Source organism: Pseudoalteromonas sp. SWXJ133 (assembly GCF_015864365.1).
GTDB classification, from domain to species: Bacteria; Pseudomonadota; Gammaproteobacteria; order Enterobacterales; family Alteromonadaceae; genus Pseudoalteromonas; species Pseudoalteromonas arctica.
Genome location: NZ_JADYXJ010000012.1, coordinates 57,672 through 115,342 on the forward strand (window position 1 = coordinate 57,672; position 57,671 = coordinate 115,342).

Annotated in this window: 48 protein-coding genes (2 of these 48 cut by a window edge); 19 read left to right on the forward strand and 29 right to left on the reverse strand. The window is 38.9% G+C overall.

Going from position 1 to position 57,671, the window contains the following annotated elements:
* On the forward strand, positions 1–518 hold the 3' portion of the coding sequence (locus tag I6F40_RS10915) for a LysR family transcriptional regulator (protein ID WP_166377601.1). The gene continues 391 nt to the left of window position 1, outside the view; the window shows 518 of its 909 coding nt (coding positions 392–909); its start codon lies beyond the left edge, outside the window; its stop codon occupies positions 516–518.
* Positions 519–524: 6 nt separating this feature from the next.
* On the opposite strand, the gene I6F40_RS10920 is transcribed toward I6F40_RS10915, so the two are convergent.
* From I6F40_RS10920 to I6F40_RS10945, 6 genes are all read right to left on the reverse strand, one after another.
* Entirely contained in the window at positions 525–1,178 is a 654-nt protein-coding gene (locus I6F40_RS10920) for an MOSC domain-containing protein (protein WP_197192924.1), read from the reverse strand.
* A 122-nt stretch (positions 1,179–1,300) separates the two neighbouring features.
* Positions 1,301–2,233, reverse strand: coding sequence for an alpha-E domain-containing protein (locus I6F40_RS10925; protein WP_007585221.1), 933 nt, complete (start codon positions 2,231–2,233; stop codon positions 1,301–1,303).
* A gap of 1 nt (position 2,234) precedes the next feature.
* Complete coding sequence (locus I6F40_RS10930; RefSeq protein ID WP_166377603.1) at positions 2,235–3,689, reverse strand: circularly permuted type 2 ATP-grasp protein; 1,455 nt, start codon at positions 3,687–3,689, stop codon at positions 2,235–2,237.
* 46 nt (positions 3,690–3,735) lie between these two features.
* Positions 3,736–4,614, reverse strand: coding sequence for a transglutaminase family protein (locus tag I6F40_RS10935; RefSeq protein WP_166377604.1), 879 nt, complete (start codon positions 4,612–4,614; stop codon positions 3,736–3,738).
* Complete coding sequence (locus I6F40_RS10940) at positions 4,611–7,130, reverse strand: circularly permuted type 2 ATP-grasp protein (protein WP_024593781.1); 2,520 nt, start codon at positions 7,128–7,130, stop codon at positions 4,611–4,613. The genes I6F40_RS10935 and I6F40_RS10940 overlap by 4 nt, the downstream gene beginning before the upstream one ends.
* 112 nt (positions 7,131–7,242) lie before the next feature.
* Positions 7,243–10,554 (reverse strand): transglutaminase family protein, encoded by a 3,312-nt coding sequence (locus I6F40_RS10945; protein ID WP_166377606.1) that lies wholly within the window; start codon positions 10,552–10,554, stop codon positions 7,243–7,245.
* A gap of 757 nt (positions 10,555–11,311) precedes the next feature.
* Between I6F40_RS10945 and I6F40_RS10950 the strand changes: the two genes are divergently transcribed.
* Both I6F40_RS10950 and I6F40_RS10955 read left to right on the forward strand, forming a co-directional pair.
* Positions 11,312–12,085, forward strand: a complete 774-nt coding sequence (locus tag I6F40_RS10950) for an SHOCT domain-containing protein (protein ID WP_007585227.1) — start codon at positions 11,312–11,314, stop codon at positions 12,083–12,085.
* 69 nt (positions 12,086–12,154) lie between these two features.
* Positions 12,155–13,324, forward strand: a complete 1,170-nt coding sequence (locus I6F40_RS10955) for a zinc-binding metallopeptidase family protein (RefSeq protein ID WP_197192925.1) — start codon at positions 12,155–12,157, stop codon at positions 13,322–13,324.
* A 143-nt stretch (positions 13,325–13,467) separates the two neighbouring features.
* Here I6F40_RS10955 and I6F40_RS10960 read toward each other — a convergent pair whose 3' ends face one another.
* The 12 genes from I6F40_RS10960 to I6F40_RS11015 all read right to left on the reverse strand — a co-directional run bounded on the left by I6F40_RS10960 (position 13,468) and on the right by I6F40_RS11015 (position 27,311).
* Entirely contained in the window at positions 13,468–14,787 is a 1,320-nt protein-coding gene (locus tag I6F40_RS10960; RefSeq protein ID WP_166377608.1) for a hypothetical protein, read from the reverse strand.
* 151 nt (positions 14,788–14,938) lie between these two features.
* Positions 14,939–15,397: a molybdopterin synthase catalytic subunit MoaE gene (gene moaE, locus I6F40_RS10965; protein ID WP_166377609.1), complete on the reverse strand. Its 459-nt coding sequence runs from the start codon at positions 15,395–15,397 to the stop codon at positions 14,939–14,941.
* Positions 15,397–15,696: a MoaD/ThiS family protein gene (locus tag I6F40_RS10970; protein WP_166377610.1), complete on the reverse strand. Its 300-nt coding sequence runs from the start codon at positions 15,694–15,696 to the stop codon at positions 15,397–15,399. The genes moaE and I6F40_RS10970 overlap by 1 nt, the downstream gene beginning before the upstream one ends.
* Positions 15,674–16,144, reverse strand: a complete 471-nt coding sequence (gene moaC / locus I6F40_RS10975) for a cyclic pyranopterin monophosphate synthase MoaC (protein WP_166377637.1) — start codon at positions 16,142–16,144, stop codon at positions 15,674–15,676. Before moaC ends, I6F40_RS10970 begins: the two co-directional genes overlap by 23 nt.
* Before the next feature lies 1 nt (position 16,145).
* A complete protein-coding gene (gene moaB / locus I6F40_RS10980; protein ID WP_007585240.1) occupies positions 16,146–16,685 on the reverse strand; it encodes a molybdenum cofactor biosynthesis protein B in 540 nt (179 codons plus the stop codon).
* On the reverse strand, positions 16,682–17,404 hold the full coding sequence (locus tag I6F40_RS10985; RefSeq protein WP_166377611.1) for a molybdenum cofactor guanylyltransferase: 723 nt from the start codon (positions 17,402–17,404) through the stop codon (positions 16,682–16,684). The genes moaB and I6F40_RS10985 overlap by 4 nt, the downstream gene beginning before the upstream one ends.
* A 1-nt stretch (position 17,405) precedes the next feature.
* Entirely contained in the window at positions 17,406–18,377 is a 972-nt protein-coding gene (gene moaA, locus I6F40_RS10990; RefSeq protein WP_166377612.1) for a GTP 3',8-cyclase MoaA, read from the reverse strand.
* 16 nt (positions 18,378–18,393) lie between these two features.
* Positions 18,394–21,090: a nitrate reductase gene (locus tag I6F40_RS10995; RefSeq protein ID WP_166377613.1), complete on the reverse strand. Its 2,697-nt coding sequence runs from the start codon at positions 21,088–21,090 to the stop codon at positions 18,394–18,396.
* Between the two features lie 26 nt (positions 21,091–21,116).
* On the reverse strand, positions 21,117–22,640 hold the full coding sequence (locus tag I6F40_RS11000; RefSeq protein WP_166377614.1) for an FAD-dependent oxidoreductase: 1,524 nt from the start codon (positions 22,638–22,640) through the stop codon (positions 21,117–21,119).
* A 227-nt stretch (positions 22,641–22,867) separates the two neighbouring features.
* Entirely contained in the window at positions 22,868–24,061 is a 1,194-nt protein-coding gene (locus tag I6F40_RS11005; protein WP_166377615.1) for an alginate export family protein, read from the reverse strand.
* A 9-nt stretch (positions 24,062–24,070) separates the two neighbouring features.
* Positions 24,071–25,828, reverse strand: a complete 1,758-nt coding sequence (locus tag I6F40_RS11010; RefSeq protein ID WP_166377616.1) for a bifunctional protein-serine/threonine kinase/phosphatase — start codon at positions 25,826–25,828, stop codon at positions 24,071–24,073.
* A 13-nt stretch (positions 25,829–25,841) separates the two neighbouring features.
* Complete coding sequence (locus I6F40_RS11015; protein WP_166377617.1) at positions 25,842–27,311, reverse strand: NarK family nitrate/nitrite MFS transporter; 1,470 nt, start codon at positions 27,309–27,311, stop codon at positions 25,842–25,844.
* 288 nt (positions 27,312–27,599) lie between these two features.
* Between I6F40_RS11015 and moeB the strand changes: the two genes are divergently transcribed.
* Positions 27,600–28,358: a molybdopterin-synthase adenylyltransferase MoeB gene (gene moeB / locus I6F40_RS11020; RefSeq protein ID WP_166377618.1), complete on the forward strand. Its 759-nt coding sequence runs from the start codon at positions 27,600–27,602 to the stop codon at positions 28,356–28,358.
* Here the strand turns inward: moeB and I6F40_RS11025 are convergent, their stop codons facing one another.
* The 3 genes from I6F40_RS11025 to modA are packed head-to-tail and all read right to left on the reverse strand — an operon-like array spanning position 28,359 to position 30,805.
* Positions 28,359–29,387 carry an ATP-binding cassette domain-containing protein gene (locus tag I6F40_RS11025; RefSeq protein ID WP_166377619.1) on the reverse strand — a complete coding sequence of 343 codons (1,029 nt, stop codon included), beginning with the start codon at positions 29,385–29,387 and terminating at the stop codon, positions 28,359–28,361.
* Position 29,388: 1 nt separating this feature from the next.
* Positions 29,389–30,066 carry a molybdate ABC transporter permease subunit gene (gene modB / locus I6F40_RS11030; RefSeq protein WP_002959821.1) on the reverse strand — a complete coding sequence of 226 codons (678 nt, stop codon included), beginning with the start codon at positions 30,064–30,066 and terminating at the stop codon, positions 29,389–29,391.
* Positions 30,053–30,805: a molybdate ABC transporter substrate-binding protein gene (gene modA, locus I6F40_RS11035; protein ID WP_197192926.1), complete on the reverse strand. Its 753-nt coding sequence runs from the start codon at positions 30,803–30,805 to the stop codon at positions 30,053–30,055. Before modA ends, modB begins: the two co-directional genes overlap by 14 nt.
* Before the next feature lie 45 nt (positions 30,806–30,850).
* Between modA and moeA the strand changes: the two genes are divergently transcribed.
* A complete protein-coding gene (gene moeA / locus I6F40_RS11040; protein ID WP_166377620.1) occupies positions 30,851–32,068 on the forward strand; it encodes a molybdopterin molybdotransferase MoeA in 1,218 nt (405 codons plus the stop codon).
* A 54-nt stretch (positions 32,069–32,122) separates the two neighbouring features.
* Here the strand turns inward: moeA and I6F40_RS11045 are convergent, their stop codons facing one another.
* Positions 32,123–32,575: a DUF1311 domain-containing protein gene (locus I6F40_RS11045; protein ID WP_166377621.1), complete on the reverse strand. Its 453-nt coding sequence runs from the start codon at positions 32,573–32,575 to the stop codon at positions 32,123–32,125.
* A gap of 111 nt (positions 32,576–32,686) precedes the next feature.
* On the reverse strand, positions 32,687–34,111 hold the full coding sequence (locus I6F40_RS11050) for a sodium-dependent transporter (protein ID WP_166377622.1): 1,425 nt from the start codon (positions 34,109–34,111) through the stop codon (positions 32,687–32,689).
* A 189-nt stretch (positions 34,112–34,300) separates the two neighbouring features.
* Here I6F40_RS11050 and I6F40_RS11055 point away from each other — a divergent pair, with 189 nt between their 5' ends.
* From I6F40_RS11055 to I6F40_RS11080, 6 genes are all read left to right on the forward strand, one after another.
* Positions 34,301–34,603, forward strand: a complete 303-nt coding sequence (locus tag I6F40_RS11055; protein ID WP_197192927.1) for a YciI family protein — start codon at positions 34,301–34,303, stop codon at positions 34,601–34,603.
* A gap of 162 nt (positions 34,604–34,765) precedes the next feature.
* Complete coding sequence (locus I6F40_RS11060) at positions 34,766–35,023, forward strand: PepSY domain-containing protein (protein WP_002959808.1); 258 nt, start codon at positions 34,766–34,768, stop codon at positions 35,021–35,023.
* Between the two features lie 3 nt (positions 35,024–35,026).
* Positions 35,027–35,701 carry a response regulator transcription factor gene (locus I6F40_RS11065; RefSeq protein WP_007375447.1) on the forward strand — a complete coding sequence of 225 codons (675 nt, stop codon included), beginning with the start codon at positions 35,027–35,029 and terminating at the stop codon, positions 35,699–35,701.
* A complete protein-coding gene (locus I6F40_RS11070; RefSeq protein ID WP_010552535.1) occupies positions 35,695–37,032 on the forward strand; it encodes an ATP-binding protein in 1,338 nt (445 codons plus the stop codon). Before I6F40_RS11065 ends, I6F40_RS11070 begins: the two co-directional genes overlap by 7 nt.
* Complete coding sequence (locus tag I6F40_RS11075; RefSeq protein ID WP_166377624.1) at positions 37,019–37,429, forward strand: hypothetical protein; 411 nt, start codon at positions 37,019–37,021, stop codon at positions 37,427–37,429. Before I6F40_RS11070 ends, I6F40_RS11075 begins: the two co-directional genes overlap by 14 nt.
* Before the next feature lie 286 nt (positions 37,430–37,715).
* On the forward strand, positions 37,716–38,795 hold the full coding sequence (locus I6F40_RS11080; RefSeq protein WP_166377625.1) for a flavin monoamine oxidase family protein: 1,080 nt from the start codon (positions 37,716–37,718) through the stop codon (positions 38,793–38,795).
* Between the two features lie 69 nt (positions 38,796–38,864).
* Here I6F40_RS11080 and I6F40_RS11085 read toward each other — a convergent pair whose 3' ends face one another.
* A complete protein-coding gene (locus I6F40_RS11085; RefSeq protein WP_166377626.1) occupies positions 38,865–39,902 on the reverse strand; it encodes an AI-2E family transporter in 1,038 nt (345 codons plus the stop codon).
* A gap of 170 nt (positions 39,903–40,072) precedes the next feature.
* Between I6F40_RS11085 and I6F40_RS11090 the strand changes: the two genes are divergently transcribed.
* Entirely contained in the window at positions 40,073–40,963 is an 891-nt protein-coding gene (locus I6F40_RS11090) for a TIGR01777 family oxidoreductase (RefSeq protein WP_166377627.1), read from the forward strand.
* A 354-nt stretch (positions 40,964–41,317) separates the two neighbouring features.
* Positions 41,318–42,271: a GGDEF domain-containing protein gene (locus I6F40_RS11095; protein ID WP_197192928.1), complete on the forward strand. Its 954-nt coding sequence runs from the start codon at positions 41,318–41,320 to the stop codon at positions 42,269–42,271.
* Positions 42,272–42,458: 187 nt separating this feature from the next.
* Here I6F40_RS11095 and I6F40_RS11100 read toward each other — a convergent pair whose 3' ends face one another.
* Both I6F40_RS11100 and I6F40_RS11105 read right to left on the reverse strand, forming a co-directional pair.
* On the reverse strand, positions 42,459–45,011 hold the full coding sequence (locus I6F40_RS11100; protein ID WP_166377629.1) for a glycoside hydrolase family 3 protein: 2,553 nt from the start codon (positions 45,009–45,011) through the stop codon (positions 42,459–42,461).
* A complete protein-coding gene (locus I6F40_RS11105) occupies positions 45,011–46,285 on the reverse strand; it encodes a sugar MFS transporter (protein WP_166377630.1) in 1,275 nt (424 codons plus the stop codon). The genes I6F40_RS11100 and I6F40_RS11105 overlap by 1 nt, the downstream gene beginning before the upstream one ends.
* A gap of 258 nt (positions 46,286–46,543) precedes the next feature.
* Between I6F40_RS11105 and I6F40_RS11110 the strand changes: the two genes are divergently transcribed.
* The 3 genes from I6F40_RS11110 to I6F40_RS11120 all read left to right on the forward strand — a co-directional run bounded on the left by I6F40_RS11110 (position 46,544) and on the right by I6F40_RS11120 (position 50,308).
* Positions 46,544–47,872 carry a GH1 family beta-glucosidase gene (locus I6F40_RS11110; protein WP_166377631.1) on the forward strand — a complete coding sequence of 443 codons (1,329 nt, stop codon included), beginning with the start codon at positions 46,544–46,546 and terminating at the stop codon, positions 47,870–47,872.
* 46 nt (positions 47,873–47,918) lie between these two features.
* A complete protein-coding gene (locus I6F40_RS11115) occupies positions 47,919–49,241 on the forward strand; it encodes a glycoside-pentoside-hexuronide (GPH):cation symporter (RefSeq protein ID WP_165727734.1) in 1,323 nt (440 codons plus the stop codon).
* A gap of 62 nt (positions 49,242–49,303) precedes the next feature.
* Complete coding sequence (locus I6F40_RS11120) at positions 49,304–50,308, forward strand: LacI family DNA-binding transcriptional regulator (protein ID WP_165726368.1); 1,005 nt, start codon at positions 49,304–49,306, stop codon at positions 50,306–50,308.
* A 72-nt stretch (positions 50,309–50,380) separates the two neighbouring features.
* Here the strand turns inward: I6F40_RS11120 and I6F40_RS11125 are convergent, their stop codons facing one another.
* Positions 50,381–51,049 carry a DUF2987 domain-containing protein gene (locus tag I6F40_RS11125; RefSeq protein WP_101162854.1) on the reverse strand — a complete coding sequence of 223 codons (669 nt, stop codon included), beginning with the start codon at positions 51,047–51,049 and terminating at the stop codon, positions 50,381–50,383.
* Positions 51,042–51,848: a glucosaminidase domain-containing protein gene (locus tag I6F40_RS11130; RefSeq protein WP_166377632.1), complete on the reverse strand. Its 807-nt coding sequence runs from the start codon at positions 51,846–51,848 to the stop codon at positions 51,042–51,044. Before I6F40_RS11130 ends, I6F40_RS11125 begins: the two co-directional genes overlap by 8 nt.
* A 247-nt stretch (positions 51,849–52,095) precedes the next feature.
* On the opposite strand from I6F40_RS11130, the gene I6F40_RS11135 reads away from it, so the two are divergent.
* The gene (locus tag I6F40_RS11135) at positions 52,096–53,388 is read left to right on the forward strand and encodes an anti-phage deoxyguanosine triphosphatase (protein ID WP_166377633.1); all 1,293 of its coding nucleotides are present in this window, start codon (positions 52,096–52,098) and stop codon (positions 53,386–53,388) included.
* Between the two features lie 103 nt (positions 53,389–53,491).
* On the opposite strand, the gene I6F40_RS11140 is transcribed toward I6F40_RS11135, so the two are convergent.
* Positions 53,492–55,648, reverse strand: coding sequence for a prolyl oligopeptidase family serine peptidase (locus I6F40_RS11140; RefSeq protein ID WP_166377634.1), 2,157 nt, complete (start codon positions 55,646–55,648; stop codon positions 53,492–53,494).
* Between the two features lie 164 nt (positions 55,649–55,812).
* Between I6F40_RS11140 and I6F40_RS11145 the strand changes: the two genes are divergently transcribed.
* Both I6F40_RS11145 and I6F40_RS11150 read left to right on the forward strand, forming a co-directional pair.
* Positions 55,813–56,127: a DUF962 domain-containing protein gene (locus I6F40_RS11145; protein WP_002959779.1), complete on the forward strand. Its 315-nt coding sequence runs from the start codon at positions 55,813–55,815 to the stop codon at positions 56,125–56,127.
* A 506-nt stretch (positions 56,128–56,633) separates the two neighbouring features.
* On the forward strand, positions 56,634–57,671 hold the beginning of the coding sequence (locus I6F40_RS11150; RefSeq protein ID WP_197192929.1) for a TonB-dependent receptor plug domain-containing protein. Its footprint extends 1,545 nt past the window's final position; only the first 1,038 of its 2,583 coding nucleotides appear in the window; it begins with the start codon at positions 56,634–56,636; its stop codon lies off the right edge, out of view.

Genomic DNA, 57,671 nt, shown 5'->3' on the forward strand with positions numbered 1-57,671 from the left:
ACGATGTAGAAAACTTAGTAAAAATAGGAAAAGCACAAGTAGGTATCATTTATAGTGATGGTGAGCTTAAAGTTGATATGGATTTTTTTCTATTAGGTCAAGCTCGATTTTTAACGATTTCATCACCAGAACACCCGCTTGCAAAGCTAAAGGCTGTAACAAGCAATGATTTAAAAGCCCATAGGCAATGTGTTCATCGCAGCCTTAGCCAAAAAGAGTTATGGTTTAGCTACGCAATTAGCTCTAGAATTTGGTACGCAAATACACATCAAACTCTTATCGACTTAGTAGTTCAGGGTATTGGTTGGGCGCTTGTACCCGAGCTTGCTATTAAGAGGTATATAAACCAAGCTGAAGTGGTAACGCTACCCGTTACTCATGAACAAGGCGGTTGGCTTACTCCTGTAGGATGCGTTGTTTCAAGAAGCCAATCAACAGGACCTGTTCTTCAAAGTTTAATAAATAGGTTGCAGCAACACTTTTTAAAGAGTGATAGCGCGGGAATAAAACAGTTTTAAACTGCTTTATTCACTTTTAATAGCAAGCTTCTTCTCTAGCTTTTCTTGCCACTCTACAGCAAGCTCTGGCAAAGTTAATGCTTCTAAAAGTATGTCTTCATAACCTACGTATTTTTTATCAAAAAATGCCTGGAACAGTTTTTTAACTGATATGTCGTGCGAGGCTTTCTTCTCGATAACAACACTATCACCCGTTTTTGCAACGCCTTGCTCTAGTACCCTAAAATAAACGCCAGTGCAGTAATGCTGCGTAAATAGTTTAAGACTGTTTTTATTATTAAGGGCGATAGCTAATTTAAAACAAGGTACACGAGGCTGGCTTACTTCAAGTAATGCAGTACCAATTCGAATATGGTCACCTATGTGTATATTCGCTTCATCAAGGTCAGAAATCGTGAAGTTTTCACCAAATATGCCGCTACTTAAGTTTTCGTTTTCAAGAGTCTTCTGCCAGTACTCATAATGATTGTGCGAAAAAGCATATACTGCTTTATCTACCCCGCCGTGGTTAATTAAATCAGCTTGCTCGTCACCTATTATATTTAGCTTTTCAATCGCTACAGGTTCGTTAGTTGGGGTTTTGAATATTCCTGTTCTCACCTCTTTATCATTATGAATAAGAGTTTTAATTTTAGAGATATTAGTCGAGATGATTTTCATTGCGATACCAACGGATGAGGAAGTAAAGATTAATTATGCAGGTTTTAAAATTATTATAAATAAATTTAAGCAAAAAATGACCGCTTAAGACTAAGCAGTCATTTCACAATATACAGTTTTTATTATTCTGCTTGTTTTAAAAAATACGTTTCGGCCAGTCCGTTATGTATTCCAGCTAAGTCTATTTGTATTTCATCGATAAAGTCATGCAACAGACCATTTTTAAGTACTCGTACGTCTTTATTTTCTAACTCAACAATTGCATCATCAATTGATTTAATAATTTCTGTTGAGTTTGGCAAAGGTAAAACCAATGCTTTTAATTCATTCATACAAAATAAAATAGATCGTGGGAATACTTTGCTGTGCATCACAAATTCTATTACATCTGCACGCTGTACTCTAACGCCCATTTCTTGGCGATACATTTGATAAGCACTTAATGAGCGCAATAAGCTGATCCACTGAATATTATCAAATGGCTTCACTTCTTCTTCATTAGTAATTAACGTAGCTGAGCGAATATCTAAAATTCGCGATGTCATGTCTGCGCGCTCTATAATCGAACCAAAGCGGATAAAAACATAGCCCTGATCGTGATTAATTGTGGCATCTAACGCCCCAAATATTTGATGGGCTGAATCTATAATCTTTTTTAAATAATCAAAACGTCCGCGCTTTGTTATCCCTTCTTTTTGATTATCTTTTACATAATAATAAAGAGAGTTAATTTCTTCCCATACATCTCGCGGTATTACATCGCGGATTGTACGCGCGCTTTCTCGTGCCGAAGTAATAGAGTTTAAAATTGACGAGCTATTATCACTACCAACAAGTAAATACCTTAATGCTTTTTGTTCAGTAAAATCTGTATGGTTTTCTGAATACGCTTTACGCACACCAATAATATCAATTAATGGCTCCCAGCCGGTACATACGCCTTTGGGTAAGTCCATCATCAGTAAATTGTTAACGTTGATTAAACGAGCCACATTTTCCGCACGCTCAATGTATCGAGATACCCAATATAAAGTTTCGCCTACTCTTGATAACATATTATTTAGCCTCTTCGTCAACAATCCAAGTATCTTTACTGCCACCACCTTGTGATGAATTAACCACCAAAGAGCCTTTAACCATAGCAACACGCGTTAATCCACCAGTGGTAACTTGCGTATCTTTACCTGATGATAAAATAAACGGTCTTAAATCGGTATGTCGACCATCTGGTTTATTACCATCAAATGTTGGTACTGTTGATAAATCTAATGTTGGTTGAGCTACCCAGTTTCGTGGGTCCGCTTTAATTTGAGCAATACACGCTTCTTGTTCTTTTTTAGTCGATTTAGGACCAATTAATAATCCATATCCGCCAGATTCATTTGCTGGTTTAACAACAAGCTTATCGATATTTTTAATCACATGGTCGCATTCTTTCGGATCTAAACATTTGAACGTTGGGACATTAGCAAGTTTAGCTTCCTCGCCTAAGTAGTACTTAATCATCTCAGGTACATAGGCGTAAACTACTTTGTCATCAGCAACACCTGCGCCTGGTGCATTAACCAAAGCAACATTACCTTTAGACCAAGCACGCATTAATCCAGGAACGCCAAGTTGGGATTCTGGTAAAAAGGCTTCTGGGTCTAAAAATAAATCATCTATACGACGATAAATAACATCAACTCGTTGTAGCCCTGTGATTGTTCTCATGTATACACAGTCATCTTTTTCAACAACTAAATCGCGCCCTTCTACCAGTTCGCAACCCATTTCTTGGGCAAGGTAACAATGCTCAAAATAAGCGGAGTTAAACACCCCAGGAGTAAGTACCACAACTTCTGGTTTATCTTGTGGACGAGGCGACATTGCCGCTAGCATATCAAATAATTGTGAAGGGTAATCATCAACAGGTAAAATCGATACTTGCTCAAATAATTCAGGGAATACACGCTTCATTACAGAGCGATTTTCAAGCATATAAGATACACCAGAAGGAACACGCAGGTTATCCTCAAGCACATACATTGTACCGCTACCATCGCGTACTAAATCTGAGCCACAGATATGCGCCCATATTTTATTTGGCGGGTTTATTCCCACGCATTGCTGGCGAAAGTTAACTGATTTTTCTAGTAGTCCTTTTGGAAAAACACCATCTTTTATTATTTTTTGGTCGTGGTATAAATCATCTATAAAAAGGTTAAGCGCTTCAACACGTTGCTTTAAACCAACCTCTACGCTTTGCCATTCTTTTTTACCAATAGTTCGAGGGATAATATCAAACGGCCAGGCTCTATCAATCATATTGCCTTCGTTGTAAACCGTGAAAGTAATACCCATTTCTTTAATTGCTAAATCAGCAACCGCTCTGGCTTTTACTAATTCTTCTGCTGATAAATTAGCAAAAAATTGTGCTAATTGTGTTCCATGCGATCTAACGTTTCCTTGTGCATCAATTAATTCATCAAAGAAACCATTTGTTTGGTACGCTTTCCAATCAATTTTCATACACTCTTTCACCTTATCCATCATCATATATGACGTAGTTAAACTGCTATTCCATTCGAATCATATCAACCGCTACATCAAGCAATTGACTACCGCCACCAAATACCACTCCTTTTAAAGGAGTTACATCAGAAAAGTCTCGCCCTACGGCTAGAGTAATATGCTGATCGCGTGGTAAAACATTATTTGTTGGATCAAAATCAACCCAACCAAAGTTTGGCACAAATACCGCAAACCATGCATGAGTTGCATCTGCACCTTCTAGCTTTTCTTCGCCTTCTGGCGGCATAGTTTCTATGTACCCACTTACGTATCGACCTGCTAACCCTACGCTGCGTAAGCATGCAAGCGCAAAGTGTGCAAAGTCTTGGCAAACGCCCCTTTTTTGTGCAAAAACAGTGCTCAAAGGCGTACTAATTGTTGTAAAACCAGGATCATAATGAAATTCATGAAAAATTCGTGCCATTAAATCTTTGCATGCAGAAATTATATTTTTGTGTGCATTAAACGAAATTAATGCGTATTCCTTAATTCCTTTATCTATTGGAATAAGTTGTGAAGGTAGTACAAATTCAGACGTTTTTAATAATTCCGCCGTATTTGGTTTAACCAATAAATCACGTACTTTTCGCCAAGCAATATCAACACTCTCTAAATTACTATTAGCGCCGACTAACAGTTCTACCTCGCTGATCATCGTTACTTTAAGTTTTTTATGCTGTATTGCTATTTCAAACGCTGTTACCTGATTATTAAAATAATCAGTAAATGTTTGTAAGTAAGTCGGTGTAGGTTCAATTTCTACACGACTACTGTGGCATATTTGCCCGCGATTCGTTTTTGGCGTTAATCGCGCTTGGTTTTGACACAAACTAACAAAGTCAGAATAGTTGTATGTAGTCGAGTGCTTTATTTTATATTTCACGATTGAGCTTGCTCAATATTAGTCCAGTTCAATTTATTTGCCGTTTGGGTATGAGAAAAATACTGTAGTAATAATACATCACAAAATGTATCTAAGTTCATACGCGTATTATGGTTAAATTCGATTAACTGGTTACGTTGTCCATTTTCACTTTTTTGTAGGTAATCTTTCTCAGTTACATAACAACTTGTTTTAGACAGTAAAATTGCTTTTTCGTGTGCCGCAATTACGCCTTGTCTGCGTTTTGTGGGTAAATGCTTACACAACTTATTAATTTCCTCTAACTGAAATAATAAAGAACGTGGGTATTCAGCATCTAAAAGTAATAACTCAAGCCCTGTACCAATGGTTTGATACATTCTGTATCGGCGCTTATGCGTAACTAAACTAACTTGGCAACTTAGCACGGCTTCAAGTAAGCCAAGCTCTTCGGGCTCGTCTAACTCTTTGGTTAATAAAGCCGCACTTAGTGATGTTATTTGTAAGCTACGCTCTACTCTTCTGCCCATTTCGAGTAAAAACCAGCCGTTACTATTCGGCATACAATCTGTAATCGAGCCATTAAAAGCCATAATTGAGCCTATAACTCTATCTAGGCTGCTTTGCATTGCACGCGTTGGAATATTAATATTTACATTTTTAAATACTTTAATTTGCTCATTAATATCATCAATTATTCGGCGGCTATCATGAGATAGTAATTCTTGAATTTGCACCGACGCATTAGCAATGTACTTTAATGTATTAATAATACTGCCAGCGCATTGCTCGTCTGCAAGGAGTTGAAAGGCAGTTTCTTTAGACAGATTTACATCAATTCCATCTAGTTTTAAATCAGGTTCTATATAGGGATAAACAATATATTGCGACCTAATGGCATTAGAAAGCCGTGCAACTATACTTTTTCGTATTGAATCTGGGTAAACAGAAAATTCGGTGTACTTGTCTATAAAAATACGCAATATACGTATGGTGTTTTCGCAGCGTTCTAAGTATCGACCCAACCAAAAAAGGTGCTCAGCCGTACGGCTCGAAATAACCCCTTCGAGTAGCGTTACATCCATTCTTTTTCTAATTGGCACCGGTGGATTATGCTCGCCTAAATCAACTCTATCGGCTGTATTTATCCATGTATCTTTGATCCAACCAGATATTCTCGGGTTGTTACTTTTTTCGTTCGAAAAACACAGTGCTGAAGGAAGTACTTCTACGCCATTTTCTGTGGTTAATGCATAACACCTAAATACCACTGGCTTGGAGATTAATTGTCCGTCATGCCAAAATGGTGCACTACTAAAAGAAGGTTTTTCTTGGAAAAAGTAATTATCGGGTTCTTTGCTAATAAGTAGCTTTATTTCTTGCTCGTCTAACACTCCATCTAACTTAAGTGTAGGGTCTATAGCAGATAGTAGTTCGAGGTTATTCCAATCAATGGCTTGCGCTTCTTTTACACTTAAGTAATTTGGCTCACCTAACAACAGCGGTTGTTTTAAAATTTGCTGCGATAACTTTTCTAAGTTGCATTTTATTGAAGGTGACGAGAGCACACCACTACCAAACGGGTTTAAAACCTTAACCGACCCTTGTCGTACCGATTGTAATAAGCCCGGAATACCATGAAGTGAATATTCAGTTTGCTCTAAAGAGTCAATACAACGATCAGAAACCCAGCGTAAAATGACATTAATTTTACCCAAGCCTTGTAACGATTTTAAACAAACGTCACCACCACGTACGGTTAAGTCGGCGCTTTGTACTAATGTGTAGCCAAAGTAGGTAGATAGGAATGCATGCTCGTTGTAGTTAGGGTCATCAATTCCTTGGGTGAGAATTACAATTCGTGGGTCATCCATATAGTGGGTATATTCATTAATACCCTCTTGGAATAAATTTAAAAATTCTTTAATTTGCTGAACATTACATTCGGCAAATTCTTCAGCCATTACACGCCTTGCAATAATACGGCTTTTAATTAATAGCCCTAAGCCTAACGGGCACTGACAATGATCGCTTAATACTTTAAATTCGCCTGTTGGCGTGCGGTAAACATCTAACGCGGTAAAAAAAAGTGTTAATTCGTTACTAGGTAGGCTAAAACCTTCGCGTAAGTAATTAGGGTCTTGAAAAAGCTGCTTTGCAGGAATATGACCATCAACTAATAATGTTTGGTCACCGTAAATATCTTGCTGAATTTTATTTAATAAAAGGGTTCTTTGTTTTATTCCCTCTTCGAGCAATGCCCAATCAGCTTTAGATAACATAAATGGCAATGGGTCGAAGTGCCACTGCTTATTGCTTTCATTTTTAATATTGCCATTTTGTAGCAATTGGCTAATTTCTGTAGCGCGGCTACTAACATCATCTGCTGTTAGGCTAGCTAAACGCTTAAATAATGTATCCCAATGGTCTGGGTTTAAACCACTGTGGTTTGCTAGTTCATCATGTCCATGTGATTTATCAAGGTATAAAGACAACCACTCAGGCAATTCCGGCATCGCGTTATTGTTAATATACAAGCTGAAAGCGCTCCAATTTATAGTAAATAGCCGTGTTCATAATGATGCTTTAAAAATATTTAGTCATTCCACTTTAAATAATTTCAAAGTGGAATGACACAACTATCAATTATTATTTAAAGTTGGGCTGCCTGCGTAAATCCAAGGTATTTGGATAATCAGGATTACTACTTTCTTCATCAGGCACTACGTATTCACTTGCGCTTTGCGCCGACTGAAAACTATGCGTAACCGCCGATGGGCTCCAGCTTGGTTCTGCTGATGCAAGTAAAGACGGTGTATGCCCATGCTCCCAAAATCTTGCGACTCTGCGCCCTTCAGCTTCAAATGCATTAACCGGTAGCGTTTCAGGATTACGCCCACCAGCATGGCTCACATGATATACAAAGCCTCCAACTGAACGTCCTTCCCACGTATCGATTAAATCAAAAACTAATGGTGCATGTACGCCAATAGTTGGGTGAAGCGCTGTAGGTGGTTGCCAAGCTCGGTATCGTATACCCGCGACCATTTCATCTTTTGCTTTACCTTTAACCGGTTTAAGCGGCACTCTTCGACCATTACACGTTACAACATAGCGGTCGCTCATTGTTCCTTGTACTTTTATTTGTACTCTTTCTAATGACGAATCTACATAGCGCGCCGTACCCGACGCACTTGCCTCTTCGCCTAGTACATGCCAAGGCTCGATTGCGGTTCTAAGCTCAAGTGTAACGTTATCAAGTTCTCGCGTGCCACATACCGGAAACCTAAATTCAAAAAATGGATTTAACCAACTTAACTGAAATTGAAAACCTGCTTGTTGTAAATCGCGGCTTACTTCAGCTAAATCGTTTTCTACATATTGTGGTAATAAAAACTTATCGTGTAACTCTGTACCCCAACGTATTAATGGCTTGTGGTAAGGTTTTTTCCAAAACCAAGCAAGTAAAGTACGCAACAGTAGCATTTGCACTAAACTCATTTGTGAATGTGGAGGCATTTCAAAGCCTCTAAATTCTACAATCCCTAAACGACCTGTGGCTGAGTCGGGTGAATAGAGCTTATCTATACAAAATTCTGCTCTGTGTGTATTACCCGTTAAATCCACTAATAAATTACGCAGTAACCTATCAACTAACCAAGGCTCAGGTACCTCACCTTCGGGCATATGCGAAAAGGCAATTTCTAGCTCGTATAAAACTTCATCACGGGCTTCATCCACTCGCGGCGCTTGGCTTGTAGGACCAATAAAAAGCCCCGAAAATAAATACGACAAACCAGGATGATGCTGCCAATAGGTAATAAAACTTCTTAAAATATCGGGTCTGCGTAAAAATGGGCTTTGCTCAGGTGTTTCGCCACCAAGCGTTACGTGGTTACCACCACCAGTACCAGTATGGCGACCATCTGCCATAAACTTATCGGTACCTAGTCGGCATTCTTTTGCTAAACCATATAGCGTTGTAGTTCGACTGACTAATTGATCCCAGGATGTTGAAGGATGAATATTTACTTCAATAACACCTGGATCTGGCGTTACAGCGTATTTTTCTACGCGGCTATCTTTAGGTGGGCTATAGCCTTCAATAACAAGCGGCATTTTAAGTTCTTTAGCCACACTCTCTATACTACTTATTAAACCCATGTAATGTTCAAAATGACTTGTTGGTGGCATAAATATATATAAACGCCCCTCTCTCACTTCCATTACAAGCGCAGTTTTAACCATTTCTTTACCAATAAAGCCCTTTTTAAGCTTTTTCGCTTTGGCAAAATTTTCTGGAATATCAAACGGGTCGCGGTCAATAATATTGCCGCTCCACTCAAGGCTGTCTAAAGGTAGGCGATAACCAAGTGGTGATTCACCCGGTAATAAAAAACAATGACCCCGTTTAAACTCCCACGTACACGACTGCCAACAGTTTTTACTATCGTTCCATTTTAAAGGTAGAACATAGCCAACAGGCTTTTCTATCCCTTTATCCATTTTAGCTAAAAAGCCTTTTCGGCTCATTGCATGGAGAAGTTCTGGTTGATCTGGCTTTATTTCGGTAGGTAATGAGGCTTCTTGCCACATGTGATATAAAATATCTTCATAAGCCGTAGTAAGTGCCTTGGTTTCAAGACCAAGTGAGTCACACAGTTTATCAGCAAACTTTTTAGTATCGGTATGATCAAATTTATAATCTTTATTAGGATCGGCTAATAGTGCAGCATCTTGCCATAAAGGCTCGCCGTCTTTGCGCCAATAGCACGCATATTGCCAACGTGGTAATGGCTCACCCGGATACCATTTACCTTGTCCGTAATGAGTAAAGCCACCTTTTGTGTATACTTTATTCATTTCTACAAATAAATTTTGAGCTAATATTCTTTTTTCTTTACCATCGGCATCAGTGTTCCACTGAGGATGTTCCATATCGTCAATAGAAATAAACGTAGGTTCGCCGCCCATGGTTAAATGTATGTTTTCTTCATTGTAAACATTATCAACGTGCTGACCTAAGCGATTAATTGCAGCCCACTGCGCCTCAGAATACGGCTTAGTAACACGTGGGTCTTCGTGTACACGCGTTACTTTATTATAAAAGCTAAACTCAGATTTACAGTCGTCTATACCGCCGGTTACCGGCGCTGCCGAGCTTGGCTCTGGCGTACATGCCAATGGAATATGACCTTCACCGGCAAATAAACCCGAGGTAGGATCAAGCCCTATCCAACCTGCACCCGGAATATACACCTCGGTCCATGCATGCAAATCGGTAAAGTCTTCTTCTGGACCGCTTGGGCCATCTAGTGATTTTTGATCAGACGTTAGCTGTACTAGGTAGCCCGATACAAATCGAGATGCCAACCCTAAATGACGAAACAATTGTACTAACAACCAAGCAGAATCACGACACGAACCTGTTTTTTTACTTATTGTTTCGTTTGCCGTTTGCACACCGGGTTCTAAACGAATGCCATAACCTACTAATTCATAAATAGCTTGATTAACAGCCACTAAAAAATCAACGCTTCTAAGCGGCTCTTTAGGATTTAAAGATTCAATTAATTCTTTAAATTTTGGACTGGCTTTGCGTTTTTTTAAATAAGGAGTGAGTTCTGATTTTGAAATAGCATCGTAAACAAACGGAAAGTTTTCGGCGTAATCTTCTAAAAAGAAATCAAAAGGATTAATAACCGTTAGTTCGGCGACCAAATCAACTGTAAAACTAAATTCGGTAGTTGGCTTGTTAAACACCACCCTCGCTTGGTAATTACCAAAAGGGTCTTGTTGCCAATTTATATAGTGATCTTCTGGAACTATTTTTAAAGAATAACTTTTAATTTTTGTACGGCTATGTGGCGCTGGACGTAATCGGAATATATGCGGCCCCATATTAACTGACCGGTCGTATTTATACTGAGTATGGTGCGAAATCCCAACTGTAATTGTCATCTATTAATTCCCCTTTAATAATGTATGGCCACAATATAACGCTGAAAATATTATTTGGACTAATTCACTTGTGCAATTTTTATACCAAAAGACTTGCTTAAGTAGTACTGTTCATCCACTCGCGGCTCTTGCACAAAGCAACGTTATGCATAAAGGTTTTGACCTAATTAATAGGAAAAACACACCAATTCAATAAATAGTAAACTTAGTGTAATTTAAACCATCAATTTTAGATTTTTAATGGTGCAGAAAATGCACCAAAATAGTGCTTTAAAATAACTTACAATTAAAGATAATTAATTTAAAATATTGAAATAAAACAAATAAAGTTAATTTTTCAAAATACTTACTCCATTATTTATAACGCTAAACGGTTATAATTAAAAGTATTTATTTAGAGTTTAAAAATCATTCAAAATAATCATTAAATAGTAAGAAATAGTTCACAATAAAGCTGCTGTTAAAGTAAGTAACGGTGCTATACTAGATCGATTTTTAACCGCTTACGTTACAGTAAAACTAACAATCTCGATGAGATAAAACAAGCAACTTTTAATACATAGATGCTTACTTTAAAGATTAGTTTTGCAGTGGTGTGTTTTAATTTCAAACAAAACAGAACACGTCCAATTTGAAAAACCAGCACACCTCACTAACCTGTTAATTTTTCATTATCATCAATGCTAAAGGTAATGCAGCCCTGGCGTATTTTCAGATTTTTTAAATCAACCCAATCTACCTAATAGGATATTTTCTTATGCAAAAGCTAACAGATGTCGGTGAAAACTTAGTTAATGGTATAGCATCTCGTTATAACCTCAGTCACGATGCAGTAATTCACATGTTAGTTAGCGTTAATAACGGCGGTTGCTCAATGGCACAGTTTAATTGCCCAGAACTTGGTGGTTCTGGTCAATGGATGCGCGGCGGAATGACAATGGTTGGCGACATGTTTAACAACGGCTTAAAATCAACCGTTGATAACTTGTGCAACGAACTTGCTAATATATTGAGCAATAACCAAATATTTCCGGTTATTCCTGCAGGAACGCCTGGCAGCAATCAATGGTGGCCAGGTAATCTAGGCAGCCCATTTAGCAGTGGTGCGCAAAATAATATTCGCTACGCTATATTCCCTAATCGCTTAGCCGTTGAATTAAATGGACAAGTGAGCGTATACGACACGTTAGATCATAATATTGGTGGTGTAAGCCAACAGCAAGGCAATAATACCTCTCTTACATTTAACAGTCAGTGGGGGACAATTAATGTAAATACCCTGCCATTAATTTCAGGGCAAACGCCAACGCCTCCAGAACCTCAAAAAGATTTTACGCAGCAAGTAACGCAGCCGAATTTTGCATCGTTAACACCAAACCAAGTTGAAGCACCGGCTAATAATACTGTGGGGCAATACTCGGTAGACGAAACACTTCAAATTATTGAAAAGTTAGCACAACTTCGCGACTCTAATGCGTTGAGTGATGATGAATTTAATATTAAAAAGTCTGAACTTTTAAAAAGGATTTAACCACTATCCTCCAATAGCATAGCGCTAAGTAAAAGTGGTTTATACGGTCTCTTTTTTATTCGGTAACATATGAAAACATTTAAATGTAATTGCACAGACCAACTTATTTTATTTTTTGAAAGCAGCCATTGTCTGGCTTGCGGTAGAACCGTGGGTATTGATGATGAGTTCGACCAAGTTGAACCCTATGAAATTGATGAGCAATCGGGGTTATTTTACAAAGCAGAAGCGCCTGAAGTTTTTTATAAAAAATGTGATAACAACGCTCAGTATCACGTATGCAATGGTATGGTTAATTTAGACACATTTATACCTGTTGCCAATAAAGACGAAGTGCTGTGTTTTTCGTGCCGCTTTAATGAAACGGTGCCCGATTTAAGTATTGTTGAACATATTCCATTATGGAAAAAAATGGAGACAGCAAAACGTCGCGCTTTGTATACATTAAAATCATTATCACTCCCTTTAAATACAACGATTCAAGAACCTGAAAGCGGATTAAGCTTCGATTTTATAGCAGATCGTAACGTAAGTGATCACTTTGTAAGCCCTATTATAGGTCAAGACGTTGTATTTACAGGACACGATTGCGGACATATCACTATAAACCTAGCCGAGGCAGACGACGTAGCGCGCTCTCAAGCTAAAATAGCGATGGGTGAGCGTTACCGTACTTTACTTGGTCATTTTCGCCATGAACTTGGTCATTATTATTTTGATCAACTAATCGCAAATTCACCAAAAAAACATGCTTTATGTAAGCAATATTTTGGTGATGACGAATTAGATTACCAGCAAGCGCTCGATATTCATTACAAGCAAGGTGCGCCAGCTAACTGGCATGAAACCTTTATCAGTGAATACGCTACTATGCACCCTTATGAAGACTGGGCAGAAACATGGGCGCATTACATGCATATTATCGATACGCTAGAAACAGCCAAAAACTTTTCAATTACAGGCTCAACAACGGGTAATGAGTTTGAATTAGATGAAGCAGACGAGCTTCGATTGCCACAAAGTGCCTATTACTTTAATTCACAAACATCGATTGATGCTATTTTAGATACTTGGATGGAATTTTCGATCATTCTAAATTCACTAAATCGCAGCATGGGACTTGCCGATGCCTACCCATTTGTACTTACTCAAGCGGTGCGAACTAAGTTATCTTTCATCCATCATGCCATTCATAACAGGCTCAATTTAATGCCTGATTTGAGCATTGGAAAAGTGTAATAAAATAAGCTCAGTCCAAAAAACATTTTAATAAAGAGCCATTTATTCTTGCTATGACTTTTCATGCATAGGTAGGTGGCTTTTTTATGATGAGAAAAAAGCCGTAAAAATAGTATATCCCCTACTTTCTCGCTGAAGCTTTGTTAGCTTGTCACAGCGAGGTTATTCTTAAGTCGACTTATGATTTTTTCTTGGTAAATACTAACTGTAGAAAACTTTTGTATTGAAACAAATAAGTCAGTTAGTTTTTCGTTTGATATATCAGAGATATTAATCCCTTTATATATAATAGGTGCATTATTTTGTCTGGTTAGATTATTCGACAGTAAAATATTCAATTTTACTGTACGTGCTAACTCTTCTTGATATAGAAAAAATTCTCTTAAATGTGTGCTAACAATATTGGCTGATTTTGATCTGTCTATCATTAAAATTTCGTCAATTAGTCGATTTAACCTGCTGCGAGACTCTATTGCTTCGTCGAGAATATCTAACCAATTAAGTTCGCTATTTGATAGTAAAGCTAAAAAATATACCGTACGTGCTTTATTGTAATTAATAAAACCAGGCCACATAACATCTTCGCTAGATACTTTAAGTGCTTTATCAAACTGCTCAGCGGCAGATTTAAGATACATACTTACTTCTTCAAGTATTGATGGCTCTATGGTATTAATGTTTTTTTGAGCCAGCTCTAAACCATCAATCGACAAAATATCTACAGAGTTCATATTTAGCGACTCTCGTAATAAATGCATGCCTTTTTTGTTGTAATACAAACCTAGGTAATTGTGGTAAATGGTTTTTGTAACTGGATTACGAAGAATTGGACCTCTCACATGAAGTAAGTCTGCATGAATATTAAAATTATCATCAGCTACAAAACTTTGGTAAGACACAACAGCTTTAAATAGCTTTATCGTTTCCGTTATTTGAATTGAATTACCTTTACTCACCGAGTGCAATATTTCACAGCGCCTATCAACTTCTGACAAAATTGTATCCATACGCTTTTTATAAAGCACTTTGTTAGTTTCTGATGCATTAAAAACAGCTGGAAATAAAACAATTAGGTCAATTATATATTGCAGGGTATCGGCAAAAAGAACGGCGGTTTCTGACTCTTTTTTTAGTTTATGCTCAATAGAGTCAAAAATTTCTTTCTCTAGTGTATTTTCATCTTGGGACTTAAACTGGTTAATCAACTCTGGAAGTGAGGTTACGTAATTTTCATTATCTAAAATGTTACCTTCCATTTTGCTAATATTATTTACACTATCAATTGATGTATATGTTCTAACAGTAATAAATAAAGCTAATACGGCTATACAAAAGCTTACTGTTGATATGGTAAAGCTTAGTAAATCTTTACCTTCTTTTAAATCATATACCCATACAGCAAGAAAAGCTGAAAGTAGAACAAGTAATAATATTGTAAAATATAACATTTTTGATGTGCGCATATGTCTTCCAGACTTGGGTCGAGCTAACAATCTAATATTGCTGATTTATAACACGAAAAACGCAGACTTCACACGCAAACTGAGAGTTACATAAGTTATTTATTATCGAGCTATAAAGCCTTTACTGAACGTAAATAATTAAATATCTGTATCACTCTTCCCACTTGCCCAGCGCTTGTTTGTCACTTTGTTTAAACTTAACCCAATTTGATGAGTCTTTAAAGTGCTCTTTTTTCCAAAACGTGGCATGGTTTTTTAAGTAATCCATTATAAATTGTGCGCCTTCGAACGCGGCTTGGCGATGGCGGCAAGTTACGCCTACAAATACAATTTGCTCGCCAAGTGCTAAGTAACCAACGCGATGAATAATGCATATTCTCGCCAGTTGCCAGCGAGTTTGTGCTTGCTCTGCAATAGATTGAAGCAGTTGCTCGGTCATACCAGGGTAGTGCTCAAGCTCAAGTGCAATAACGTTATCGTCACTGCTGAACTCTCTTACCAAACCTGTAAAGGTGACAACAGCGCCATCGCTTTTATCATTACTACAAAGCGTATTGTGCTCGTCACCTACATTAAAATCATCGGTTTGTACTTGAATATGTATGCTCATTAGCCACCTGTAACCGGCGGGAAAAAGGCAAGCTCATCCCCTGCTTTCACTATCTCATCGCTTGATGACATAGTTTGGTTAAGCGCTGCAAGTAGCTCACGCTCCTCCAGCCACGGTTGCCAATGCGGGTATTGGCTCACTAATCTTAATTTAAGCTCTGAAATACTAAGCGGCTGCGTAATTTCAAGGCTTAATTTACTGCACTTTAACCGCTCTTTTAGTTGCCCAAAAAATAATATCTCTACATTTTTGGCGCTAGGTATAGCATCGTTTGGATTAATCTCGCTGCCAACTGCCATTTTTGCCCCCAGCTTTTTGAGTAACGCGCATGCCGCTAATTTCCATTAGTGGGTCGGCTGCTTTACACATATCAAACAAAGTAAGGCTAGCCACAGATACCGCTGTTAACGCTTCCATTTCGACCCCGGTTTTACCGGCAAGTTTGCAGTAGCTGGTTATTTTAATTTGGCTGTTTGCTTCATCAAGTTCAAAATCAACAGCGACTTTAGTAAGTGCAAGCGGATGACAAAGCGGGATTAAATCAGCGCACTTTTTAGCGCCTTGAATACCCGCAATACGTGCCACGCCTAATACATCGCCCTTTTTGTTTTGATTAAGCATTACTTGTTCAAAGGCAAGCTTGCTCATGCTAATAAATGCTTCAGCTGAGGCATCGCGCAGGGTTATGTCTTTGAGCGATACATCAACCATATTAGCTTGGCCGTTTTCGTCAACGTGGCTTAACATACTATTGCTCACGCGATTCACACTTTTTACCAATGGTAATATGCGGTACAAAGTTACACGGTTTATGCATTGAGTTAAGTTGATCTTTTATAATGCCTGTCCACGCTGTTTTACATGCGCCTGTAGAGCCTGGCATACAAAAAATAACGGTGTTGTTAGCAAGTCCTGCAAGTGCACGAGATTGAATAGTTGAGTTACCAATTTCACCGTACGATATATGTCTAAATAGCTCACCAAAGCCGTCTACGCTTTTATCAAACAGCGGCGCAAATGCCTCAGGTGTTGAATCACGTTCGGTAAATCCTGTACCACCAGTCACTAAAATAGCGTGAATGGTGTCGTCGGCTATCCACTGCGATGCAATAGCGCGCATTTGGTAAACATCATCTTTTACAATTTCTTTATCCGCTAAGTGATGACCCGCCTCAGTTAGCGCTTTAATTAAGTAATGACCAGAAGTATCGGTAATCGCATCGCGCGTGTCGCTTACTGTAAGTACGGCAATGTTTAAAGGTATTTGTGTATCGCTTGTGTGGCTCATAATGTTCTTCTCAATAGGTTAATGCTTAGGTCAAAATGCTCATTTACAGCTTTAAATTGCGCCGGTGTATTGGTGTTTATTAATGCATGCGCTTTATTACATAAAAGCGTTTGCACACCAATGCTTTGGGTAAACTGTTTTATTGATTTATGACTGTTTGCGTTTGTGAGTATGTGTTTTAAATGATTTTTTACACTGCTTGTATTACGAATATACAGCGGTAGTGGTTCATTTTCAAAGTGCCAAGCATGTATTTGTGACTGATTTAATTGATTGCTCACACTTTGTACGTTATTTGTCTGAGAAGCCAGCACTATTGTGCTTAACAAACTACTCGTAAGTAGAGGCATATCAACCGCAGTAATAAGTAAATCGTGCTCGGTGACTATTAATGTGGAGTAAATTCCGCCAAGGGGTCCGCTGTTTGGGTATATATCTTTAACGTACTTTTCTGAGGGATAATCGCTCGGCGAGTAATGGCTCAATGACTTGACTGGATTTGTAACGTTGCGGCTTACCAATATATTTTTAGCACCTACCTCTTTTAATAAATCACACGCATTTTGCAAAAGCGTTTTATTTTTTAAAACTAAATCGGCTTTGTCTGTGCCCATTCTTGATGACTTACCACCAGCAAGCACAACGCCTGTAAAATCTCGCTTAACTTTTATATTGGATTTTATATCAGCTTTTATATGAGTATTCACATCAGCTCCCATATTAGCCGCCTAACATGGCTAAGTGAGTTGTCGCACCTGTTAAGCGTTTATCCAGCTCATGGCTTATTTCTTTATTGCCCATAGCGGCTTGAATTGCCTTTACGGTCGCTGCAGTATCGTCCTCGTTTAGTAGTTCGCGTAAATCTATACCTTGCTCGGCAAACAAGCATAAGTGTAATTTACCCAGCGCCGACACCCTTAAGCGATTACAACTTTTACAAAAATCTTTGCTGTAAGGCATTATTAAACCAATACGACCATCGTAATCTGGATGACAAAATTCCTCAGCGGGTCCATTTAGCTTTCCCCTAACTACTTGTAACCAGCCTTGAGCTAAAAGCTGGGCTTTAACCGTTTGCCCACTTAAGTGGTTTTCTTCAAAAAAGGTTGCGCCGTCACCGGTTTCCATTAATTCTATAAAGCGCACCGTAACTTTGTGGTGTTTTACCCACGCTAAAAAATCCTTCAATTGGTTTTTATTAAACTGTTTGGCAAGCACCGCATTTATTTTTATATCTTTTATGCCCAGCTCTACCGCGCGCTCAATCCCTTTTAAAATAAGGGTAAGTTTGTCGTGCCCTGTTATGAGTTTAAACATACTCGGATTTAAACTATCAATGCTGACATTAAGCGCATCAAGCCCTGCTTCTGCAAATTCATCAATTTTCTTTAATAAATTAAACCCGTTGGTAGTAATGGCTACTTTTTCTATGCCGCGCGTGTTTTTACAGAGTTTTATAATATCGGTGACGTCGTTTCGCAAGCACGGTTCGCCACCTGTAATGCGCACTTTTTTAGTACCTAGCTCTGCAAACGCATTTACCAGCGTGCTAATTTCGTTTTTATTTAAAAAATTACGCGGCGTATCGCACTGATACCCGTTTGGTAAACAATAACTACAACTAAAATTACATACATCGGTTATTGAGAGACGCAAATAGTTAAACTGCCGACCAAATTGATCATTAAGCATATGCTTCCTTTTTTCTTTACATTACAACCGCAACATCAATGCTGCTAGAACCTGCTTTGTAATGTTGTTTTATTAATTGGCTTAATTGTGTTTTACACGAACCGCAATTCGTTCCACATTTAAGTTCAGACCCCAATTGCTCGACTGTGTTTGCACCGTTTTTAATGGCGTTTATAATTGGCTGCTCTCTTACTTTAAAGCAGCTACACACTTGTGCACCTTGGGTAAATTCTTCATCGGGGGTTGCATAAAGCAAAGACTGTAACTGTGTAAAAGTCAGTAATGGCTCTGCAAACAAATGGTTTATCCACTCAAGTGATATTTCTTTTTGCTCGTTAGAAATAACACCAACAAACGCTAATTGATCGTTTTGAATACACTGCACATGCATGGCTTTTGCCGTATTCATAGCCGACCACTGCCCTTGTAAACCAGTTAAGGTTTGGCAGTAATACAGTAAATCACTTTTTGGTTCATTAAGCGCCAATTGGTAATTAAAGCAATTACTTGCATTAACTTTGAGCCAAAAATCACTGTCTATAACAAGTTCGTTTTTAGCAAACAGCTGCATATATTGCACAAAGGGTGCTTTAACTATATTAACAGCGCCGTGTTTGCACTCAGCCTGACCAGATAGAGGGTCAACTACCGATTGATACAACCCACTTACTGTTGCTGATGATGCAAATTGCTTGTTCCAGTGAATAGGCATAAAGCATTCACCTTTTCGCACGGCATCGGTTACTTTTGCATGCGCGGTAACCTGCCCAGTTTGGGCAATCGCACTTATTAAATCGTTTTGTTTAATTGCTAATTTACTGGCATCAAGCGGATTAATTTCAATGTACGGGCGTGTAATATGCGATGAAAGCGCAGTGCTTTTACCCGTGCGGCTCATGGTATGCCATTGGTCGCGTATACGCCCTGAGTTCATTACAAACGGGTAATCATTTGATGTTTTTTGCACCGGTAATTGCGGCATTATGGGTATAAAACGCGCCTTTTTATCAATGGTGCTAAATTGGTTATTTGTAAAAACCTGACCATTTTTATAAGGCTGATTTTTAACAACAGGCCACATAATGGGTTTTAAATTATCATACTGATTTTGTGTGAGCCCAACTAAACCAGAGAGGTTTAATAATCGGCTGCCATTATTTTCAAAGTCAGTTAATTGTGCCCATTCTTCAAAAATGCCACTTGGGTCTGTAAAATCAAAACCTTCAAAGCCCATTTTTTTAGCAACATCGCACATAATTTGCCAATCGTTTTTAGCTCCTGCATAAGGCGCTACTAACGGGCGCTGCCTTGATATTCTGCGCTCTGAGTTGGTTACTGTGCCGTTTTTTTCGCCCCATCCGGTTGATGGAAAAGCAACATCGGCAAATTTTAACGTATCACTTTTTGCAATACAGTCAGATACAACTACCAGCTCGCAGGTCTCTAATGCTTTTTTAATAGCGGCGTTATTGGGCAAGCTCACCATTGGGTTTGTAGCCATTATCCACACTGCTTTTATTTTGCCTGCGGCTATTTCATCAAACATATCGATGGCATTGCTGCCTGCTTTTTTAGCGATCGTTGGCGAGAGCCAAAAACGTTGTACAAGTGATTGATGCGCTGCGTTTTCAATATCTAAATGTGCCGCTAACTGATTAGCCAAACCACCTACTTCGCGCCCGCCCATCGCATTGGGTTGCCCAGTAATAGAAAACGGACCGCTACCTGGTTTAAGTAATTTACCTGAGGCTAAATGCGCATTAATAATGGCGTTGCATTTATCTACACCCGAGCTTGACTGATTTATACCCATTGAATAAAAGCTAATCGCACTTGGGCTTTTAGCAAATAGCGCGTAAAACTCAGTTACTTGCTCAATTGCTATATCGCAAAAGTCGCTAACTGCCTCACAGCTCCATTTTGTTGCCTCTTGCAGTGCGCTTTCAAAGCCGTTTGTGTGCTGAGCAATAAATTGCGTATCGAGGTGGTTATGCTTATTTAAATAATTAAGCAAACCGTTATAAAGCGCAGCGTCACTGCCTGGTTTTATATTTAAAAATGAGTCGGCAAGCTCAGCGGTGTCGGTTTTACGCGGATCAATAACCACCACTTTCATATTTGGGTTAAGTTGCTTTGCACGCTCCATTCGCTGATATAAAACCGGGTGAGTCCATGCTGCATTAGAGCCAATTAAAATAAGCAGCTCAGTTTGCTCTAAATCCTCGTAAGTACACGGCACTACGTCTTCACCAAAAGCCCGTTTATAACCTGCCACAGCAGACGACATACACAGGCGCGAATTTGTATCAATATTGCCTGAGCCTATGTAGCCTTTCATTAATTTATTAGCGATGTAGTAATCTTCAGTAAGTAACTGCCCCGATACATAAAAAGCCACCGCATCGGGTCCGTGCTTTTGTATTATGTCGTTAAATTTATTGGCAACGTGGTCGGTTGCTTCATCCCACGTAACGGATTGGTTATTAATAAGAGGCGACGTTAAGCGATTATCACTGCCTGTTGTGTCAAGCAAATGCGTGCCTTTTACACATAAACGACCAAAGTTTGCGGGATGCTCTCGCATGCCTTCAAGCTTGGTTGGCACATTATTAAAAAGTGAAATATCAACACCACACCCTACACCACAGTAAGCACATGTTGTTTGTTTTAAACTCGTTTTATTTATAGTTGGTGACGTGTTTGCGGTTGCCATACTGCTCTCTTTTAGTGTGCTTTAATTTATGCGGGCTGTTTTACAGGCTCATTAAGGGTAACTACGTTAATAGTGTTACTTGCTTTAGCGAGTGCGCTGCTTATTACGTTTTGAACGAGTTTTTCACAACCACCACAGCCTGTACTGGCTTTGGTGCTTTGCTGCACACTTGCCAAATCTATGCAGCCTTTAGCGACTGTTTGTTCAATGGTGTGTTTAGTTACTTTATGACAAGCGCAAATAATGGCGTCATCAGGCAAGTCATCGGCGCTTAGCTCTGCTATGTCGCCAGCAAGGGGCATAATGAGCGCTTCTGGGGCGGTGGTAAGTTCAATGTCGTTTAAATGATATTGCAGTAAATTATCGTAATCGCTGGTATCGCCAACAAGCACGGCGCCAATCAGCTTATTACTTTGTGAATTAGTGACTACTTTTTTATAAATACCATTGGGTTGATCTTCAAAATAATAGCTTATTGCACCTTCGCTGCGTGCATGTGCATCGCCAATAGAGCCTACTTCAACACCCATTAATTTAAGCTTGGTGCTCATATCGGCACCACTGAACTCATCGGCTTTATTGTCTAAGCCATTACTTTGCAAGGAACCTTGCTGGGTCTGTTGTAAAATATGCCCAACTGCAATTTTAGCCATGGCGTAACCGGGTGCCACTAAGCCAAAAATAAAATTATTCCACAGTGCACATTCACCAATTGCGTATATGTTTTTATCGCTCGTTTGGCAGTGGTTATTAATTACAATACCGCCGCGCTCGCCTAACTCTAAATTAAACTCGCGGGCTAAATTATCATAAGGGCGAATACCTGCTGAGAATACAATCATATCGGTTTCAAGGGTTTTGCCGCCTTTAAAACACATTTTGTAACGGCAACTTTCACCTTCTACTATTTCCTCAGTCGCCACTGACGTATGTACAGTAACGCCCAAATCTGTAATTTTGTTTTTTAGTAACCGACCGCCCCCCGCATCAACTTGTACACCCATAAGTTGCGGTGCAAATTCTATTACGTGAGTCTGTAAACCCAATTGCTTTAATGCGTTTGCAGCCTCAAGACCCAGTAAACCGCCACCAATTACCACGCCTACTTTGCTGCCGTGGGCTGAGTTTTTTATTGCGTGTAAATCGTTAATGGTGCGATAAACAAGGCAATGCTCGCGATCTTTACCCGGTATAGGCGGTACAAATGGGAATGAACCTGTAGCAAGCACAAGTTTGTCGTATTCAAACAACTCCCCTTTAGCGGTCGTTACAGTGTGCATATCACGATTTATATCAACCACTTTAGAATGAGTATGAAAGCGTACTTGCCAATCGTCATAGGTTTTATTGCATGTAAGTGCGAGGTCGTCTGCGGTTTTACCTTTAAAAAAAGACGATAGTTGTACGCGGTCATACGCTAAACGGTCTTCACCGCTTAATACCGTAATTTCAAATTGCTCATCAGCCTGATTTTGAGAAACCAGCTGCTGCACAAAATGGTGCCCCACCATTCCGTTTCCTACCACTACAACACGCTGCTTGCTTAGCATTTACTCACCTTAAAATGATATCTACTTTAGTAATTGACTAAAATTGAAATCGAATGATTTGTTATAGGATTGTTATAGCAATATGTAAGCCAAATATATAAGCATTTAAAATCAGCAAGTTGCCTACATTGGTGCAGAAGTAAAAAGCATAAAGCCCCACAAGATGGTGCAATTGCACCATCTTGTGTCGCTATAAATTACAAGAGGATATTAGAAGATAAAGAGGATTAAAATTTAGCGCTCATCCATATCCACAATTTTTGAGTATCGACTTTATTAGCTGCAGTATCGCCCGCTGAGTAATCAGCATATTTAACACCCACTGCGTATTGTTTATTAATAGGTTTAACGTATTGTACGTTTAGTTCAGTACCCAAATCGTCAACCCCATTTGATTGCTCATTAGCATCAAAACTGTGATAAGCCACCAGCCATTTTCCGTCAAACGCTTTACCATTTAAACTTATGTAAGTGTCGTCCAAGCCTTGTGCGGGTGTATTTAAAAACGTATCTGCCCAACCATTAAATTTATGTAACGTGGCAAGTGGTGTTGCAAACCCGTAATCGCTATTGTCAGAGCCAAGTGACTCTATGCCGACTTTTAATGTTACTGTCTTATTGCCCAAACCATTTAAATCAACAGCGCCTTCAAGTGCATAGTAATCGGCATCAAAATCACTCACGTTTGTTGAGGCAGACTGCGTTGCATACTCCGCTTTGTAATAAAACTTTATGTCGTTTAGGGTTTTATTACCGTTAAAAGAAACGCCATAAGTGTCTAAACTGTCGTCTTGTAGTGCATCGTCACTTAATAAGTAACTGTATAAAACCACTTTGCCGAAGTCTGTTTTAAAGCTTGCATTAATTAGATGATCGGACGATTTAATGTCTTTATCGTCAGCAAATATGCGGTTACGCTTATTTAAATAACTGTACTGTAAATCTATGTTATTTAATGCGTAATTAATGGTTGCTGCATCAAAGGTTTGCCTATCTTGGCGCCAACCTACGTGCCCAACAAAACGCTGCCCATCAAGGGCTATTACTTGGCGTCCTACTTTTAGCGATAGACCATCGCGGGCATATTTAACAAAACCTTGGTCTATCTCAGTGCTTTCTGGGTCTGCAATAACAGAGTAATTAGTGTTTTCCCCCACCGTATTGTTGTAATCATCTACGCCCAATAGGCTGCGAGTGTCTTCTACTTCAATAACGGCTGAAAAACCATTAACCTCGTCTGTTTGATGCGTTAAGCGGGTTCTAAGTGTTAAGCCGCTTGCATCTTTTAAGGCATTTTCTTGATCAACGCTTTCAAAACGCAGTCTAAAATCAAGATCAGTTTGCGCAGCAAAGCTTATTGAAGGCGCAGTGAAGCAACCCAGTATAAAAATAATAGGTAAGTTGTTCTTATAGTTAAGCATTTTGGTTCTCTAAGTTTTAATTATTAATACACATACCAAAGCAATAAATAAACACAGCGAAATACATTTCCACACCATAACTGGATCGCGTTTCATTATTGAGCTTTTATTAGCGGTACTTTCTAAATAAGGATTAGGTTTGTTGATATCGTTTATAAACTCAGAAAAAGCTTGGTATCTGAGCTCAGGTTTAGGGGCAAGCGCTTTCATAAGGGCTTGATCTAACCAAAACGGAATATCGGCTCTGTATTTACGAATACTTGTGTAGTGCCAATGGCTGTAATCTTTTGGCGCTACGTGGTTAAGTGGCAGTGGTTTGTAAGGTAATTTTGAGCACAATAACTCGTATGCAATAACGCCAAGTGAAAACAAATCACTTTTAAAATCGGCGTGCATAGTAATAAGTGTTTCGGGTGCGGTGTAGTCGGCAGTGCCTTGCGGGCAATCATCCGCAATTTGTTTGACCGACTCGTCCATAGCTGCAACACTTACTGTGCCGTAATCAATGAGCGTTACTTTTCCGTGCGCATCTATCATTACATTATCGAGTTTTAAATCGCGATGTACCATATCGAGTCGTTGAAACGCCCTTAGTGCATGTACTATTTGTTCAATAATACTGCGCACTTGGGTTATTTCTGGGTGCGGCACATCGTGCTTCCAATCACTGAGTGTTTGCCCGTCCATGTACTCACAAATATGATACAAAAAACGACTCTGCGATTGCGTACTCAATACTTTCATCACGTTTAAATGGTTTATGCGTTGACCTACCCAGCCTTCTCTTATAAAGCCTTGAAGGTAGTGCACATCGTCTTCAAAATTAACCGAAGGTGCTTTTAAAACCACTGGCGGTATATCGGGCGCTTGTTGCACTAAATAAATGTGCGAGCGACTACTGGCATGCAATTTACGAATAACCGTGTAGTCATCAATTTTTTGCCCAACATTAAGCGCAGGTGGAATCTTTCGTCGTGTTAGCGAATGATAAAGCTCATCTAACTTTTGCTCGGCAATATTTTCTACTTTTACCAGTAAGCAACTTACGTTGTCGTCACTCCCTCGCGCTAATGCAAGTTCGGTAATTGCTTTAGCTGCATTTTCTAAATTAGTGCGCTCTAAATTAACGTGTTCATTAATTAATTTAGCTATATCGCTGTTTGGGAGCACATCGTGTACGCCATCGCAGGTTAATATATAAATATCGTCTGCTTTAAGGTCAACTTCGTAAACATCTATTTCTTGATGAAGTTGTGCGCCAAGTGCACGCGTTAGCGTATCGTTTACTTTGTGATCCCGTGTTATCGCCTCAATTTTATTTCCTCGCAAGCGGGTAATACGCGTATCACCTAAGTGAAATATATAACCCGTTGCCGACTTTAAAATAAGTGCTGTAAAAGTGGTCATCCAATCGGCTTGGCGTTGACCAAGGTGATTGTAATTAACCGATTGCGAATAAAGCCACTGATTTAAACTTGCTAACACCTTCGACACTGACTTTTTAACCGCCCAACTTTCGGGGGTATTTAAATACTCATTTATAAAATGAGTAACCGAAAGTTGAGACGCTTGTTTAGCATTTTTTGCTGATGAACACCCATCGGCTAAGCAGGCAATAACGCCTTTAGACTCTTTTTCTTGCGCTTTGGTATTAAGAGCTGCAAACGCATCTTGGTTTTCTGCTTTTAACCCTTTAGCACTGTGCCCGCCAAATGAAACGTTGAGTTCATTTTTTAGCGCTTTAGCGTGGAGTGTTTCATCAAACATGGTCAATAATGCCTTAAGTCACTGAAATAAGTTCAACGGTGCCGTCTTCATTTACTTCGGTAATGTGTCCATCTGGTTCTTTCATAAAAAACAGTGCGCCCAAGCCAAGTAATGCACTACCCGCAATAATGAAAAAGAAGGTTTGATAATCAACAAGTGACAATGCCGTTAAGTAAACTACTGCACCAACATTACCGTATGCGCCTGTCATACCTGCAATTTGCCCTGTTAAACGACGCTTAATTAGCGGTACTGCGGCAAATACAGCGCCTTCACCTGCTTGCACAAAGAACGAACATACCATAGCAGCTACTACAGCAAGCCATAAAGGCCACGATGCATCAACCAAGCCCATTACAAAATAACCAACAGCAAGACCCATCGTAAGTACAATAAGTGTTATACGACGACCTAATTTATCTGAAATCCAACCGCCACCAGGGCGAGATGCTAAGTTCATGAATGCGTAAGCAGAGGCTAAAATACCGGCATACACCATATCAAGCGCAAACACATCCATAAAAAACAGCGGCAACATAGAGACAACCGCAAGCTCAGAACCAAAAGTTGTAAAATATAAAATATTTAAAACAGCCACTTGCTTAAACTCATAACGATGCGACTCAGGTACAGGCTCTTTAAAAATATGACCATTTACGTCAAAGGTTTTATACACTTCGTAAATATAAAGTAGGACTAAAAAAGCATACACAGCAAGTACAAAATTAGCCGAAATTAAGTTAGCACCGGTTGGCGAAAGCTTCCAAGTAAGTAATGCTAATGCGCCGTACATAGGAATTTTCATAATAAGCAGTAATACAAAGTCGCCTTTACTGGTTACTTCCATTGCGCCTACTTTTTTAGGTTTAAAGTATGTACCACCTTTTGGCGTATCGGTTACATTTAAATACCAAATAACACCAAATATAACGCTTAATACACCGGTTAAACCTACTGCATAACGCCAGCCATCTTCGCCACCAAACATAAGTGCAATAATTGGTAATAACATAGCCGCTGCTGCTGATCCAAAATTACCCCAACCGCCATAAATACCTTCCGCTATACCCAACTCATTAGCAGGAAACCATTCACTCACCATACGAATGCCCACAACAAAGCCAGCACCAATAAAGCCTAAAGCAAAACGCGCTATTGCGGCTTGCTCAAATGTAGTTGCCATAGCAAACATAAAACATGGAATACTACAGCTAATAAGGAGTGCCGCATAAACAATACGGGGACCAAATTTATCGGTTAGCATACCCACCACAACACGCGCTGGAATAGTTAACGCTACATTTAAAATTAGTAATGTTTTAACTTGTGCCATGGTGATCCCAAGTGAACCCGCTATGGCACCTAATAAAGGAGCATGGTTAAACCATACAAAAAATGACACAAAAAAGACCATCCAACTTAGATGCAATACTTTCATTTTTCCGCTAAACGATATTAGGTTAAACCCTGAACTCGGTTGCATGTTTATTTCCTCGTAAACGTATTATTGTTTTACTAATGCTCCACTCTTTTATATGAGTAGCAGCCCAATGTTTGTTAAATTTAAGTTAACCCGATATAGCAATTACTGAGCCACTAATTAAAAACCATAAATTTCATATGGTTACATGCCACAGCTGTTTTTATACGTTATAGTTGCACTATATGAGTGAAGGGCTCTGGGTTGTTAGAGTGCAAATAAAAAGCGTTACTACTTGCTCTTGGATTTAACAACTTGGTATTGTTCAAAAAAAGGTTGAGAAGTTTGAAAATGCAAAAAACACCATTAACTTACCAGCAGCAACTGCGCTATTCTCGGCACATTATGCTGCCGCAGCTTGATATAGACGGACAAGAGCAGCTATGGCAATCGCATGCTTTAATTATTGGTGTGGGTGGGCTTGGGTGTGCGGTAGGTCAATACTTAGCGGCATCTGGCGTTGGGACGCTTACCTTAGTTGATAACGATGAAATAGACGTGACCAACCTGCAAAGGCAAATACTGTATAAAGAAAGTGATATTGGTAGTTCAAAATGCAGTGCTGCTAAAAAGCAGCTTAACGCGCTTAATAGTGAAATAGACATAAACACCATTGAGGCATTTTTTGATACAAGTACCTCTACAGAACAATTATTTAATAACATTGATATAGTGATTGATTGCTCAGATAACCTAGCAACGCGCAATGCACTTAATAGCGCCTGTTTTAAAGCTAAAGTTCCGCTAGTGTCAGGCTCTGCAATACGTATGGAAGGACAAGTCGCGTGTTTTACTATGGATGAAAACAGCCATTGTTATGGCTGTTTATCACAATTTTTTAGTGAACAAACACAAAGCTGCTCTGAATCCGGTGTACTTTCCCCTATTGTGGGGCTAATAGGCAGCATTCAGGCTACTGAAGCGCTAAAAATGCTTGCTGGTTTGCCAAGTGGTTTAAGCGAGCACTTATTGCTGGTGGATGGTTTAAGCATGGAGTTTAATCGTTTTAAAATAGCTAAAAACAGTCAATGTGCGGTGTGCAGCATTTAGTTATTCTAGATTACTGATTGTTGTATAAAGCACATCGCCCACTTTAAAGTCGTTTTTGTCCCACACTCGTCTTGATGCCAAACAATACAATGTTTGCCCATCTACATTAAGCGTTAGCTGCCACTTATTATTAATAAGCTCAGCCTGAATTAATACCGACCTTAAAACATTACTGTGCGTTGTTTGCTCAGGCTTTAAAGCACTAAACGACATTTGCTCACTTTCTATAATTAGCTTATTACTGCTGTCTACAAGTGCAGGAAGCACAAAAAGCGGCTGCTCACTTTGCTGTAATTGTAGTTGATATAGCCCGTAGTCTTCATCAAATTTAACCACATCGTAATTAATTAAGCTCAGCGGTGTTTGCCTATCGTTTGCATAAATAGCCTTTGCAACGTGTGCACTTGCACCCTGGTTTATCACCTTACCTTTATCAAGCTGAATAAGGGTATCGCAGCAAAATAGCAGCTCTTTTAATGAGTGACTTACTATTATAAATTTAATATTAAACTTAACTGCAAACTCGCTAAGTTTAGTGAGCGTTTTAAAACGCAATGACCAATCAAGCGCACTAAAAGGCTCATCAAGCATTATAAATTTTTGACCTGCTAACAGCGTACGCGCAAATACTACACGTTGGCGTTCGCCACCCGATAAGCTTTGTACGTCACGGTTTAGTAAGTCTTGTAATTCAAGCGCTTTAACAACGTATTCTAGCGTTAAGCTAGTTTGTTTATTCCCGCAGTGTTTTTGTGTAAACGCTAAATTACCTGCCACATCTAAATGAGGAAACAACGGGCACGATTGCAACTGAAGCGTAATACCGCGTTTATCGCTTGGTAACTCATGCACTGGCTGATTGTTTACATAAACATTTTTTGCCGGCTCTAAACCGCTAATACAACGCAGTAATGTTGACTTACCCGAGCCAGAAGGCCCGTAAACACCCAATACATTAAACGACTCAAGCTCAAGGTTTATATCTAAATCAAAGTTATTGAGTGCTTTAAAAAGGCTTAACTTAATCATGTTATTGCTTAACCCCTACAATGCTTTTATTAAACTTAAATAACAGCACTAAACAGGCAAACGAAATAGCCAGTAAAATAAGTGAAAGCTGATGCGCCGCCGTATAATTTAACGATTCAACATGGTCATAAAGCGCAATAGACACCACCTGTGTTTGCCCCTGAATATTACCGCCAATCATTAATACCAAACCAAACTCACCCAATGTATGCGCAAAGCCTAAAGCAAATGCGCTACCAATACTGGGTTTTAAAAGCGGAATAATTAAATGCACAAAGCGTTTAAACGGGCTTAACCCAAGCGCAATGGCTGCTTCGTTATAGGTTTGATTAATATGCTTAAACCCAGCCACAAGAGGCTGCATTACAAAAGGCAGCGAATAAAAAAGCGAGCCAATAACCACGCCCTGAAAACTAAACGCAAGCTGAGTACCCGTTAGCCAAAACCAAAACTGCCCAAAAGCGTGATCAGGCGAAAACAAAACAAGTAAGTAAAACCCTAATAACGTAGGCGGCAGCACTAAAGGCATTGCAATTAATGCCTCTAAAAATGGTTTAAATTTACCGTTATAGCCAGCGAGCTTGTAAGCCAGTGGAATACAAAAAACAAGAAGGAGCACTGCGGTTATAAAGGCAAGTTTTATAGTTAACCACAGCGCGGTTAAATCACTTTGAAGCATTGTTGTCCTTTATTCTGTAACCTAATTCAATTAACTGCTGCTGCGTAGCTTCTGTCATTAAAAATTGCATGAGTTGCTTAGCGCTAGCACGCTTTTTAGTCGAGCTAATAATAACGCCTTGTTGAATTATATCGGGATATTGATTTGTAGGCAGCACGGTGTAATCTAAATATTTTTGATCTTGCGTGTTACTATAAGCTGCCTTTAGTGATGAAACAGCCACCAGCCCTATTCCTACATTACCACTTTCAACAAACTGAAATGCATGCGTAATATTATTACCGTACACATAATTTACTGGCTTTTTAAAATGGTTATTCGCGTAGTGCTCTGAGGCACGCCCGTATGGTGAAAAACGCGGATTAGCAATGGCTACTTTATCATTTACTTTTTCAGCTTTGGGTTGCCACAAAGCAAGTTCGCCTAACGCGTAAGTGATTAAACTACTTTGCTCGGCATAGCCTTCTTTAATAAGTGATTGCGGTCGAAAATCGTCGGCCGATAAAAACACATCAAATGGTGCGCCATGCACTATTTGCGAATATAAAACACCGCTAGAAGCGGCTGATATTTTCACGTCAACATTAGGTAATGGGGATTTTTTTAGTAGGGTTTGCAATACAGTTTTAAAATTACTCGCTACGGCTACTTGCAGCGTTTCTTTTGCGTTTACGCCGCACGAAAGCATGCATGCGATAAGCAAAAAATAACCCAACCATGTATTGTAAAGCTTTGACATTATAAGTATTGTTTCAAAATAAAATGATTTAAGTAAGCAATATATATGAACGATGTTTGCAATGCACCCGGTTTATTGCCAATTGAAACTGCAATACAAAATATACTTGGCTCAATAACGCCAGTTAAAGACGTTGAAACCATCACTATAATGCAAAGCGTTGATCGCGTTTTAGCAAGCGATGTTAAATCAACTATAAACGTACCAGCGCATGATAACTCCGCAATGGATGGCTATGCGCTATGTATTTCAGATAAAAGCTTAACCTATACACAAGTAGGTAGCGTGTTTGCGGGTCAAGTTTTTGAAGGAACGCTTACCCTAGGGCAATGCGTAAGAATAATGACCGGCGCCGCCATTGCACCCGGCGCTAACGGCGTTGTAATGCAAGAAAACGCCTCGGTAGATGGCGATAAAATTACGTTTACCGCGCAACCAGAGCTAAATGAAAACGTACGTTTTGCTGGCGAAGATATAGCAATCGACGATGTTATTTTAAAAGCAGGCGATAAATTAAAAGCCGTTGATGTGGGGTTACTTGCATCTTTGGGAATTGCCAATATAGACGTGGTAAGAACCTTAAAAATAGCCGTGCTTTCTACAGGCGATGAGCTAATAGAACCTGGTCAGCCGCTTAAGCAAGGCGCTATTTTTGAAAGTAACCGCGCTGTTATTATTAGTGCGCTGCAACAAAAAAATATCGACGTGATTGATTTAGGGATTATCCCTGATGACAAAGAACTCATCACTAATGCATTTTTAAAAGCGAATGAACTTGCCGATGCCGTAATAAGCTCAGGCGGCGTATCGGTTGGTGAAGCCGACTTTACTAAAGAAGTGCTCAACGAAATTGGCGAAATTCACTTTTGGAAAATAGCCATGAAACCAGGCAAACCTTTTGCCTTTGGTAAACTAAGTAACAGTTACTTTTTTGGCTTGCCAGGTAACCCTGTGTCGGCTGCTGTTACGTTTAATCAGTTAGTAGAGCCTGCACTGCAAAAGCTGTCGGGTCTTGGTGAAGTAAACCCTAAAATGCGTTTTAACGCGGTTACTACATCCGTTATTAAAAAGCGCCCTGGCAGAGCCGACTTTCAGCGAGGTACTGCAACAACTAACGAGCAAGGTGACTTGGTGGTTGCCCCGTTTAATAAACAGGGCTCGGGTGTACTTTCGTCGCTTAGTAAAGCTAACTGCTTAATTGTGGTGCCAGCACAAAGCGGCAATATCGAAAAAGGCGCAACAGTAAGTATTGAGTTGCTATAAAGCCTAAAATGCTACAGCTAACTGTATAATTTAGCTGTAGCGCTGCTGCAAACCTTAAAATATTTTTATATTTAATGTTTGAATTAAACAATTTAACTTTTCGCTACGCCCTACAAACTCTTCTTTGCTCAATCTATTAACACACTTTAGCGCATTTTTAGTCGCAAAGTATCTATCATAACTTAGGCTTCTTTCGCATTTAACACTATACGTTGAGGGCCAAGAGCCGCCGGCACCCGTTGCTATGCCAACAACGTTACATGTAGCATCTATATACTGCTCCCATGCTGATATTTGCGCTTTAACTGCATCAAATTGGTAATCATCAGTTAGTTGCGCGTAAATTTCATCCATCATTTTACTGATTTTAGTTTTGTATCTATTACCCTCTAAATTATAAGTATTGCCGGTGTGCATTGCACCGCCTTCAGGCCAACCATCAGCGCTTTGTGCAAATGCGCCAAATGATGAAATAGCAAAAGCAAACCCAATAATAATTTTATTCATTTTAAATCCTTTTAATAGTTACCAGATACCTGAAAAAAACGCTCATAAAAAATGCCGCTAAGCTTAACTGAGCGGCATTATATTATTCAATAAGCTTTTAAAGAGGTCTATTTAAAAACCAAATATTTTTAAATCAAAAAACTTAGTCGCCACTGTATTTATAAATATCACAGCTAGAATGACAGGAATAAACGTTGAAAGTGAAAAGTTAACGTACTTTTCCATCAAGCTTCCCGCATAATTAGGCGAACCTAAGCTTAGCTCTTGCGTTAAGCGTGCTTTTTTCCAGCGGTACATTACAAACAAACACACCATTAAGCCATTAAGCGGTAAAATTGTGTCGTAAAATACATCAACAATAATATCAAAAAAGCTCTTATTAACGCCGCCATAACTGGTGAACGAAGTAAGGCTGTCAATCATACCAAACGACATTGTACATAAAATAGTAAGTACACCGGTTGAAAGTGTAAGGATGCCCAATGCTTTTTTACGGCTAATACCTCTACGGTCACTTAGTGTTGCTGTCGGTACTTCTACTATTGAAACAAGTGAAGTAATCGCTGCAAAAAATACTAATAAGAAGAATGAGAACGCAACAATAGACGCACCGACATAACCAATATCATTTTGCAGTGCTAATAATATTTTAGGTAGGTATACAAAAATCATTGATACAGACGAGTCAGAAAGTGCTGATGGGTCTGTGTTTGGATCAAAGCTAAATATAGCGGGCAACACCATTAGGCCCGCTACAAACGCAACGAGTGAGTCCGTAATAGCGACCATTTTAGCGCTACTTACAATGTCATCTTTTTTAGAAATGTATGACGCGTAAGTCATTAATATACCCATACCCAGCGATAGCGAGAAAAACGCTTGGCTTAATGCGCCATTAAGTACACTTGCACTCATCTTAGAAAAATCAGGAATAATGTAGTATTTAACACCGGCCATTGCGTTATCAAGCGTTAATACATAAGTAACTAAGGCAAGTAGCATGAAAAGTAAGGCAGGCATTAAAAATTTAGCGGCTTTTTCTATGCCTTGTTTAACACCCCCTAATAAAATTAAGTTAACAATAATAACCACAACAGCCATATAGCCAAACACAGTGTAACTATTAATAAAAACACCAAAGTGGCCAGGATCTGCAAGTAAATCTAAATTACCGAGACCTGTTTGCGTTAAGTAACCAAAAATCCAAACCGTAATTACCATATAAAACACAGCAATCATAAATGGTGTAAGCACCGCTAAAAAACCTGCTAGCTTCCATTTTTTATCGTTATTAGATAATAGCTTGTACGAACCAAGTGGATCTTTTTGAGCGTTACGACCCATTGCCATTTCAGCCATCATGACTGGTAAACAAATGAACACGACAAATAAAGCGTAAATTAATAAGAATGCGCCACCACCATTTTTGGTAGCAGAAACCGGAAAACCAACTAAATTACCAATACCAACAGCCGAACCTGCCGCTGCCATTATGAATCCGAGACGGGAACTAAATCGTTCTCTATTTTCGCTCATGCATAAAACCTTTTTATTATTTTGTATATTTCAGCGACTCTACCAGTGTTACACAGAGATTTTCAAGCAATTACAGCTTAAAAATAAAATCGAAGTGTAAACCTGTGTAAATACGCTTTTAATTCACCAATTTTCAACGCTGTGGTAGTATTGCGTTAATCAAATTTAACAATTTTTATGAGATTCCTTATGTTGTACATGATTCACTCAACAGACGTTGAAAACAGCTTAGAGCTTAGAAAAGCAGCACGCCCGGCACATTTAGCACGCCTTAGTGAGCTTGATTCACAAAACCGTTTATTAACTGCGGGTCCGTTTCCGGCAGTCGATAGTGAAGATCCTCAAGAAGCAGGTTTTACCGGTTCATTAGTTGTTGCTGAGTTTGAGTCAATAGAAGCAGCTCGAGAGTGGGCAGCAGCTGACCCTTACGTTGCCGCTCGCATCTATGAAAATACAATTGTTAAACCTTTCAAAAAAGTGTTCCCTGCTTAAAAGTGTATTAAACCCTAAGAGCGTGTGTTGCACTGTAATTCAGGGTTTGTTCACAAGATTTTAATTAAAATTACTGTGATAAAAGCGAATTTAGCGTTTTTACTTGAATTTTAGTAACTTAGTTAATTAAACTAAGTGGGTCTGGTCTAGGAGTTTTCCATTATGCGCGTATTATTAAGCCTCGGTTTTATTGCTTGTGTTAGCTTAGCTAACTTTGCTCAAGCAGCGACGGCCACCCAAGCATCTCATGCTGAGGTGGACAAAAAGAAAGCCGTAATACTTGCAAAGAAAACAATAGGCGGTAAGACCTTAAAAATTACCGAAAAAACAGATTTTTATACCGTACGAATACTCAAATCTGACGGCCACGTCGTTGATTTACATATAAATAAAAAAACCGGCGAAGTGAAAAAGGATTAACAAATGCGAATTTTAGTTATTGAAGACGATTTACATTTAGCAGATAACCTACGTAATGCTTTAGAAAAAGAACGTTACAGCGTGGATTTATGTCACGATGGTGAAGCAGGTCTTTTCCACATTACAGAATACCCGCTTGATATGGCCGTAGTTGATTTAGGTTTACCTAAAATAGACGGTATTGAGCTAATCAATAAAGCACGAGCACAAGGCATTACTATCCCTATTTTAATCTTAACAGCGCGCGATCGCTGGCAGGATAAAGTAGAAGGTTTGGATGCAGGTGCAGATGACTACCTTACTAAACCATTTCATGTTGAAGAACTTATTGCACGTTGTAATGCATTAATTCGTCGCAGTGCTGGTAAAGCAAATCCAGAAATGACTGCGGGTCCAATTAAAATTCATACACGTTCACAACAAGTATGGGTTGATGATAAAGAACTTAGCCTTACAGCTTACGAATATAAAGTACTTGAATACTTAATGGTAAATCCGCAAAAAGTAATTTCTAAATCAGAACTTACTGAGCATATTTACGACCAAGATTTCGACCTTGATTCAAACGTAATTGAAGTATTTGTACTACGTTTGCGTAAAAAGCTTGACCCTGAAGGCGTACTAAACCCAGTAGAAACACTACGTGGGCGTGGTTACAGGCTTAAAAGCCAGTGGTAATACCGCAAATATCGTTAAAAATAAGGCAAGGATTTATCCTTGTCTTTGTTTTATTAGTCGCACTCCCTATCTTATTTTATTCAATTGGCAAAGCGTATTACGCTTCACTTGTTGATGCGACAGAAAAAACCCTCGAGGCACAGCTCTACTCGCTAATATCTGAAGTCGACTTTACTGAGCATGGTATTATTATGCCCAGCACTATTTTAGCGCCTGAGTTAAACAGATTAAATTCAGACACCTACGCAATGATTTACCGCGATGATGACCCTGTTTGGAACTCAGAATCGGCTGTAAATTTAAACTATGTACCTCAACAAATAGAAACCAAAGCCGGTGCCGCCGACTTCAGGCGTGTGGAGTATAATAATACCGCGTACTGGCAACTTAGCCTGACTGTAATTTTAAACAACATAGATCAATCAGAACAAGCTCGCTTTATATTAGTCAAACGTAACGACGCTCTACTTCGTATAATGGATGGCTTTAAGCAAACCCTTGTAGATTGGATGTTTATCATGGGGATTGCAATTGCAGGCCTAATGGCGATTGGTTTCATTTGGAGCGCTCGCCCACTCCAACGACTCGATAAAGAAATAAAAGCGATTGAATCGGGTGATATTCAAGAAATTAAAGGCCTCTACCCTGTAGAGCTGCAAACAATAAAAGCAGACCTAAACTTGCTACTTGAGTCGCAACAGCGCCAAAAAGAGCGCTACAGAGCCTCATTAAGCGACCTTGCTCATGCTCTTAAAACACCGCTTGCAGTACTTAAATCAAGTCCATTGGCAAACGATGCCGATGCACAAGAACAACTCGACCGAATTAATGTGATGATCGAGCACCAATTAAAGCGTGCTGCAACCGGTGCATCAGACACGTGGAAAAAGCAAACACCTATTAAGCCAGTACTCGATTCAATACTCAGTGCTATGGCAAAAGTATACCGTGATAAAGATATTATTTTTACCTGCACCGTAACCGAAAAAGATTACTTTTTAGGTGACCAAACAGATTTAATGGAATTACTCGGTAACTTGATTGATAACGCCTGTAAAGCGTGTCGCTCGCAAGTAGAAATACAAGTAATCCAAAGTAAAACTCTGTGTATTGGAATTAGCGATGATGGCCCTGGTGTGCCAGAGGATAAACGTGAATCTTTACTTACACGTGGTACTCGCCTCGATACATACGAAAGCGGACACGGCGTAGGCATGGCGATTGTATCTGATTTAGTTAAGTCGTATAACGGGACGCTTACCATTACCGATGCTGATAACTTAGCCGGCGCTCAATTTATCTTAGAGTTTAATTACAATGACAAAAAGTAACTATTTATTAAAACTAACTGCCATTGTGCTATTAACTACAAGCCAGTACAGCTTTGCAGATGAGGCATGTACTTTAGCCGCTAAAGCAACAACCGATGAAGCTAAACGTTATATTCAATGCCTAGACACCCAAATTGATAAAACAAAACAAGTGCAAGGTAGTTGGATACAAAAGCGTAAATTTGAGCTAACTAAATTACAAGAAAGTACAGGCAATACACAAGTACTACCGTTATTTATGCGCAGCATTAGTGATAACGAAAAGTACCTAGAGAGCGCCTGTCAATGGCGCTACTTAATAAAACTCCCTAATATGACAACAGCAGCCATTAGCTATAAACTCTGTGAAATTGAGCTTATAAATCAATTTACAGAATCACTAAAACACCCATTTTAACGTAACTTAAGCACACTAAACTAGTTATACCAACCTGCATAAATCTTTGATCAATTTAACGAATTAAATTGCACTATAACGTCGTTAAAAATTTTTTATTTAGAACAACTAGATACAAAAATTTTTGCCTAGTTCTAGCGTAATTTTCTTAACGTTAAATAGACCTCGTATATAAGCAGATTGGTATTACGTTTCACTACTAGTTCCCTTTAGTCTACTTGACAATTTATTCATATCAAAACAAACTACCTACTAGTAGATTGCTAAATAGCTAATAGGTAAATAAATGACTAAACCAGTAATAATTATAGGTGGCGGACTCGCCGGCTTATACAGTGCGTATAAATTACAACTGCTTAATATTGAGTACTTATTACTGGAAGCTAAATCGCAATTAGGCGGCCGAATTTTTGCTGCGCAATCACCAATAAATAACGATGTTAGTTTTGATTTGGGTCCTACGTGGATATTTCCTCACCAACCAAAAATCCAAGCTTTAGTAAAGTCACTCCACTTAAGTATATTTGAGCAATACAACAAAGGTGATGTGTTATATCAAGCACCTAACGCCAAGCAGCCTCAACAAATTGCAGGTGCTGGAGATATGCAGTTATTTAGGCTTAAGCACGGCATGAATACCTTAATAACTGCCTTATACGGGCAACTTAATCCTGATTCAGTGTTATTAGAACACAATGTCACTGAGCTTAAAAAAGGTGATAATAACTGGCAAATTACGGTTAATCACTTAGGTAATATAAAGCAATTTACTACTGAAAAACTAATTTCAGCTATTCCTGCTCGTATGGTTACAACACACTTAACACCTGAACTATGGGCTACTCCAACGCTCATAAACCGTCTTAGTAGTGTACCTACATGGATGGCAGGACAAGCCAAATTTATAGCTACTTTTGAACATGCATTTTGGCGTGATAAAAACTTATCAGGACAATGCTTTAGTCGCGTAGGCCCAATGGTCGAAATTCACGATGCCAGTGCTGAAGATGGCAATTACGCCGCATTATTTGGCTTTATAGGTGTGCCCTACTTATCAAGAAACCAAGTAACTAAAGAGCAATTAATTCAAGCCTGTGCCCAACAGCTTAGCTATTTTTATGGTAAAGATGCTGAAAAGGCAACGGGGTATTTTATTAAAGACTGGGCAGACGATAAGTTTGTAGCTAATAGAGACGATCAAACTCAGCCTTCGCAGCACCCAGAATTTGATTTTTCAGGCTTAGATGAGCAATTAAATAACTTGAACATTCGTTTTGTAGCGAGTGAGTTTGCAAAACAAGAAGCAGGATATTTAGAAGGCGCAATAAACGCGGTGGATGACGCTATTAAATTGTTTGTTAATTAATAGCCCTGTATTTACTGATAACTTAACCATCAAGGGCTTTAATTTTACAGCCCTTGATAGTTATAGATGTTAGTTATTTTTAGCAACGTCTTCGCCACTGCCTAGTAGAGTGGCAACCCACTTACCTTCAGCACTGGCTTCTAAGCCTATTTTTACAATCATCGTTAATGGCACAGATAAAAGCATACCCACAGTACCTAATAACCAACCCCAAAATATTAATGATAAAAATACCACTAATGTTGAAAGGCCCAGCCCTTTGCCCAAAAACTTAGGCTCTACAATATTGCCCATTACCGTATTTATTGTTAAATAACCTGCAGCAACCAATCCCGAAATTAACGGACCTTGAGTAATAAGCGCAAGTAATACAGCCGGTACAGCCGCAATAATTGACCCAATATTAGGAATGTAATTGAACATAAATGCCAATACCCCCCACAGCACAAAGTAGTCAACGTCTAAAATCCATAAGTAAAACGCAGCAATAATACCCGTACCTAAACTTACTAGTGTTTTAATTGCCAGATATGAATTAATAGACTCTAAAAAGCGGTCAATTTGCTTCATTTTGCTATCGGGATCTTCAAGTGCCATGTGTATTTTTTTGCTCAGCATTGGCCCTTCAAACAACATAAAAACAACGGTTAAAATAATTAAAAACATGTTTGCCATTACGCCACCTAAACCGGTGAGCATATTAGTGGCTACATCAACCATTTTACCTGGGTCGAACATATTGATTAACTGTTCTTTATTAATCAGTATGTTGTATTGAGATGCTAAATCTACAAGCCATACAAATTCTTCTTTGAGTTGTGTTTTATACTCAGGAAGTTGCTGCGAAAAATCGTTTATTGATTGCCCTACAAGCCCGCCAAGGCTTACACCTAAGCCAACTATAATAAGCACTACCAACATAACAGCAATGCCTTTAGGAATTCGGTAGCGCGCAAAAAACTTGATAAGCGGATTACAAATAATGGCAATAAACGCCGCCAAAATAAACGGAATAATAATTACACTTGCCGCTTTTATCCCCGCGAGTACGACCACTAAGGAAGCAAAAACTATTAAGCTTTTATTTACTCCAGTTAAACTTGCCAATTTATTAATCCTCTTATTAATGATATGGCTTTAGTGTAAGGCAAAAGGTAATTAAATGAAATAATTACGAAGTGATCATAAAAGCCTGTTTTACGTATAAATTTGCAAAGCTGTTTGCTAGCGAGTATGTTTTTTAATCACTTGCTACTATTTTATTGTAAGGATTAATAATGCATATATTTGTTACTGGCGCGACGGGATTAATTGGTAAGCACTTATGCCCTTTTTTACTTCATCATAATACTGTTACTGTGCTTAGCCGAAATCCGACTAAAGCAAACGTATTATTGGGCCATAAAGTTAAAGCCGTAAGCAATGTTAATGCAGTAGATTTTAACACTGTTGATATTGTTATTAATCTAGCTGGCGAGCCTATTGTAAATAAACGCTGGAGCGACAAACAAAAGCAAATAATACGCGACAGCCGTATTGGTGTTACACAACAAATTAGTGAAGCTATTAAAGCTTGTAGCACTGCCCCACATACTTTTATATCTGGAAGCGCCGTTGGGTTTTATGGTCGACAAAATAGTAACCCTATTGATGAAACTTTTGAAAACCCACACGACGAATTTAGCCACCAGCTTTGTAAAGACTGGGAAAATGCAGCGCTACTCGCGCAATCAGAACACACCAGAGTGTGCCTTTTGCGCACGGGTATTGTTTTAGCTAAAAAAGGTGGAGCATTAAGTAAAATGCTACCCGCTTTTAAATTGTGTTTAGGCGGCCCAATTGGTAATGGCGAGCAAGGAATGTCGTGGATACACATCGACGATATGATTCAGCTAATACTTTTTATTATTAAGCATCCAGAAATATCTGGCCCTGTTAACGCAACTGCGCCAAACCCTGTAAGCAATGCTCAATTTGGTAAAAGCTTAGGCGAGGCGTTATCGCGACCTGCATTTATTCCTATGCCCACTGCAGCACTTAAACTATTAATGGGTGAAATGTCAGACTTACTAACAACGGGACAATTTGTAGTCCCTAAAAAGGCGCTCGTTCATAATTATCGTTTTCATCATCCTGATATTAAATCAGCTTTAGAGAGTTTGGTTTAGCGGGCGTTAATAATTCTTGAGGTAAAATATAAAAATTGAAAAAGCAATCCTTTTAACTGAATTGACCTTTTCTTATTAATACATAATAATTACAACAGTTAGTTAAATATATATTTCATCATTTTATAATAAAGAGAATAAATCATGTTTCATTTGCCTACTGTGATCTTCTTCTCTTTTATCCTTAACTTGTTCATAAGTTTATTTTTTCTCTCAATTTATAAATATAAAAAACAAACATCTTTTTTATTATTTGGTTTAGCCTGTGCCACATTCGCATTAGCCGAAATACTAGCATGTTTGCGCTTATTCATAGATCTTCCTTTAATAACCCACTATTTGGCTAGTGTTTCAATGATTACTAGCCCACTTTTAATTATTGTTGGACTATATAAATACAAAAACGTACAAAATATTAGCTTAATGCCTCTTTACTGCATATTTGGTTTTTCTAGCTTATTGTTATTGGCAATTTATCCTTTCGGTGCAGCAAAAATGCTAACGAGTTTAGTAATTGCCGGATTATTTATTTACACAGCGTATTTAATCAAAAGCATGAGCTTTGTTGCTAAAGCCCAGAAAAAGGCGTTAATTACCTGCTTTTTAGTGCACAGTGGAGTTATGTTTTTAAATGCTATATTTCTATCAATACCGGTACTTAGTTCGAGTATTCAAGATGTAGCAACCCCTTTGCAAATTGTGCTTATTAGTCATTTACTATTAGCCACACTGAGTGCTCTTATACTGCCATTTTTGTTATTTTCTAATAGTGAATACACGCTATCGAACCTTGCCAATACCGACTCTCTTACACAGTTATTTAATCGCAGAGGTTTTTTTAATAACGCCAAAGCAGTCCTTAAACAACCTAATAACAATAATATAGATGTATCTATAATTATTCTAGATATCGACTTTTTTAAGCATGTAAACGATAAGTACGGCCACGACACGGGCGATCAAGCAATTAAATGGATTGCGCAGCACATAAAAGAGCAATTTATTGATGAGGGTATTTGCGCCAGAATAGGCGGTGAAGAATTTGCAATATTACTACCAGACTATTCCCTACGAGCAGCTAAAGAATATGCAGAGCACTTACGTGAAAATATTTCTAAGCATCCGTTTTATTATCAAAACGCGCATATAAAACTATCTGTGAGCGCCGGAGTGAGTCACTCTGTAAATGGTAAAGTGAGTGTAAAAGACTTACTGTCGTTGGCTGATAAACGCCTTTATCTTGCTAAAGAAACCGGCAGAGATAAAGTAGTTAGCTTTGACGAAAAAAACCTCTTAATGCAGTGCTAATTATTTTACAAGCTATTATAAAAAAGGTTCTTCCTATAAAAACGTGGTAACTCTTTGTATTTATAGCCACTTGCTCCTATTTAGTTATATCAATTAGCTCAAGTATTTATGCAGGTTAGTATTAATCCTCTACATAAAAAAAGCCCTTCATTCGAAGGGCTTTGGTATACACAATAGAGTTAATAAACTACTTACAAGACAGTGTAGCTTCGCCTGCTTTATTAGGCACAAACTGAATATTAGCCACAGAAATTGATGCTTTACCATTGCTGCGTAAGCTAAATGGGCTTGTTAGGTTTGCAAAATTAACACCCTTATCAGCAAAACAACCTAAATCGATTGATACTGACTGCCATTTATTCTCAATGCTTTTATCTACAACGTTTGCTAAATCAATGCTTGCACCACATTCGCCCGAGCAAGTCATAGCAAGTGCTATATCGCTCGTTAGTGCTTCGTTTAATTTAATATCAAAGCTAATCACACTATCGGCTTCAACGTAGGCAATGGTATCTTCTGCAAAGCTTGTTACTATTTCAGCACTGGCTTTTTCTGCACCGCTAAAGCTAAATTGGCGAGCGTCTTCTTGTACTATTTTGTCCTCAGTTCGGTATTTAATTGCACCAAATTCATGAGTACTACTCGATACATCTAAAAGCTCATCGCCCGATTTTAACAATAAGCGCCATGGTGCTACAGGTGCACCAACAAGTATATCCATACTCGTAAGCCCTGAGTTATCAAGTTTAGAGTCTTCATCAAGGTCGTCAGCTAACACGTTTTTATCGCCGTACGTTAAACCAAAACCATAAGGGAGTAATGGGTCGTAATTTTCATCGCCTTTATTAACCGCAGTTTGTACCGCTGATTTAGGCCAAGAAAACGATAATTTACCTTTAAAGTTATTTTGAATGGTGCCGTCTGCCGCTTTTAATAAAACATCAGCAATACCTGCGCCTTCAGTACCTGGCAACCATGCAGCTACAAACGCGTCAGATGCGTTAAGTTCGCTGTTAACCCACATAGGTCGACCTGATATAAACACCGATACAACAGGAATGCCTTGCTCTTTTAGCGAGTTTAAAAGTGCTAATGACTTTTTATTTCCGCGCTCAAACTCAAGGTTATCTTTATCGCCGTGCCCTTCTGCGTAAGGTTCTTCACCAAATACAACAATGGCAACATCTGGACGTTGCTCAAACGTGCCATCAGCACTTAAAGTAACACTTCCACCTGCTGCAGATATTTGCTCTTCAAGCCCTTTGTAAATTGACGTTGCTCCAGGGAAATCTGCATTTTTATTATTAGTCCCTTGCCACGTAATACTCCAACCACCCGACTGTTTACCTATATTATCAGCACCATCACCTGCAACAAGTACGCGTTGATTAGCTGCGATAGGTAATAGGTTATTTTTATTTTTAAGTAATACAAGCGATTCGCGCACAGCTTGGCGTGCGACTTCGCGATGCTCTTGCGCGCCAATAAGTTCTGTTTTACCCGAGTAAAGACGCTTAGCCGGGCTTGGTTTATCAAATAACCCAGCGCGTAACTTTACGCGTAAAATACGTGCAACCGCATCATCAATGCGGCTCATACTTATTTTACCTGCATTTACTTGTGCAATTGTATTTTCATATAATGGCTTCCACGCGCCTGTTGGCACCATAAAAATATCAAGACCAGCGTTTACAGCTTCTGGGCAGCTTTCGTTAGTACAGCCTTTAATTTGCCCATGACCGTTCCAATCGCCTACTACGAATCCATCAAAACCCATTCGTGTTTTTAATACATCAGTAAGTAAATATTTATTGCCGTGATTTTTAACGCCATTCCAGCTATTAAAAGATGCCATAACCGATTGGCTACCCGCCGACAAGCCACCTACATAACCTTGGGCATGAATATCAAATAGCGACTGTTCGCTATCTATATTATTTCCCTGATCATCCCCATCAACGGTGCCACCGTCGCCAATAAAGTGCTTAACCGTGCTAATTACACGCTTGTCACTTAAAAAGTCGCCATCGGCTTTACCTTGCAATCCATTTACTATGGCTGCTGAATAATCGTGAACAATCTTTGGATCTTCTGAGTAGCCTTCGTACGTTCTGCCCCATCGGTCGTCTCGTACTACTGCTACAGTGGGTGCAAATACCCAATCTATCCCCGTAGCCATTACTTCTACTGCGGTAATAGACGCTATTTGCTCTATTAAATCTGGGTTATTAGCCGCGCCTAAACCAATGTTATGTGGAAAAAGCGTCGCGCCAATTACGTTATTATGACCATGTACTGCATCGGTGCCCCACATAGTTGGGATACTACTGCCATCAAGTGAGTCATCAACAGAAGCTTGATAAAAGCTCTCTGCTAAGGCTACCCAGTCCATTGGTGTTGCATGTTTGTCGCCATTAGGGAATGCACCACCGCCATTAAGATATGAACCAAAGCCATATTTACGCATGTCTTCAACGGTAATATCACGAATTTCTGGCTGAATCATTTGAGCAACCTTTTGCTCAAGTGTCATGGCTTTTAAATAGTTAACTATTTTAGCTTCAATATCGGCATCTTTTTTAACGGCAATATTAAGTTTTGGCCAAATTTGCGCTGTTTTAGATAACGTTTCATTAGTTTCAACCGATGTTACTGCGTCGTTTGAACAAGCCGATAAAGTACCTACTGATGCAATTAATGTTGCTAAGGCTATTTTATTAAGTGTAAAAGGGGTTTTCATTATAGAGTCTCCTGCGCTTGAACTGGTTTGCTACCGCTTAAACCATAGAACACGATAAATATGTAACATAAAATAGGTAAAACATACGAAAGTTGAACACCCACACTATCAGCAAGTGCACCTTGTAAAAGTGGCACTATTGCACCACCTACAATCGCCAAACACAAAATACCAGAGCCTTGAGCGGTATGCTTACCAAGTCCATTTAACGCTAAACTAAAAATAGTGGGGAACATAATAGAATTAAATAAACCAACCAATAGTATTGACCACATTGCTAATTGACCCGACGTGCTCATGGCAATAACGACTAAAATAATAGCCATGGTCGCGTTAAAGCCAAGTACTTTACCAGCGGGTAATTTTTGCATTACAGCAGCACCAATAAAACGCCCAACCATAGCACCACCAAAATAATAAGTGATGTAATGAGCTGCAACATGCTCTTTTAGCCCTGCAATATGTTCTTGTGCTAAAAAGCTTACTAAAAAGCTACCAATTGCCACTTCTGCGCCAACATACATAAATATGCCCACAGCACCTAATACAAGATGGCGATACTGCCAAGCACTGCCTTCAATTGCCTCTGATTTTTCGGCTTCTGCTTTTTGCTCGCTCATAATGTCTGGTAATTTAAGCCATGCAAAAATACCGGCTAGTAAAATAAGCATTGCAGCTAAAAGGAGGTAAGGAAGTTGAACTGACTCTGCATTTTGTGCAGGTGTTAAAAAGGCTTCTGACGCTGAGTCCAGAATTAACAGAGCACCAAATGATGGTGCAACCGTAGTGCCTAACGCGTTAAAAGCTTGAGTAAGCGTTAAACGAGAAGACGCTGTTTTTGCTGAACCCAACAAACTTACATAAGGATTTGCAGATACTTGTAATAACGTTATGCCACTGGCAAGTACAAATAAAGCGAATAAAAATACAGGATAACTATGTAAAGACGCTGCTGGGTAAAATAAGACACACCCTACTGCCGCAATTAAAAGCCCAACCACGATTCCTTTTTTATAACCAAGCTTTTTAACAATGTGTCCACTAGGGAGTGACATTAAAAAGTAAGCGCCAAAAAAGCAAAACTGCACAAGCATTGCTTGTACATACGTTAAATCGAAAACCGCTTTTAAATGCGGAATCAAAATATCATTTAAGCAGGTAATAAAACCCCACATAAAAAACAGTGAAGTTAAAGATGTAAGTGCAAAACCATAGTTTTTATCTTGGTGGTTTTGCGACTGTGTGTGTGATGTCAGTGGTGCTGAACTAGCCATGTGCTCTCCGCAATTTATTATTATAAATTGATCTTCAGTAAGTAATTAATACAAACCCCGCTAAGGCGCAGTATTTAAGAGTTGACCTGAAGATTAATTAACATTAATCTAAAAATGTAAGCGCTTTCACGGCTAATTAAATACGAACATGTTACATATTTCAACAACTTTTATTTTTAATAATGTTTTGTACCCGCTGAAAGTCAGTAAAAATAAGCGCTAAGCGTGCAATTAAGTTCTCAAAAAGGTTTGTAACCAATGACAAAAATATCATTACCATTTAATTCACCTCTATTAACAAAAGACTTTATTTATGGTGTAGCTACAGCATCATTTCAGATAGAGGGCGGATATGAGCATCGCTTACCGTGTATTTGGGATACCTTTTGTAGTACTGCAGGTAAAATTGCTGACAATTCACATGGTCATATTGCCTGCGATCATTACAATAATTGGCAACAAGACATAGATTTAATAGAGTCTCTAGGTGTTGATGCTTACAGGCTTTCTATTTCATGGCCTCGCGTGATGACTCAAGACGGAAAGTTAAATCCTGTAGGCGTTAAGTTTTATACTGATATTTTAGATGAGCTAAAACGAAAAAATATAAAAGCCTTTGTTACTTTGTACCACTGGGATTTACCGCAACACCTTGAAGATGAAGGCGGCTGGCTCAACAGAAAAACAGCTTATGCATTTGAGCAATACGTAGAACTAATTACTAACGCATTTGGAACACGAGTGTATTCGTACGCTACATTAAACGAACCCTTTTGCAGCGCGTTTTTGGGTTACGAAATTGGCATACATGCCCCAGGCTTAGTCGGCAAGCAGTATGGTAAAAAAGCAGCTCATCACTTATTACTCGCTCATGGTTTGGCCATGAACGTGCTAAATAAAACATCGCCTAATACTCAAAACGGCATTGTGCTTAACTTTACACCCGCATATCCACTTACCGATAATCAACAAGACATAGACAGTGCCAAATACGCTGATGACTACTTAAATCAGTGGTACATGAAACCAATAATGGATGGTAAGTACCCCGATATAATAAACCAATTACCAAGCGATCATTTACCAGACATACACCCTGGTGATATGGAATTAATTTCTCAGCCAATTGATTACTTAGGCATTAACTTTTATACCCGCCAAGTTTATAAGGCGCATCCTACTGACATTTATGAACCCATTGCACCTACGGGTCCGTTGACTGATATGGGATGGGAAGTTTACCCGCAATCGTTCACCGACCTGCTCGTATCGCTTAATAAAACATACACGCTACCGCCTATTTATATAACCGAAAATGGCGCAGCCATGCCCGATACATATAATAATGGTGAAGTTAACGACTTAGATCGTTTAAATTACTATAATGATCACTTAAATGCGGTTCATAATGCGATTGAACAAGGTGTTGTTATAGATGGCTACTTTGCTTGGAGCTTAATGGATAACTTTGAGTGGGCAGAAGGTTATTTAAAACGTTTTGGTATTGTGTATGTAGATTATAAGACGCAGCAACGCACCATTAAAAATAGTGGCTTAGCTTATAAAGAACTCATCTCTAAAAGATAAGAGTATACCCACAACTAAAAACAAGTATAAAGCGGGATAAACAATCATGGTCAGTGTAAAAGAAAAAATAGCGTATGGCTTAGGCGACACCGCCAGTAATATTATTTTTCAAACAGTTATGATGTTTTTAATGCTGTACTACACAGACGTAGTGGGTTTATCGCCTGCTGTTGTAGGTACTATGTTTTTAGCAGTGCGTATTTTTGATGCTGTAACCGACCCATTAATGGGTAACCTTGCAGATAAAACACATACGCGCTGGGGGCACTTTCGCCCCTACTTACTTTGGCTTGCCCTTCCTTTTGCCATTATTAGTATTTTAGCGTTCACTACGCCTGATTTAGAAGGCACCGATAAAATAATTTACGCTTTTACTACTTACACTCTGCTTATGGTTGTCTACACCGCTATTAATATTCCTTATTGTGCATTGGGCGGCGTACTTACAAGCGACGCAAAAGAGCGCGTGACTATTCAGTCTTACCGGTTTGTATTTGGTATGCTAGGCGGCGTAATAGTAGCGGGTTGTACTATGCCAATGGTTGAGTACTTTGGCCAAGGCGATGCAGCAAAGGGTTATCAATACACAATGACTGCAATGAGTATTTTAGGCCTTGTACTGTTTTTACTTTGTTTTTTAGGCACAAAAGAGCGTATACAACAGCCTAAAGAGCAAAACATTCCTTTTGCACAAAGTGTTAAAGCATTAATTAAAAACGATCAATGGCGAACACTTTGCTTAGCTGCATTCTTTTTACTTACCGGGCAAGTATTAAGGCTTACGCTTGCTGTTTACTACGTAAAGTACTATTTAGGTCGAGACGATTTAATCACTTTATTTATGACGCTAGGTGTTGCAGCCAGCATGGTAGGTTGTGCTTTAGCTCAACCACTTGCAAAGCGCTTTTGTAAAATAAAGGCCTATATAAGCTTACAAGTTATTGCCGCCGCTATTTGTGGTTTTAGTTACTTTATTAGTAAAGATCAATTAGTACTCGCATTCACTGCCTTTATTTTATGGAAATTCTTTTTAGATATGGCAACCCCGTTGTTGTGGGCAAAAATGGCCGACACCATAGATTATGGGCATGAAAAAACAGGTGTACGCATTACGGGTTTGGTTTATTCAGGCGTTATATTTTTTATTAAGATGGGCGTGGCTGTAGGCGGCGCAATTGCAGGCTGGTTGTTATCTTTTTACAGTTATCAGGCCGATGCAGTACAAACTCTTGATACCCAACACGGTATTTTACTGTCATTCACTGTACTACCTGCTTTTGGCTCATTATTTGTTGCCTACATAATGAAAAAATATACACTGACTAATCAGGTTGTTGAAAATATTCAATCTAAACTAACAGCTAGTTAAGATATATACTCTAAGGTATTATTTAGCCGAAGTAGTTAAGGATAAGCGAGTGAACAAATAACATGGCAACAATTTATCAAGTCTCAGAGCTTGCGGGCGTATCGTTAGCCACCGTTTCTCGCGTGATGAACAAAAATACCCGTGTAAGCGATAAAACTAAACAAAAAGTGCTTGATGCTATGGCGCAGCTTGGCTACAAGCCTAATTCAATAGCGCAATCTTTAGCCTCTAACTGTACTAACAGTGTCGGTATTTTAGTGTCTGAGTTACATGGTCCTTTCTTTGCCCAAATGATGGCAGGTATTGAGTCGGAGCTTCGTGCTGCGGGTAAACACGTTATTATTACTACCGGACACAGTGAAGAAGACAAAGAACAAGAAGGCATTGAGTTTTTAATTAGCAGACGCTGCGATGCTATTATTTTGCACGTAGAAGCTGTCTCAGACGACTACCTAATAAAACTAAGCCAAGGCTCTACACCCGTTTATTTAATGAGCCGTTACGTAGAGCAACTAAAAGACAACTGCATCAGCCTAGATAATCAATTAGGTGGTTACCTAGCCACTAAATCGATATTAAATCAAGGCCATACACAAATAGCGTATATTGCAGGCCCGCAGTTTAAAGCCGATGCTTTTAACCGCTTAGAAGGTCACAAACAAGCGCTTACAGAGGCTGGTGTAAAATTTGATCCTACGCTTTTTTATATTGGCGACTTTAACGAAACTGGCGGTAGTAAAGGCTTAAAACATTTTATTGATGAAAAACTTAGCTTTACTGCACTGGTATGCGCCAATGACGAAATGGCCTCCGGTGCCATGAAGTATGCACGAGAGCACGGTTATAACTTACCAATTGATTTATCGATTGTTGGATTTGATAACGTTATTTTTGCAAACTACCTATACCCTACACTCACGACCATAGATAATCCGGTCGGGAAAATGGGCGAAATGGCTGCTAAATTAGTACTTAAAGACGTATATCAAAATAAAAACCTCGTTATAAATCGTTTTTTTGAACCTACTTTAATGCAGCGCGATTCATCAGCACCACTTATTAAATAAAAACCAAAGACTAAAAACGAGTACTGATTTTGGTACAAAAAAAGCGGCTAAATGCCGCTTTTTGTATGTGAGTTACTTAACAATCCAAGGCGTTACTTTAATAACGTTCGATATATCGCCAAGCACTGCGCTATCATCTTCCCAGCTATCTTCAACTGCAAAATAACACACTGACTTTTCACACGTTATGCTCTTATCATCAAATTGCATTGGGCTTTTAAATGTAACTGCTACGCCCTTTTGCTCGGGTAATAAAAACCACATTAATTTACTTACAAAAAAGCCCGACAAATCAGTTAATAGCTCATCAAGTTCTTCGTTAATGGTATATAACGACTGCTTTGAAAATGCTAAACCTTCAAGTTCGTTTGCTTCAATTTGTAGCTTTAATTGGCAATCGTGCACAGGATTGAGCGGCTCTACTACAATGACCGCTTTATCGGTATCAAGCTGCTTATCGAACGGCAATAGTAATTGTGCTTTATCGGTAAAGTTAAGTGGATACTCGTTTCTTTCGGTTAAAATAGTACCGCTTTTAATCGCACATGTTTCATTAGTACCAATATCACTAATGTAAAAGTTAACTCGCGCATATTGAAAGTCGCCTTTGTTAACAATTTTTAAGCGGTCGTAAAAACCGTCATACGACATCACAAATTCTCTCGCATTTACATTAAACGCACTAATGCTCAGCAGTACTAACACAATAGCGTTGGTACAATTAAAAATGTATTTATTCATCAAAGTAGGCTCTATTTTGGCTAATCATCGTGTTTAACTCTTCTATATACGCTTCACCGCGCTCAGAGTAAGACATTAAACCTTGTGTAAGTTCAGTCGCTAAAATTGGTTTTTGCTCAAGACGTAAGTTTTCACGTATTGCGCGCAAATCTTTATAAGCAGGATGCGTATTTATGTTTTTAAAGTAAGAGTTTATAGCAGCTCTTACCGATTTAAACGCAGCAACTTCGTGCGCAGCACCGGTACTACGGCGTCTAGGGACCATGCCACAGCCTTTTGAATAACACCACTGACCAAAAAAGTTAAGGCCAATACGTGCAAAACGTGATGTGCCCCATGCAGATTCGTTTGCAGCTTGCATAAGCGCTAATTCTTTAGGAATTATATCAACACGGCGCAATGCAAGACTAAGCGTTAAAGTATCAAGCGTTGTTGGTAAATCGTACGACTCTAAAATTTTGATAATATCTTTGCTTTGCTTAGATTGCAGTGGCTCGTTATCCTCAAGCATTAATCGTGCAATTTGAAGCTTAGCGCGTTGCTGTAATATTTTTTTATTTTCGGCTTCAACGTGCGGACGAATAAAGCTAAAAAATGCATGTTTTTTTTCTTTAACATCACTAAATTCTGAAAACTTTGGCAGTTTTACATTATGTAATGGTTTTTCTTTTTTCTTCACTTTTTTTGGTTGTTCTGACGTTTGCTCGTCTAAATCAACATCATCATTTTGTATAAACGGGTATGCAAGCGCCCAAACAAAAAACACGGTTAGTAAAAGCTTAAAAATCGTTTTTAACATGTATTCTCTCTATCAAACTTAGTTATGCATGGTTAATACACAAGCATACGAAGGCGCATTATACCTAAGCCACTTTATAAACGCGAATAACTGGGGTTTGATGACCTTTTACGGTTGAATTTTCAGCAGTATATTTGAATTTTAGATAAAACAGAGCCTATGTAGTGCATTTGTTCATTCGCAATTTATAAGTCCATGGGTATACTGGGCAAAGTTTAATAATATTAACTATGTGTGAGTAAGCAGTATGGATAAACAATGGCAAAGCCGAATAATAGAGCAATATAAACATCGTCCTAACGATAACCGCTCGCCGTGGCAGGTCGATCGTTCGCGTATTATTCATGCAGCTGCATTTAGGCGTTTGCAAGCTAAAACCCAAATTATGGGCATTGGCCTAAACGACTTTTACCGCACTCGCCTTACCCACTCTTTAGAAGTATCGCAAATTGGTACTGGCATATTGCGCCACTTAAAAGCGCAACATAGCGACTTTACGCACTTTCCATCAACCGGACTGCTAGAAACACTGTGTTTGGCGCACGATATTGGCCATCCACCTTTTGGCCATGGTGGCGAAATAGCGCTAAATTACATGATGCGCGATCACGGTGGTTTTGAAGGTAACGCACAAACACTGCGCATAGTTGCAAAACTTGAGCCCTACAGTAACGGGCACGGTATGAACCTAACTCGTCGTACTTTATTAGGTTTTATAAAATACCCCGCGTTTATTAATACGCTATGGCATACAATTCCCGACGATACAACCGGTCGTGCATTTATAAAAGCAGATGATTGGCGACCTGCCAAAGGGTTGTACAACGACGATGCAGCCATATTCAATTGGATAGTAGAACCACTGAGTCAAAACGATAAAACGTTGCTGGGTAACCATGCCACTATTGATAAGTACCGCGCTAAAACAACGTATAAATCGCTCGATAGCGCAATAATGGAACATGCCGACGATATAGCATACGCCGTACACGACTTAGAAGATGCCATTGCAACCCATGTACTTACGCTAGACGATTGGCAAACTCATGCTCTACCTCATTTAAAAGCACTAAACTTTGACTGGTTAAACACCATGCTTGAGTCGCTCACGAAGCGTTTGTTTTCAAAAAATGATTATGAGCGAAAAGATGCCATAGGTGAGCTGGTTAATACCTTTATTATTCATATACATTTAGATATTCAAAACGATAACTTTGAATGCCCTATTTTAAAGTACACCGCTAAATTAGATGCCCAATACGACAGTGTATTGCAAATACTTAAGCATTTTGTGTTTCAACGTTTAATACGCGACCCCGAAATGCAACAAATAGAGTTTAAAGGTCAAAACTTACTAATAGAGTTATTTACCGCGTTTGCTAGCGATCCGCTGCGTTTATTACCCGAAACAACACAAGCACAATACATAGAAGCGCAAAAGCAAAACCAAGGTATGCGTATAATTTGCGATTACTTAAGCGGAATGACCGACGAGTACGCTTATAAAACGTATCAACGATTGTTTTCACCTATGCAGTAGCAATACCAATAGACGTAAGTAATATAAAACTGAGCATTATTAAAAAGGCCGAGTAAATTTAATTTACTCGGCCTTTTTAGTTTTTATATTTAGTTAGAGCGTTTTATAAAGATTTTACGCCCATGTTATATAGTGTAAAACCAAACATATCAGCGTACTGATCAATAATTTTACTAGTTGGTGTACCTGCACCATGACCCGCGTTTGTTTCTATACGAATAAGTGTTGGGTTACTACCCATTTGTTTTGATTGAAGCTCAGCCGCAAACTTAAACGAATGCGAAGGGACAACACGGTCATCATGATCGCCTGTCGTGATCATAGTGGCTGGATATTCAACACCGGCTTTTACATTATGAAGAGGTGAATAGCCTTTAATGTATTCAAACATTTCTTTGCTTTGCTCGCTCGTACCGTAGTCGTATGCCCAGCCAGCGCCCGCAGTAAATGTATGGTAACGTAGCATATCAAGTACGCCTACAGCAGGAAGAGCCACCTGAAATAAGTCAGGACGCTGGGTCATTACCGCGCCAACTAATAAACCACCATTAGATCCACCACGCAGTGCTAAACGCTTTTTAGATGTATACTTTTTATCTTTTAAATACTCAGCTGCCGCAATAAAATCATCAAACACATTTTGCTTTTGCAATTTAGTGCCTGCATTGTGCCAGTCTTTACCGTACTCACCACCACCACGAATATTAGCAACGGCGTACACACTACCTTGCTCAAGCCATACTGCATTAACGGGGCTAAAGCTTGGCGTTAAACTAATATTAAAACCACCGTAACCGTATAAAATAGTAGGGTTTGAACCATCAAGCTTAATACCTGTTTTATAGGTAATTACCATCGGTATTTTAGTGCCATCTTTTGATGTGTAAAACACTTGCTCAGACGTGTAATCATCGCTGTTAAAATCAATAGCCGACTTACGATAAACACCCGATTCACCCGTAGCTACATCAAACGTATAAGTAGTACCTGGTGTTTTGTAGTTAGTGAACGAATAATAAAGCGTTGTTTGATCTTTTTTACCGCCAAAACCACGTGCTGTACCCACGCCTGGTAATGTAATTTCGCGAATTAGCTCGCCTTTTTTGTTGTACTGTTTTACCTGCGAAATAGCATCAACCATGTAGTTGGCAAAAAAGGTATCGCCACCTTTTGTAAGGTTTAGTACGTTTTTGGTTTCAGGAATTAAATCAACCCAATTTTCAGGGCTTGGGTTACTTGCATCAACCGTGACTACTTTTTTGTTTGGTGCATTAAGGTTAGTAACTAAAAACAGCTTGCTGCCTTCGTTATCAATAACTGATGTATCTGAATCAGTATTTCCCACAACCGTTACAAACTCACTGTTTTCTTTTGTTAGATCTTTTATAAACAGTTTATTGCCTGAGGTAGACGTACTAGCTGAAATAAGTAAGTAATGGCCATCTTGAGTTACATCAGCGCCTACATAGCGATGTTTTTGCTCATCAGTTTCACCAAATACAACACTATCAGCAGACTGAGCAGTACCTAGCTTATGGTAATACGCTTTATGCTGATCTGTTTTAGCCGAAAGTTCACTCCCTTTAGGTTTTTCGTAACTTGAATAATAAAAACCTTCGTTGCCTAACCAATCAATGCCACTAAATTTAACGTCAACAAGCGCTTCTTCAACTTGCTCTTTAGTATGTGCATCAATAACTATAATTTTACGCCAATCGCTGCCGCCTTCAGATATTTGATACGCGAGCAATGAGCCATCTTTTGAAAACGATAAGCCCGACATAGACGTCGTACCATCTTCACTAAACTTGTTTGGATCTAAAAATACTTCAACGTCGCCGCCATCTTTACTGCGGTACAAAACATATTGATTTTGCAGGCCATCGTTTTTATAAAAATAGGTGTAATCGCCTTCAGTAAAAGGAGCGCCTATTTTTTCGTAATTCATTAGTTTTTCAAGGCGCTGCTTTAACTTATCGCGATAAGGTATTTGTTCTAAATAAGAAAACGTTAAATTGTTTTGCGTTTTAACCCAATCGGCAGTTTCGTCGCTCATATCATCTTCAAGCCAACGATACGGGTCGCTAACGGCTTCTTCAAAGTAGGTGTCTACGATATCGCCTTTTTTTGTTTCTGGGTATATAACTGCATTAACTTGCTTCATTGGTGCTTTTACTTCTTCTTGAGTTACCGTATTAGTTGGCTCTGAACAGCCGCTAAGCGCTACAATTACAGCACACGCTAAAGTATGTTTAAACATCCTGAGTTCCATTCTTATTTATTAATAGTGCGCCTAAGTTATTAACTTTTAGCCCTTTTGTCTATTTAGATGCGTTAAGCGCCATTTATCGCTGTAAACAAATGTAAACTTACGCTTTAATAGCACGACCCTCATTAAAATAAAAAACAATAAAAGAGCATACTATGCAAAGTACAAACCCCACGTTTAAAAGCTTTAAAGCCTTCTACCCTTATTATTTAAAAGAGCATCGCAATGTTACTTGCCGCCGCTTACATTTTATAGGAAGCACCCTCGTTCTTGCTGTAATCGCAATAGCATTATTAAAACAACACTACAGTTTATTGTGGCTATTACCTGTTATTGGATATGGGTTTGCGTGGGTTGGGCATTTCTTTTTTGAAAAAAACCGCCCAGCTACTTTTAAACACCCTTTTTACAGTTTGTGGGGAGATTGGGTAATGTTTAAAGATATGCTTGTTGGAAAAATTAAATTTTAACACTATTTTTAGCATTCTTTTTTATACCAATTACTTATAAAAACAAAATTGCTTCATGCTTTAAAGTATAGGTTCTAATAAGTAGTACATAATTTATAATACACCCATTAAATGTTAATTTAGTTAACATTTAATAGGTTTATTTGTATTTTACATTTTTAAAAATATTTATAACTTAACTGCTATTTATTGCCAGCCCAATAAAAATGGTTCCCTACCCATAATTAATTTAACCCATCAATCTCATCTTACCAGTTAATTAAACGTTAAATTTAACTTTTAAATATAATTCATTATCCATCAATTACTTAGCAATTACCTTCGCTATATAACCAAAACAATGATCATTATAAAAAACAACCAAATGTAATTATAAAAACCCTTAAATTAATTGAATGTTATTCAATTGACTGACTTTGTTAATTAAGTATATGTTCAAGGTAACAAAGAGGTTTAATCTTTTTGTACAAAACTAAAATAATTCAATGGGTATGGGGAAATACAGCATGAATAGAAAACCGTTATTTAAATTACAGCAATCGGTACCACAAATATTACTCGCAATGAGCGCGTCTGCTGCACTACTTGGTTCGCTCTCAGTAAATGCTGCAGAGCAAGACACTAAAGCAGAAGAAAACATCGAACAAATAAGCGTAATTGGCTCTCGCCGATTAGGCCGTACAGTAGAAGACAGCGCAGTACCCATCGATATAATTGGTGCAGATGCACTTAAAAACTCAGGCTTTACTGAAACGAATGCCCTACTTAGCAGTTTATTACCCAGCTTTAACTTCCCACAAGCATCACTTACTGATGGCAGCGACCATGTACGCCCCGCTCAGCTTCGTGGCTTAGCACCCGATCACACCTTAGTGCTTGTTAATGGTAAGCGCCGCCACAGCAACGCATTACTTAACTTAAATGGCTCAACGGGTCGTGGTTCATCATCGGTTGACTTAAATGCGATACCTGCAAATGCTATTGCCCGTATTGAAGTATTACGCGATGGTGCAGCAGCGCAATATGGCTCTGACGCTATAGCTGGTGTTATTAATATTGTACTTAAAAGTGCCAGCAGCGGTGGTTCAGTTGCGGCTATATATGGTGCTAACGTAACCGAAATGGACGGTGTACCACAGCTTGAATCAGTTTCTGAAGGCAGTGATGGTAATTTAGCATTTACCGAAGGGGGCGATCGCTCTTTAACCGATGGTCAAACATTAACGCTGCAAGGTAATATGGGTTTTGAGCTTGGCGATAATGGCTTTTTAAACATCTCAACAGAATACCGCGACCGCCATTCAACTAACCGCTCAGACTACGATAACCGTGAAAACTACGCACGCATAGATGACGGATCAGTAGATGGCGCGCTTGACCCACGTGAACTTACCGTAAATCGATATAACCATAACTTTGGTAATGGCGATGTTGAAGATTTTTCAATGTTTTATAACGCAGGTTACCAGTTAACAAACGAAGTCGACTTATATTCGTTTGGCTCTTACAGCAAACGTGAAGGCGAAGGCGGCGGGTTTTATCGC

What these genes read in the sequence shown, in the direction of transcription:
- I6F40_RS10920 (WP_197192924.1), bottom strand. Translation starts at nt 1,178, where the DNA reads ATGAAAATCATCTCGACTAATATCTCTAAAATTAAAACTCTTATTCAT.
- I6F40_RS10925 (WP_007585221.1), bottom strand. Translation starts at nt 2,233, where the DNA reads ATGTTATCAAGAGTAGGCGAAACTTTATATTGGGTATCTCGATACATT.
- I6F40_RS10930 (WP_166377603.1), bottom strand. Translation starts at nt 3,689, where the DNA reads ATGAAAATTGATTGGAAAGCGTACCAAACAAATGGTTTCTTTGATGAA.
- I6F40_RS10945 (WP_166377606.1), bottom strand. Translation starts at nt 10,554, where the DNA reads ATGACAATTACAGTTGGGATTTCGCACCATACTCAGTATAAATACGAC.
- I6F40_RS10950 (WP_007585227.1), top strand. Translation starts at nt 11,312, where the DNA reads ATGCAAAAGCTAACAGATGTCGGTGAAAACTTAGTTAATGGTATAGCA.
- I6F40_RS10955 (WP_197192925.1), top strand. Translation starts at nt 12,155, where the DNA reads ATGAAAACATTTAAATGTAATTGCACAGACCAACTTATTTTATTTTTT.
- I6F40_RS10960 (WP_166377608.1), bottom strand. Translation starts at nt 14,787, where the DNA reads ATGCGCACATCAAAAATGTTATATTTTACAATATTATTACTTGTTCTA.
- moaE (WP_166377609.1), bottom strand. Translation starts at nt 15,397, where the DNA reads ATGAGCATACATATTCAAGTACAAACCGATGATTTTAATGTAGGTGAC.
- I6F40_RS10970 (WP_166377610.1), bottom strand. Translation starts at nt 15,696, where the DNA reads ATGGCAGTTGGCAGCGAGATTAATCCAAACGATGCTATACCTAGCGCC.
- moaC (WP_166377637.1), bottom strand. Translation starts at nt 16,144, where the DNA reads ATGTTAAGCCACGTTGACGAAAACGGCCAAGCTAATATGGTTGATGTA.
- moaB (WP_007585240.1), bottom strand. Translation starts at nt 16,685, where the DNA reads ATGAGCCACACAAGCGATACACAAATACCTTTAAACATTGCCGTACTT.
- I6F40_RS10985 (WP_166377611.1), bottom strand. Translation starts at nt 17,404, where the DNA reads ATGGGAGCTGATGTGAATACTCATATAAAAGCTGATATAAAATCCAAT.
- moaA (WP_166377612.1), bottom strand. Translation starts at nt 18,377, where the DNA reads ATGCTTAATGATCAATTTGGTCGGCAGTTTAACTATTTGCGTCTCTCA.
- I6F40_RS10995 (WP_166377613.1), bottom strand. Translation starts at nt 21,090, where the DNA reads ATGGCAACCGCAAACACGTCACCAACTATAAATAAAACGAGTTTAAAA.
- I6F40_RS11000 (WP_166377614.1), bottom strand. Translation starts at nt 22,640, where the DNA reads ATGCTAAGCAAGCAGCGTGTTGTAGTGGTAGGAAACGGAATGGTGGGG.
- I6F40_RS11005 (WP_166377615.1), bottom strand. Translation starts at nt 24,061, where the DNA reads ATGCTTAACTATAAGAACAACTTACCTATTATTTTTATACTGGGTTGC.
- I6F40_RS11010 (WP_166377616.1), bottom strand. Translation starts at nt 25,828, where the DNA reads ATGTTTGATGAAACACTCCACGCTAAAGCGCTAAAAAATGAACTCAAC.
- I6F40_RS11015 (WP_166377617.1), bottom strand. Translation starts at nt 27,311, where the DNA reads ATGCAACCGAGTTCAGGGTTTAACCTAATATCGTTTAGCGGAAAAATG.
- moeB (WP_166377618.1), top strand. Translation starts at nt 27,600, where the DNA reads ATGCAAAAAACACCATTAACTTACCAGCAGCAACTGCGCTATTCTCGG.
- I6F40_RS11025 (WP_166377619.1), bottom strand. Translation starts at nt 29,387, where the DNA reads ATGATTAAGTTAAGCCTTTTTAAAGCACTCAATAACTTTGATTTAGAT.
- modB (WP_002959821.1), bottom strand. Translation starts at nt 30,066, where the DNA reads ATGCTTCAAAGTGATTTAACCGCGCTGTGGTTAACTATAAAACTTGCC.
- modA (WP_197192926.1), bottom strand. Translation starts at nt 30,805, where the DNA reads ATGTCAAAGCTTTACAATACATGGTTGGGTTATTTTTTGCTTATCGCA.
- moeA (WP_166377620.1), top strand. Translation starts at nt 30,851, where the DNA reads ATGAACGATGTTTGCAATGCACCCGGTTTATTGCCAATTGAAACTGCA.
- I6F40_RS11045 (WP_166377621.1), bottom strand. Translation starts at nt 32,575, where the DNA reads ATGAATAAAATTATTATTGGGTTTGCTTTTGCTATTTCATCATTTGGC.
- I6F40_RS11050 (WP_166377622.1), bottom strand. Translation starts at nt 34,111, where the DNA reads ATGAGCGAAAATAGAGAACGATTTAGTTCCCGTCTCGGATTCATAATG.
- I6F40_RS11055 (WP_197192927.1), top strand. Translation starts at nt 34,301, where the DNA reads ATGTTGTACATGATTCACTCAACAGACGTTGAAAACAGCTTAGAGCTT.
- I6F40_RS11060 (WP_002959808.1), top strand. Translation starts at nt 34,766, where the DNA reads ATGCGCGTATTATTAAGCCTCGGTTTTATTGCTTGTGTTAGCTTAGCT.
- I6F40_RS11065 (WP_007375447.1), top strand. Translation starts at nt 35,027, where the DNA reads ATGCGAATTTTAGTTATTGAAGACGATTTACATTTAGCAGATAACCTA.
- I6F40_RS11075 (WP_166377624.1), top strand. Translation starts at nt 37,019, where the DNA reads ATGACAAAAAGTAACTATTTATTAAAACTAACTGCCATTGTGCTATTA.
- I6F40_RS11080 (WP_166377625.1), top strand. Translation starts at nt 37,716, where the DNA reads ATGACTAAACCAGTAATAATTATAGGTGGCGGACTCGCCGGCTTATAC.
- I6F40_RS11090 (WP_166377627.1), top strand. Translation starts at nt 40,073, where the DNA reads ATGCATATATTTGTTACTGGCGCGACGGGATTAATTGGTAAGCACTTA.
- I6F40_RS11095 (WP_197192928.1), top strand. Translation starts at nt 41,318, where the DNA reads ATGATTACTAGCCCACTTTTAATTATTGTTGGACTATATAAATACAAA.
- I6F40_RS11100 (WP_166377629.1), bottom strand. Translation starts at nt 45,011, where the DNA reads ATGAAAACCCCTTTTACACTTAATAAAATAGCCTTAGCAACATTAATT.
- I6F40_RS11105 (WP_166377630.1), bottom strand. Translation starts at nt 46,285, where the DNA reads ATGGCTAGTTCAGCACCACTGACATCACACACACAGTCGCAAAACCAC.
- I6F40_RS11110 (WP_166377631.1), top strand. Translation starts at nt 46,544, where the DNA reads ATGACAAAAATATCATTACCATTTAATTCACCTCTATTAACAAAAGAC.
- I6F40_RS11115 (WP_165727734.1), top strand. Translation starts at nt 47,919, where the DNA reads ATGGTCAGTGTAAAAGAAAAAATAGCGTATGGCTTAGGCGACACCGCC.
- I6F40_RS11120 (WP_165726368.1), top strand. Translation starts at nt 49,304, where the DNA reads ATGGCAACAATTTATCAAGTCTCAGAGCTTGCGGGCGTATCGTTAGCC.
- I6F40_RS11125 (WP_101162854.1), bottom strand. Translation starts at nt 51,049, where the DNA reads ATGAATAAATACATTTTTAATTGTACCAACGCTATTGTGTTAGTACTG.
- I6F40_RS11130 (WP_166377632.1), bottom strand. Translation starts at nt 51,848, where the DNA reads ATGTTAAAAACGATTTTTAAGCTTTTACTAACCGTGTTTTTTGTTTGG.
- I6F40_RS11135 (WP_166377633.1), top strand. Translation starts at nt 52,096, where the DNA reads ATGGATAAACAATGGCAAAGCCGAATAATAGAGCAATATAAACATCGT.
- I6F40_RS11140 (WP_166377634.1), bottom strand. Translation starts at nt 55,648, where the DNA reads ATGTTTAAACATACTTTAGCGTGTGCTGTAATTGTAGCGCTTAGCGGC.
- I6F40_RS11145 (WP_002959779.1), top strand. Translation starts at nt 55,813, where the DNA reads ATGCAAAGTACAAACCCCACGTTTAAAAGCTTTAAAGCCTTCTACCCT.